We start from the raw sequence: 57671 nt of genomic DNA, 5'->3' as shown, positions 1-57671 counted from the left end.
CCCAAGGGAATGCGACAAGCGGTGCAGGTATAGAAAAAGCTGATGTCGAACAGTGCATATATGATGTATTGGTTGATGATGTGGTGGCACGAGAAGTAATAAAGCCAACAAAGGTAGAAAACCTGTACGCTATCCCCGCAACCATTCAGCTCGCAGGGGCAGAAATAGAATTGGTTCCCACTATTTCAAGGGAAGTACGATTGAAAAGAGCATTAGATGAATTAAAGAATGATTTTGACTATGTCCTTATTGATTGCCCTCCGTCTCTGGGATTGCTGACAATCAACGCATTGACAGCATCTGATGCCGTTTTGATTCCTGTGCAATGTGAATATTACGCGTTAGAGGGATTAAGCCAGCTGTTAAATACAGTGCGCATAGTCCAAAAACATTTAAATCATGACCTGAAAATTGAAGGGGTTCTATTAACCATGCTCGATGCCCGTACAAATTTAGGAATACAGATTATTGAAGAAGTGAAAAAATATTTTCAGGATAAGGTCTATAAGACAATTATTCCGAGAAATGTACGGTTAAGCGAGGCACCAAGCCATGGGGAGCCGATTATCATTTATGATCCTAAATCAAGAGGAGCGGAAGTTTATCTAGATTTAGCAAAGGAAGTGGTGTCAAATGGCTAAAGGCCTTGGAAAAGGAATTAATGCATTGTTCAACAATCTGGAAGCTAATAAAGAGGATTCAGTGCGGGAAATTTCTACTAAAGAACTCCGGCCAAACCCTTATCAGCCAAGGAAGATTTTTCAAACTGACGCTATAGAAGAACTTAAGCAATCCATTCAGGAGCATGGAATTCTTCAGCCAATCATTGCGAGGAAAAGTATTAAAGGATATGAAATCGTAGTGGGCGAACGCCGTTTCAGGGCTGCCAAGGCAGCGGGATTGAAAACTGTCCCAGTTGTTGTTAGAGAGCTTACCGAGCAGCAAATGATGGAGCTGGCAGTACTGGAAAACCTTCAGCGAGAGGATTTAAATCCAATTGAAGAAGCAGCAGCTTATCAGACTTTGCTGGAGAAGCTGAAAATTACCCAGGAGCAGCTTGCCAAACGCCTGGGGAAAAGCAGGCCTCATATTGCCAACCATATCCGTTTGCTTTCTCTGCCAGATAATATTCAAAATTACATTTCAGAAGGCAAAATTTCAATGGGACATGGACGAGCCCTGCTGGGATTAAAGAAGAAGGCTAATATTGCTATGGTTGTCGAAAAAATTCTGAAGGATGGACTAAATGTCCGGCAGCTTGAGCAATATATTCAGCAGCTTAATGAAAATGTTCCACGTGAAACACCTGAAAAAAAACCAAAAAAAGATATTTTTATTCGGGAACGGGAGAACAGTTTGAGAGAGAGATTTGGCACAACAGTCCTTATTAAGCAGAGTAAGAAAAAAGGGAAAATAGAAATTGAATATTACTCAAAGGAAGATTTGGAGCGAATTTTAGAAATGCTTGAAAGCGATCAAACTTCTTAAACCATCTCTTTATGGAGCATGGTTTATTTTTTAAGGCTGAAAGCCGGATAATAGGAAGTTCTTACTATATTTATGCTGCAATGAACAGAAATCACTTCAAGAAGGTGCAAATGTAATGGTTTTATTAGGTACGTTAGTAAATGGAGCCTGTATTATTGCAGGCACTTTGCTGGGCAAGGTATTTCATCGTATTCCCCAAAAGACAAAGGACACGGTGATGAGCGGAATTGGCCTGGCAGTCACTGTTCTTGGGCTGCAGATGGGATTTAAAAGCCAGCAGTTTTTAATTGTTATTCTGAGCCTTGTATTTGGGGCGGTAATTGGCGAGTGGATTGACTTGGATGCTAAACTCAACTCGCTTGGAAATTGGCTTGAGCGGAAGCTTGGGGCAAACGAAGCTAATCCCGTTGCCCAGGGATTTGTAACAGCAACGTTAATTTTCGTAATAGGTGCAATGGCCATTATTGGTGCCCTGGACAGCGGCATTCGGAATGATCATGACGTGTTATACACAAAGGCAATTATTGATGGATTTACCTCCATTATATTGGCAACAACTTTGGGGATAGGCGTCTTGTTTTCCGCCGTTCCGGTTATGCTTTACCAGGGGGCCATCGCCGTATTCGCCACAAAAATTGATAAATGGATCCCCGAAGAGCTTATGGAATTCTTCATTACAGAGATGACTTCTACTGGCGGAGTCATGATTTTTGCTATCGGGTTAAATCTGATAGGCATTACAAAAATCAGGGTAGCAAATTTACTGCCAGGGATTTTGGTAACAGGATTGCTTGTTTCAGTTTTCTATTATTTTAATATCCAGCTATAAAAAGGATATACTGTTTGCATTTTTTCGATATTAATCATTGCAAAAAACCTTGTAAATTTCATACAAGGTTTTATGGCGTCTTTTCCTGGTCGTAAGCCCAATTTAAGTGTGAGAAAGAACGCTTGCGATGATAGTGGCTGCTTGCAAAATAAATACCGTTCGCAATTGTTTTTGCCATTTTCAAGACGAGGTTCAGCCGGGTATTTTGAAGCACCATATATTCCATGAAGCCGCTCACGTTTACGATGCCGGTGATATGGGCTTCTCCAACTTCAGGCAGCTCCTTATTTACCCCTGCTCCTGGTTTGACCGGCCCTTCACCGACCTGGACCATACCCACGCTTTTAAGTCTGCCAAGACAGGCATCGACCCCAATAATAAAGGGATTATCATGTTTATCATTTATTTCATTCAGCTTTTCCTGGAGGTTCACCGCATGTATCGGATCTTCTAGAGTGCCATACACATGGAAGTGGGAAGAGATTTTTTCATGCAATAAAGTTCCGACCAATGGGCCAAGGGAGTCGCCGGTAGAACGGTCTGTGCCAATGCATACGATCACTACAGGCTGAATTTGTTCAGAAGGAAGCAATGAAAGCAGACCCTGGGATATTTTTCGTGATGCATCAACATCTTCGTACAAAATCCGGCTTACTTTTTCCTTTTCTTCAAAAAAGCGCGGTCTCAGGTTCATCGTTTCCACTCCTCTGTAATAGTACTATAAGTATACGGAAAAAAAGGGAATTCTATACATACAGTGCGGTAAATAGAAATGTGGTGCATTCAGTCACTTAGGGTAAATGGAGAAGCGGAAAGGACCATTGGACTTGTCAACCAGCACTTAATCTTTTATAGTACTTAGCAAATGAAATTATAGTTTTGGCTTAAGAAAGTGACAGTCACATTATCGTCATATACTTTATTTTAATTCAGTAAAAAGCTTAACAATCCTTGGGTAGCTTTTTGTCCAATAAACCCTGCCGATTGAAGTTTTTATGTTGTGGATGATTACCATTTTCCATTAGTGGTTTTACCTATATACCCAAAGTGTTTTAAGTGAAAAACCACATAATTTTGGGACTAGATAATGAAATACAATGAAAGAAGGTAATGTTTTGGGGTTTTCAGAAAGATTTTTCCAACGGTTTTCAGATAAAATTACAAATGAAGATACATGGCTAACACTTGGAGAAGCAGTTTTAAAAATTATTATTATCCTGATTATTTCAGGCATTGTCATTAGGTTCGGAAAATCGGCAATAAGGAAATTCTTCCAGGTGCGGTCGCGAAGTCCGCTAAGAATTTCGGAGCGAAGAGAGGCTACTCTTTCAAAATTGCTGCAAAATGTGCTGACTTATGTTGTATTCTTCATTTCTTTAATGATGATTCTGCAGGCGATGACCATTGATGTAAAAGCACTTCTAGCCGGTGCAGGTATTGTCGGCCTAGCTGTTGGTTTTGGAGCACAGAGCCTTGTAAAAGATGTAATCACAGGCTTTTTCATTATATTAGAAGATCAGTTTTCTGTTGGGGATTATATCCGGATTGGCCAATTTGAAGGGGATGTAATGGAAATTGGTTTGCGAACAACAAAGATAAAGAGTTTTACTGGAGAACTCCATGTAATACCGAATGGTAATATTATGGAAGTTACCAATTTTTCTATCCATAATAGTGTAGCGGTGGTAGATGTCAGCATTGCCTATGATGGCAATATTGAATTAGCCGAATCTGCTATCCGCCATCTTCTTGAAAAACTTACCGCCGATTATGAGGATTTGGTGAAGCCCCCCGAACTGCTGGGGGTACAGAATATTGGTCCAGCAGAGGTAGTCATGCGTGTTGTGGCAGAAACAAAGCCGATGCGCCACTTTTTTATCGGCAGGGTATTACGAAGAGAAATTAAAGAATGCCTTGATGAACATGGGATTGATATTCCGGTGCCGCGGATGGTCATGTATAATCGTTCTGAATCGGATGGAAAACAACATAAACTGAATCAGCCCGAGTAAAGGAGGAGAAGGACTTGGAACTAAAGGAATTTGGGATAAATGACGTTGTGGAAATGAAAAAGCAGCATCCATGCGGAATAAACCGCTGGAAAATTATTCGCCTTGGGATGGACATCCGAATTAAATGTGAAGGGTGCGGTCATAGTGTAATGCTGCCGAGACGGGAATTCTCAAGAAAAATGAAAAAAGTGATCAAGAAGCATGAGGAATAGCATGCTTCTTTTTTTGCACAAATTTTCACCTGTATCGTTATATAATAGAAAGATAGACTTTTTATCTAGAGATCGGGAGATGAGTTGTAAATGGTGCAGATAGTAAAATCGTCCTGTCCATTGAACTGCTGGGACTGCTGCGGCTTTACCGTTTCTATTAAGAATGGAAAGGTTATCAGTATAGATGGTGATAAAGACCATCCCATCACTCAGGGGAAAATTTGCGGACGAGGCAGAACATTAGCTGATAAAACAAATTCCACTGAACGTCTTCTCTATCCATTAAAACGTGTAGACGGGGAATTTGTCAGGATATCATGGGAACAGGCATTAGATGAAATTGCAGCCAAGATGGCTGAATTAAAAAATAAATATGGCTCTACATCGATTTTGCATAGCCACGATTATGCAAATAGCGGTTTATTAAAGAATCTTGACCAGCGTTTTTTTAATTGCTTTGGCGGCGTTACCGAAGTAATAGGGAGCATTTGCTGGGGGGCAGGCATTGAAGCACAAAAATGGGATTTTGGCAATTCCCATAGCCATTCACCGGAAGATTTGTTTAATAGCAGCCATATTTTAATTTGGGGACGGAATGCAGCGAGAACCAATCTCCATCTTTTTCAGCGTCTTCAACAAGCCAAGAAAAAAGGGATTCCAATTACTGTTATTGACCCAATTTATAATGCTACTGCAAAAATTGCTAATCAATATTTCTCTATAAAGCCAGGAATGGATGGTCTGTTGGCGGCGGGTGTAATCAAGGAGCTGCTGGAGCAAGGATGGGAGGATAGCCAGTTTATTCAAAACCATTCAGTAGGGTTTGAAGATTTACAGTCCCTTGTAGACTCCATTTCATTTGAAGCTATTTGTGAACAGGCGGAAGTTTCAAGGGAGACTATTGCCTATTTGGCCCAGCTATATGCCAGCGGGCCTGTCTCCACTTTTATGGGGCTTGGCATGCAGCGCTACAGCAACGGCGGGAATACAATCCGATTAATTGACGCACTTGTAGCAGTAAGCGGAAATATTGGAATTCCGGGCGGTGGTGCTAATTTCGGAAAGGTTCAGGTTGGACAATCCTTTGATATCGAAGCAATAGCGTTGCCTGAAAGGAAAAAAGAAAGCCGGCAATTTACAATGATGAAACAAGCAGAAGGGATTTTGAATGCTGAAAACCCAAGCATCAAAATGATTTTTGTTACCTGTGGGAACCCGGCTTTACAGGTACCGGATTCCAATCAGGTAGAAAAGGCGTTCAGTTCAACTCAAACAGTGGTTGTCATGGACCATTTTCTGACGGATACCGCACTTCTTGCTGATTATGTACTGCCATCGACCACTTCATTTGAAGAAGAAGATGTGTATTATTCCTCAATGGATCATCATTTTGTGAATTATGGCCCGCAGCTTGTTGATCCGCCAGGAGAAGCTAAAGCGGATCTTTGGGTTTGGACACAGCTGGCTGAAAGGTTAGGATTCGGGGAAGTCTTCCATTTTACTCGACAGGAATTCATTGATATGGGACTGAAGCCTTTAACGGCATACGGGATTAACTATGAATCACTTAAAGAGGCTCACTATAAGGAACTTCCGGTTGAAAAGGTACCTTGGCAGAATAAACAATTCCAAACACAAAGCGGTAAATATGAATTTACATCAGCGCTGGGAGAAATGAAAGGCTATGAAAGCAAGCTTGCATTGTCACTGCCAGCTGAATCCAAATGGACAAATTCGGATAAGGCCGAAAAGTATCCATATTCCCTGCTTACCATTCACCCGCTCCGTTCAAACCATTCGCAGCATTATCATTTGATTGACGGGCTTGGAAGGCTTAAGGTTGAAGTTAGCCCGGATCTGGCAGAAAGTCTGCAAATTGTGGAAGGCGACATTGTTAGAGTATGGAATGACCGAGGTGAAGTAAAAGGGTCTGCTGCTGTTCTGAAAGCTGCGCACCCGGGGACAATCAATATTGATGAGGGCATTTGGAAAAGGTATGGCGGAAGTATTAACTCTCTGACATCGTCTCGAGAGTCTGATAACGGAATGGGCAGCACAGTTTATGATTGCTTGGTTAATATTGAGAAAATATAGCAGACTTGATCTATGCCATATTGCACAGATGCTTGTATTTTTTACTTTCAATCTCTATAATTGTGAAAGGTTCATAGAAAATTGAAATGGTACCGTTCTAACGGGCCTTTTGACAAATAGATTGCTGAAAATTTAAGAGGAGTGAAAGTGAAAATGGCTTTAACAGCAGGTATTGTCGGTTTGCCGAACGTCGGGAAATCGACTTTGTTTAATGCAATTACACAGGCTGGCGCTGAGTCTGCCAACTATCCATTCTGTACGATTGACCCGAACGTAGGAATTGTTGAAGTTCCGGACCATCGTTTGCAAAAGCTTACAGAGCTTGTCCAGCCGAAAAAGACAGTTCCTACGGCGTTTGAATTTACCGATATTGCCGGTATCGTTAAAGGGGCAAGCCAGGGCGAGGGGCTAGGAAACAAGTTCCTTTCGCATATCCGTCAGGTTGATGCGATCTGCCAGGTTGTCCGCTGTTTCGCAGATGAAAATATTACCCATGTTTCCGGAAAAGTAGATCCAATTGACGATATTGAAGTAATCAATCTTGAATTGATTCTTGCTGATCTGGAATCTGTTAATAAGCGTATTGAACGCGTTGGGAAAATGGCCAAGCAGAAAGACAAGGATGCTATGTTTGAGCATGAAGTACTTGTTGCTATAAAGGATGCTTTGGAATCGGAAAAGCCGGCACGCGCCGTTGAAGTTACTGAAGAGCAGCAAAGAATCGTAAAAGGTATGCACTTGCTGACAGCAAAGCCTATGCTATATGTAGCGAATGTTAGTGAAGAAGAAGTCGCAAATGCAGACGATAACGAATATGTTCAAAAAGTCCGTGAGTATGCTGCCAAAGAAAACGCTGAAGTAATTGTGATTTGTGCCAAAATTGAAGAAGAAATTGCTGAGCTTGAAGGTGAAGAAAAAGAAATGTTCTTATCCGAGCTTGGCATTGAAGAGTCTGGTTTGGATCAATTAATTCGAGCTTCTTATAGCTTACTTGGCTTGGCAACATATTTCACAGCTGGTGTACAGGAAGTTCGTGCCTGGACATTCAGACGCGGAATGAAAGCACCTCAATGTGCAGGAGTTATTCACTCTGATTTTGAGCGCGGCTTTATTCGGGCTGAAATTGTTGCTTATGATGACCTGTTGGCTGCCGGAAGCCATGCAGCTGCAAAGGAAGCAGGAAAAGTGCGATTAGAAGGCAAAGACTATGTCGTCCAAGACGGAGATGTTATCCACTTCCGCTTTAATGTCTAAATAAAAGCTCTGCAGAATTTTTTCTGCAGAGCTTATTTATTCTTTGGTAATTTGGTTAAATCAAATATATGCAAAGCCTCCATTACGGGATTTAAAGTTCCTCAATAATCCTTTTAAAAGAAGTGCCTCAATCACATTGCAAAGCCCAATAAACTATGATATAATTTCGTATTGTGAGTAATTAAGTTTTTTAAATTGCTCCTTGCCCTATGGGGCCGCATAGACCAAAAGGAGGTGACAGTGATGAGAAAATACGAAGTTATGTATATCATCCGTCCAAACATTGAGGAAGACGCTAAGAAAGCACTAGTTGAGCGTTTCAACACAATTCTTTCTGATAATGGCGCGGAAGTTAATGACTCAAAAGAATGGGGTAAACGCCGTCTTGCATACGAAATCAATGATTTCCGTGACGGTTACTACATGCTTTTAAAAATTAACGCTGAGGCTGCTGCGGTTCAAGAATTTGACCGTCTTGCAAAAATCAACGAAGACATTATCCGTCATATCGTAATTAAAGAAGAAGAATAATTCCATATAAATACAAAATTTCCGAAATTGTTTCTTTAGAGACAAACTTAGGAAGGGAGTTGATTCTGATGATGAATCGCGTTGTTTTGGTAGGGCGCTTAACGAAGGATCCTGAATTGCGATACACACCAAATGGAGTGCCTGTTGCCACGTTTACTTTAGCTGTAAACCGTGCATTTACGAATCAGCAGGGAGAACGGGAAGCAGACTTTATCAATTGTGTTGTTTGGCGTAAACCGGCAGAGAACGTTGCTAACTACCTGAAAAAAGGCAGTTTAGCAGGCGTGGATGGACGTGTCCAGACACGTAACTATGAAGGACAAGACGGCAAACGAGTGTATGTAACAGAGATTCTTGCTGAGAGCGTTCAATTCCTTGAGCCGAGAAGCAGTTCTGCAGGTGAAAGAAATGAAGGCGGTCCTTATGGAAATCAGCCGCAGCGCAATAATGATTTTTCATATGGACAACAGAATCAGAATCAACGAAACAACAACAATTATACTCGTGTGGATGATGATCCATTTGCAAATGACGGTAAAACTATCGACATTTCAGATGACGATCTGCCATTCTAACGACGATATATGGCCGTGAATATATGTTAAAAAAAGAAGGAGGGAAATTGACATGGCAGGAGGACGTAAAGGCGGACGTGCTAAACGCCGTAAGGTGTGTTACTTCACATCTAACGGAATCACTAAGATTGATTACAAGGATGTAGATCTTCTTAAGAAATTCATCTCTGAGCGCGGTAAAATTTTACCACGCCGTGTAACTGGCACAAGCGCAAAATACCAACGTAAATTGACGATTGCAATCAAACGCTCTCGTACAATGGCATTACTACCATACGTATCTGGTGAGTAATAAATGATCAAGAAGCGGGAACTCGTTCCCGCTTCTTTTTTATATCCAAAAAATTGTATCTTAACCGGCAAGTTACGGGTTTTTGCTGAATCATCTGCACGAAAAAAAGCACAAACCAATTGGCTCGTGCTTTTTTTCGTCCCGCATAAAGCGAAAATTTTGGAAAATCTGCAAAATCAATGTAAAGATTCTAGCGCTGAGTATATCGGTTCAGTGCCGTCGTACCTGTCACCCGATCAGCAAACCTTCCATTCAAGGTATTCAATACGAACCTTGAAGTCGCTGTTAAACAATTCATTGCTTACCAGTCCCTTCCGTTTTGTATTGTATTTCCCTTGGATTATCTATTTACCCCAGTATCATTCTATAAAACCTTTTATTGAACATTTTCTGCTGGAAAGGGCCGGAGCTGCGATACATAGTTTGGAGTTAAAACTTATGAGAGTTTTTGTTAATAAAAAGGAACAGTTTTACATGGGATTAAAGTTATAAAATTTTGTGTTGCTGTGTTAAAATAATAACCAATAAAAAGTGGTTTAGGATATTCAGAGAAGGTATTTTGAAAGCAAGCGGTAAGTTTGAAAGAAAAGGGGAATTATAGGTAGAATATTATTATTGCGGCTTAAATTGCAGGAAACGGAGCAGGTGTGGAACATGGACAACAGTAAGAAAGTGGCGGAAAGCGGTCTTTTATTGGGTATCTTTGCAGTGATGCTGACTTTCTTTATGTATGTACCATTTGCAGGTTTTTTCATGCTTATATGTTTCCCGATTCCCTTCGTTCTCATAGCTGTTAAGCAGCCATTTCAATGGTCCTTTGGCTTTCTGTTCCTCGCTTGTTGTATATCTGTGTTGATTGGATCAATTCACATAATTCCTGTTATTTTGCTGTTTGGAATGACTGGCATTATACTGGGCTGGCAGCTCAGCAGAAATGAGTCTCCAGGACCCTTATTGGTTTCTACCGTATTGGCTTTTTTGGCCGGACTCCTGCTGCTTTACGCATTTTTAGCCGTTTTTCTGGACATCCATTTTATAGAAGAGAGCACTTCTTTTTTCAGGCAAGGATATGAAGAGTCCGCAAAAATATTAGATGGCTGGGGGCGTGCGCCAAGTGCGGAGGACAGGGAACGAGTCTTTGAATCCTTGGAATTGATGAACACCCTGCTGCCGAGTCTTTTGGTTATGGTTTCTTTATTGATGGCGGTGCTGATATTATCTGCGGCTCGTCCAATAGTAAAAAGATTCACAGAAAAAAGGATTCCAGTGCTTTCTATAAAAGAACTTAGATTACCCAGCAGTCTTTTATGGTATTATTTAATTGTCATGGTCTTTAGTTTTTTATTGCAGAACAATGAATCTGGCGGCCTTTATTCTGTCTTGTCCAATTTCTTATTTATACTGCAATTTTTTGTATTGATTCAGGGATTTTCTTTCCTGTTTTATTTCACGGCTCAGAAAGGCTGGCCTAAGGCAGTTCCATTGCTGGCGGTTGCTTTATCATTCCTCCTTCCGGGATTACTATCGTTCATTAGGATTTTCGGGATTATTGACCTCGGATTCCCAATAAGGAAGCAAATTCAGAAAAAATAGCTGGCTTTTAGCCGGAAATTACTTTTAACAGGCGCTTTAGGAGCTGAAAATATGCCATCTTACTTAAAGAAACAATCGATAAGGTATCCGTTATTCGGATTGCTTGGTATTGTGATGCTCTTGCTGATCGTACTGGCTTATCACCAATGGCTGATAGCACTTTTAGGCCTTATAGTCATATCGATTTTGTTTTATTTCACCTTTTCGATTGATTTAAAAAAGCGCAGAGAGACGGAAGAATATATTTCTACACTTTCCTACAGGCTGAAAAAGGTTGGTGAGGAAGCTCTCCTTGAAATGCCAATCGGTATCATGTTAATTAATGATGATCTGTATGTTGAGTGGACAAATCCTTTCATGGCATCCTGTTTTAACGAAGATTCGCTTGTTGGAAGATCCCTCTACGATGTAGCTGATTCGATTATCCCCTTTATCAAACAGGAAATGGAAAATGAAACAGTGACGCTCCAGGAGAGGAAATTTCGTGTTATCCATAAGAAGGAAGAAAGGCTGTTATATTTCTTTGATGTGACAGAGCAAGCTGAAATAGAAAAAATGTATGAAGCAGAACGCACTGTCATCTCAACTATTTTTCTTGATAATTATGATGACCTTACCCAGGGTATGGATGATCAGAGAAAGAGCAGTATCAATAGCCTTGTTACATCCCTGCTTGATAAGTGGGCGAAAGACAACGGTGTTTTCTTAAAACGAACTTCGTCCGAACGCTTTATTGCCATTTATAATGAACAAATTCTAACTCAGCTTGAGAAGTCGAAGTTTTCCATTCTAGATGAAATACGGGATGCCACGGCTAAACAAAATGTACCGCTGACATTGAGTATTGGGGTAGGCTCGGGTGTCTCCTCTTTGCCGGAGCTGGGACTGCTTGCCCAATCAAGCCTTGACCTTGCTTTAGGCCGAGGCGGCGATCAGGTGGCCATTAAGCTTACCAATGGAAAAGTAAAGTTCTATGGCGGCAAGACAAACCCTATTGAAAAACGTACAAGGGTCCGTGCCCGGGTCATTTCCCACGCAATAAAAGATATCGTGTTAGATAGCGACAAAGTTATCGTGATGGGCCATAAGTTTCCTGATATGGATTCGATTGGTTCAGCTATTGGAATAGCAAAGGTCGCACAGCTGAATAATCGGGAAGCGTATATTGTCGTGAATTTTGCGGAAATTGATATTGGTGTCCAGCGGCTGATGGCAGAGATTCGGAACAAGCCTGAATTATACGCGCGCTTTATCACTCCGGAAGAAGCCTACGATATGATAACGGACGAAACCCTTCTTGTTGTAGTGGACACCCACAGGCCGTCAATGGTTATTGAAGAAAGATTGTTAAATAGAATCGATAAGGTGGTAGTTATAGACCATCACCGCCGGGGAGAAGAATTTATTGATCTGCCACTGCTCGTTTATATGGAGCCTTATGCATCCTCGACAGCCGAGCTTGTGACAGAGCTGCTGGAATACCAGCCGAAGCGCAGCAAGGTGGATATGCTGGAGGCAACAGCATTGCTTGCAGGTATTATCGTAGATACGAAGAGCTTCACACTTCGGACCGGTTCCCGTACATTTGATGCAGCCTCTTATTTACGGGCCCAGGGCGCAGACACCGTTCTGGTGCAGAAATTCCTCAAGGAAGATGTTGATACGTATATCAGGCGCTCTAAGCTGATTGAAACGGTTTCCTTTTACCGTGAGGGAATCGCTATTGCGAAGGGAAGTCCGGACCAAATCAATAATCAGGTATTAATCGCTCAGGCTGCCGATACACTTTTAACGATGGACGGTGTGGCAGCATCCTTTGCTATATCCAAGCGTTCCGAGAATATGATCGGAATCAGCGCACGTTCTCTTGGGGATGTGAATGTCCAGATTATTATGGAAAACCTCGGAGGCGGCGGCCATCTCACTAATGCAGCTACCCAGCTTACCGATATTTCCGTAGGTGAAGCAGAGCTGCGCTTAATAGAAGCTATTGATGAATATTTAGAAGGGGGAAAAACAGAATGAAGGTAATCTTTCTTAAAGATGTTAAAGGTAAAGGAAAAAAAGGTGAAGTTAAAAATGTGGCTGACGGATATGCTCACAACTTCCTGATTAAGCAAGGACTTGCTGTAGAGGCATCCAATTCAAGCATGAAAACCTTGGAAGCTCAGAAAAATAAAGAACAAAAAGTAGCCGAACAGGAGCTTCAGCAAGCAAAAGAACTTAAGGACAAACTGGAGAAACTGACTGTTGAATTGAATGCAAAAGCTGGTGAAGGCGGCCGTCTATTTGGTTCTATTACTACCAAGCAGGTTGCTGAGGAGCTTCAGAAAAAACACAGCATTAAACTTGATAAGCGTAAAATGGAACTGCCGGAAGGAATCCGTTCTCTTGGACATACAAAAATTCCCGTAAAGCTTCATCAGGAAGTAACAGCAACACTTACAGTACATGTTAAGGAAATTAACTAATTTTTGATATTTTTATCTTGCCGAAAAGTTGGTAGAATAGATAGTAAGCCAAAAGATGTGATAGAACCTGATTGGTTCCATCACATTTTTTCTGTTTATTTTTGTTCCTAAGTATTAGAGATAAATAGTCTGTGAAAGAAGATATTCCTCGAAAAGGAGGTTACTGTATGAATGAACTGTTTCAGGACCGTTTGCCTCCGCAGAATATTGAGGCTGAGCAGGCGGTATTAGGTGCTATATTTCTTGAGCCTTCTTCCTTAATTCAAGCCTCAGAGGCATTGATTCCAGAGGACTTTTATAGATCCGCCCACCAAAAGATTTTTAACGTAATGCTAAAGCTCAATGATAACGGGAAGGCCGTCGATCTGATTACGGTCACCGAGGAGCTGGCTGCATCCAAAACTCTTGAGGAAGTTGGCGGGATTTCGTATTTGACTGAGCTTGCCGGATCTGTGCCGACGGCTGCCAATATCGAATACTATGCGAAAATAGTAGAAGAAAAATCACTGCTTCGCAGATTGATCCGAACTGCTACTACAATTGCGCAGGATGGATATAGCAGGGAAGATGAAGTAGATGGCCTGCTGAGTGAGGCTGAAAAAAATATTATGGAAGTTGCCAACCGGAAAAATGCAGGTGCCTTCCAGAATATTAAGGATGTCTTAGTCAGAACGTATGACAATATTGAAGTGCTTACTAACCGAAAGGGAGATGTTACCGGCATTCCGACAGGATTTGCAGAGCTTGATCGGATGACGGCAGGTTTCCAGCGAAATGATCTAATTATCGTAGCCGCCCGTCCTTCTGTCGGTAAAACAGCCTTTGCCTTGAATATTGCCCAGAATGTTGCAACAAAAACAGAAGAAAATGTAGCTATATTCAGTTTGGAGATGGGGGCAGAACAGCTTGTTATGCGTATGCTGTGTGCGGAAGGCAATATTAATGCCCAAAACCTTAGGACAGGCTCATTGACGGATGAAGATTGGCGCAAGCTTACGATGGCAATGGGAAGTCTCTCTAACGCGGGAATATATATTGATGATACGCCAGGTGTGCGGATTGGCGATATTCGCTCAAAATGCCGCCGCTTAAAGCAGGAACAAGGCCTTGGCATGATATTAATTGATTATTTACAGCTGATACAAGGGAACGGGCGGTCCGGTGAAAACCGCCAGCAAGAGGTTTCGGAGATTTCCCGTTCACTTAAGGCTCTGGCGAGGGAGCTGCAGGTTCCTGTAATTGCACTGTCTCAGCTTTCCCGTGGAGTAGAACAGCGCCAGGATAAGCGGCCTATGATGTCTGATATCCGGGAATCAGGAAGTATTGAGCAGGATGCTGATATTGTAGCCTTTCTTTATCGTGATGATTATTATGATAAGGAATCGGAAAACAAGAATATCATTGAAATCATTATTGCAAAACAGCGTAACGGCCCAGTAGGCACCGTTTCACTTGCCTTTGTAAAAGAGTACAATAAATTTGTAAACCTCGAGCGCCGATTTGATGATGCCGGTGTACCGCCTGGGGCTTAAACTAAACAAAAAGTTAATCCTGTCAGATTTGGCGGGATTTTTTTATTTAGGAAAAAAGTTATAAACATTCCTTTTAAAACAGTGAATGCTATTTAGTTAAGGGATTATTTTATATAAAGTGTGGAATTACTAGAAAATAGTACATCATCTTAGTTTTTACGAACGAAATATTAAGTTTAAATGTAATTGTTCGGATATTTATTGACATATCCCCTATTTTCTTGTTAAGCTTATCCTGTTTGTAGAGAACCGGTCATAGCCGGTATAACGTGAAATTTTGGAGGTGCTTTGGAATGTCTTCAGTCGTAGTAGTTGGAACCCAATGGGGAGATGAAGGAAAAGGCAAAATCACTGATTTTTTATCAGAAAATGCAGAAGCAATTGCCCGTTATCAAGGCGGAAACAACGCAGGGCATACCATTAAGTTTGGCGGAGTTACTTATAAGCTTCACTTGATTCCATCTGGAATTTTCTATAGCGATAAAATTTGTGTAATTGGAAATGGTATGGTTGTAGATCCGAAAGCACTTATTAAAGAGCTTGAGTATTTACATAGCCACGGAGTGTCAACGGATAATTTAAGAATCAGTAATCGTGCGCATGTGATCCTTCCTTATCATCTAAAGCTGGATGAGGTAGAAGAAGAGCGCAAGGGTGCCAATAAGATCGGTACAACGAAAAAAGGAATTGGCCCTGCATACATGGATAAAGCCGCACGAATGGGTATCCGGATGGTGGATTTGCTTGATCGTGAAATTTTTGAAGAAAAGCTTTCAAGAAACCTTGAAGAGAAGAACCGGTTATTGGAGCGTTTCTATGAAACAGAAGGCTTTAAAATTGAGGATATCCTTGACGAGTATTATGAATATGGCCAGCAGGTCAAAAAATACGTCTGCGATACTTCTGTTGTTCTCAATGATGCTCTGGATGAAGGCCGCCGTGTCCTGTTCGAGGGGGCACAAGGTGTAATGCTTGATATCGACCAGGGAACATATCCGTTTGTTACGTCTTCCAATCCCGTTGCCGGTGGAGTGACAATTGGTTCTGGCGTTGGACCTACTAAGATTAACCATGTAGTTGGGGTATGTAAAGCCTATACAAGCCGTGTTGGAGATGGCCCATTCCCTACAGAGCTTGATAATGAAATCGGTCACCAAATCCGTGAAGTCGGCCGTGAATATGGTACAACAACGGGCCGCCCGCGCCGCGTCGGCTGGTTTGATTCTGTTGTAGTCCGCCATGCGCGCCGTGTCAGCGGAATTACGGATCTTTCATTAAACTCTATTGACGTACTGACAGGAATTGAAACAGTAAAAATCTGTGTAGCTTACAGCCATAAAGGGGAAATTATTGAAGAGTTCCCTGCTAGCCTGAAGGTGCTTGCAGAATGTGAACCTGTATTTGAAGAGCTGCCAGGCTGGACTGAGGATATTACTGGCTGTAAATCACTTGATGAACTGCCTGCAAATGCACGCCACTACCTGGAGCGGGTGTCCCAGCTTACTGGTGTGCCTCTTTCCATCTTCTCTGTTGGTCCTGACCGTGCCCAGACGAATGTGGTTAGAAGCCCTTGGCGCCAGGTATAAATAGTATATAAAGTATTAAATTTGCCCTGCCGTGTTTAACATGGCAGGGTATTTTGGTTTCAAAAAAAATTCTTCAGGCTATAACTATAAGGATTTGAAAAATGAAACCTTCTGTCAGATATTTCGTATAATTAAGAGACCAAATAAGAAATCGAGGTATTTGTATGAACAGGCCCGTTTTGGAATACCGCCTTTTAAAAGCTACAGAGGAATATACGGCACTTTATCATTATGAACATATTGAACTTGAGCAGATCGCGGCGAGGCGAGAGTGTGAATTTTTTGTAAAAGATGGCGTAACATACCAGCAGGCTTCATCGGCCAAAGAGCAGGATTTGTATATCATATATGTAAAAATTCATGAAGAAAACGCGCTGGAACCTGTTGATCCAGCCGCTATAGGATCAATAAAACTGGAAATAAGGGAGCTGAATGCGATAAGAAACCATCCGGTAATAGATTCCTTTTACCTAGATAACCATATGCAGGTTCTCGGGTTTATCGGCTGTACCTTTCATTATTTCCAGGGTAAGGAGTGGGAAAGGGACTCGGCTGAAATTGATGAGGACCGCAGAGTGTATGTGCTATATGTAACACCGACTGGCTTGACAATATAAGAAGGAAAGATTGTCGCTTAAGGAGGACGAAACTTTGAAAAAAACAAGAAAAATGATGAGCGGTGTGGCAGCTACGCTATTGGCTGTATCGATGGCGGGCTGCGGCAATGACGATGACGCCCGTCCAGCAGAACCAACCGGTGAAGATTGCAATGACTGGGATTGGGATGAAGAATCGGAAAGTTATTATTGTGATGACAGAAAATCGAGCCACTTTGGCATGTTCTGGTTTGCCGGCGGGTGGTTTGCTTCAAGGTCGGCTTTAATGAATTCCAGCAGCTATAAATCTTACAAAGGAAATACAAATAAATCAGGAAATGGCTATAAGTCTGGAATTGGAAGCGGCTCTAAAGGCGGTTTTGGAGGCTAGATGGATAGTCATGTGAGAAAAAGGGAAGCGTTATACCGGCATATTCCTGACTTCTGGCCCGACTTATACGGAATGGAATATGCCCTGCTTGATATCAAATTAGAATCAAGTCAGCGAATTAAAACACTAAGAGAGGCTGCGGAGAAAGCGGGCAATATTTTTTACAAGACAGCAGGATTGATTCGCCAGCTTGGGGATGACACATTATTAGAACTTGGATTCCCGGCCGAAATCCTGCCATTTTTAAGGCTTAAGCACCTGCCGGTAGAGAGTGTTATTGCCCGCCTGGATTTAGCTTATAACGGGAATGGCTGGAAGGTGCTCGAGCTGAATGCCGATACACCAACCTTCATAAAGGAGCCATTTTTTGTAAATGAGTATGTATGCCGTTATTTTCAAAAAGCAAACCCGAACAAAGGGATGGAATATGAATTGGCGGAGGCGATGCGTAAAGCTATTTTTACCTCATTACAGTCAAGGGAATCCTCTAGAGATCCGTTAATTGTGTTCACCTCCCATGAAGATCATGAGGAAGATCGTCTTACCGCATTATATCTTATGGAAGTCAGCGAGCTTAAAGCAAGCTACATTCCGCTAAACAAGCTCCGGGTTGTCGAAGAGGATTTAATCGTGGATGGTAAAATCACGGTTCACAAGGGTTTATACACACCAGATGGGCAAAAGATTGATCTGTTATATCGGCAGACGTATCCTATTGAGCATCTGGTCGATGATGAGGATCCGGATACAAAAGAAAAAGTTGGGCTTATGCTGCTCCAGCTGGTGAAGGATGGCTGTTTGGCCATGCTAAATCCCCTCTCTGCTTTTCTGCTGCAGTCCAAGGCAGTTATGGCGCTGATCTGGGGGCTTCATGAAGAGCGAAACACTTTTTATACTGACGAAGAGCATCACGATATTGAATTATTTTTTCTTCCTACTTATTTGGACAGCGATTACTTCCTGGAACAGGGATGTGAATTTGTCAGAAAGCCTTCTTTCGGACGCGAAGGCGATACAGTGGAAATATATGATGAAACGGGATACATCAGGATAGAGGATGCGAATAAGTCGTATTCAGGCTCTATGCCTGTATTTCAACAATTTATCCCTCTGCCTGTGCACACAATTACTACGGTTGATGGACAGAAGGATGCCCATATTATGTATGGCTGTTTTTTAGTAAATGGTAAGATAAGCGCGGTCGGCATTCGCGCAGGAGGCCAAATTACGGACAACGCTTCCTATTTTTTACCTGTAGGTATTGACGACTCGGAGGAGGATTTATAGTATGAATGACATTTTTTCCATGGAAGCTTTCCTTAGCTTTCTTGCACACACAGGAACAGGCTTTGGACTTATTATTTTAGGGCTGATTGCTTTTGCTTTAACAACCAGGTTTTCAGAAAGGAAATTGATCGCAGAGGGAAATCTGGCAGTCGCTCTTAAGCTGTGGGGCAAGGCAATCGGGCTTGCAATTATTATCTATACTGTTTGGTCCGGAAGCACCAGCTTGATGGACGCCTTTATTTGGGGACTGATCGGAATTGTCGTGCAGGTAGTGGCCTATCTCATCATTGAGTATGTACTTACTCCAAAAATCAACTTAGCCAGCGAAGTGGAAAAAGGGAATGTGGCGATCGGATTCAGTCTGTTTTCAGCCGCTATCGTAGTGGGTATCGTCGTAGCAGCCAGTCTGACCTATTAAAAAAAAGGAAAGAGGATATGGCATGAAGCGATTCAGGGAAAAGCGAAAGAAGAAACAGCAAGGTACTTACACTTTCTGGGAAGGTGTACTGGATACGGTACTATTCATTCCGGAGATAATATTTTGGATATTCCGAGGGATGTGGCTGGTATTTCGGAGCATTATAAGAGCATTATTTGATAGTACACCTTAAAAAAGGAGAAGGGCGAGCCAGGTCAGGCTTGCTCTTTTAAATTGGCTGGAAGACTCAGGAAGGTTCGCAACCGAAAGCAGGTTAAAAGAAAGATGGGGTAGCCTTTTCTAAAAATGAAGCGGTGCAAGTAAGGAATCCAACGAAAAATTAGGAATTAAGCAAAAGGGAGGACTTTTTCAGCGAAAAAATGATAATGAGCACGGCGGGTAGTGAAATAATTGAACACTGATGCGATGATAGTCTAGAGTAAAAAAACTAGCATTGAAAAAAACTTTTAATAATTCTATTGCTTTTATTATTCCTTCTATGATAATATTAAAAACGTCGTCAAGAAGCAATAGATTTTCCTTACATAGAGAGCCATTAGCTCAGTCGGCAGAGACGAGCTGCGGAGTTTACGTCTTGAAATGAGGTAAACGGAGCACATCTGTACAGCTTAAACACGTAGCGGAAATACTATACTAATAAAGAGCCATTAGCTCAGTCGGTAGAGCATCTGACTTTTAATCAGAGGGTCGAAGGTTCGAGTCCTTCATGGCTCACCATTTCTCTTTATAATATGGCCCCTTGGTCAAGCGGTTAAGACACCGCCCTTTCACGGCGGTAACACGGGTTCGAATCCCGTAGGGGTCATTAAAAAAGCGGAAGTGCCTTGTTCAGGCACTGCAGCTGGACATAAACAATATTAAAAAATGGTCCCGTGGTGTAGCGGTTAACATGCCTGCCTGTCACGCAGGAGATCGCGGGTTCGATTCCCGTCGGGACCGCCATTTATTTTAATTATTATTTTGTTGAAAATAGCATAGTATCCTGAATCATCTGCGAGTTGTACCCAACGAGAAGCATCTTGTATAATCTCCCTGAGTTGGGGACAAAGGACTAAGCCAATCAAAGTTTAGGAAAACAATAATACATACGGCTCGGTAGCTCAGTCGGTAGAGCAAAGGACTGAAAATCCTTGTGTCGGCGGTTCGATTCCGTCCCGAGCCATACTTACGAAAAACATCTGTTTCAGATGTTTTTTTGCGTTTGTTTTGTATCGTATAATAACCGCTTCCATGTGCTCATTTTCAAATATCTGCTATTTTAATAGTCGTTCAAAAAGATGATTTAAGCTATATAAAATGTTAAAGTATAATAGAGGCTTTGGCGCTTTCTTTTTAAGATGTCCTGGCTTTTATTTCTATACATAAATAGAAATCTGCTGAAAAGTTGATATAAACAAAGGAGACCTATGATGGAAAAGAAAATCCTTGTTGTTGATGATGAAAAACCGATTGCTGATATATTACAATTTAATTTAAAAAAAGAAGGCTTTGATGTGTATTGTGCCTATGATGGCAATGAAGCGGTTAAAATGGTAGATGAAATCCAGCCGGATTTAATTCTCCTTGATATTATGCTCCCGATGCGTGATGGCATGGAAGTATGCCGGGAGGTCCGTAAAAAATATGAAATTCCAATCATTATGCTGACGGCCAAGGATTCTGAAATTGATAAGGTGCTGGGTCTTGAGCTGGGGGCAGATGATTATGTTACAAAGCCGTTCAGCACGAGGGAATTGATTGCACGGGTTAAATCGAATTTACGTCGCCAGCAGGCAATTGTGACCCAGTCCACAGATGAGGAAGAATCGAAGGAAATTGAAATTGGTTCGTTGATCATCCATCCGGATGCATATGTGGTATCAAAGCGCGGCGAGACAATTGAGCTTACCCACCGTGAATTTGAACTGCTTCATTACTTGGCAAAACATATCGGACAAGTAATGACAAGAGAACATTTATTGCAGACTGTTTGGGGATATGATTATTTTGGCGATGTTCGTACAGTTGATGTTACAGTAAGGCGGCTTCGTGAAAAAATAGAAGACAATCCAAGCCATCCAGGCTGGATCGTAACTAGAAGAGGGGTAGGCTATTACCTTCGAAACCCTGAACAGGAGTAGGATTCATGAAAAAAGTAAGCTTTTTTCGTTCCATTCATTTAAAATTCGTCCTGATTTATGTCTTGCTGATATTGGTGGCCATGCAGATAATCGGTGTCTATTTTGTCCAGCAGCTGGAGGAACGCCTGCTTGAAAACTTCCGTAATTCTATTAATGGACAAATTAACCTGATCGTTTACAGCCTGGAAGAGGAAATGTCCAAGTCGAGGGATATAGACGGTGCTCCTACTGTTGAAGAGGATATTAAGCCTATTTTGTCGGATTTTTATGCCCCGGATGTTTCAGAAATCAGAGTAATTGATTCTACTAGCCGGATTATCGGCACTTCGAGCTCGGACCAGGGGATTGTAGGGAAGCGGACAACAGAAATTCTGATCAAACGAACGCTTGTGGTCGGGGAAGAAGCTAGCCGGATGCTGGTAGACCCGCATAATGGGCGGCGGATATGGGTGCTTTCTAAACCGATTGTTTCTAAAGGCGATGTAATCGGTGCTGTCTATATGATCGCGGAAATTGAAAATGTATTTAAAGAAATGCGCGAAATCAATAATATTTTTGCTACAGGAACGGGAATTGCGATGAGCATTACCGCTGTACTGGGCATATTGCTTGCCCAGACGATTACACGACCTATGTCTGACATGAGGAAGCAGGCCCTGGCAATGACCAAAGGGAACTTCTCACGAAAGGTTAAGGTTTACGGCAATGATGAGATTGGCCAGCTTGCCGTGACCTTTAATAATCTAACGAGAAAGCTGCAGGAAGCCCATTCCACCACAGAAGGAGAGCGGCGTAAGCTATCCTCCGTATTGAGCTACATGACGGATGGCGTAATCGCTACAGACCGTCGGGGACGTGTAATCCTGATAAATGAACCGGCGGCAAAATTACTGACTGTTTCACGTGAAACAGTCCTAAGCCAGCCGATCGTTTCCGTGCTTGAACTTGAAAATGACTATACCTTCGACGACCTGCTGCAGCAGCAGGAATCACTAATTCTGGACTACAGTTCAGAGAATAAACCATATATTTTGCGGGCGAATTTTTCAGTGATACAGAAGGAAACAGGCTTTGTGAATGGATTAATTACCGTTCTTCACGATATTACCGAGCAGGAAAAGATTGATGAGGAGCGAAGAGAGTTCGTCGCCAACGTGTCCCATGAGCTGAGAACACCTCTGACAACAATGCGAAGCTATCTTGAAGCACTTGCCGATGGAGCCTGGAAGGATGAAAGCCTGGCACCTAATTTCCTGGACGTAACCCAAAATGAAACAGAGCGAATGATCCGTCTTGTTAACGATTTGCTGCAGCTTTCAAAGCTTGATAGCAAAGATTATCGATTAACTAAGAACTGGGTTAATTTTAATGAGTTTTTCAATCATATTATTGATCGATTTGAAATGACAAAGGCTGAGCATATCACGTTTAAACGCAATATTCCTAAGAAACCTATATATGTTGATATTGATGAAGATAAAATCACCCAGGTACTTTATAATATCATTTCGAATGCAATAAAATACTCTCCAGAAGGCGGACAAATATCATTCGGTGTGAAGGAAAAGGATGAAATTATTGAAATCAGCATAAGCGACCAGGGTGTAGGAATTCCAAAGAATACCCTGGATAAAATCTTTGAACGTTTCTACCGCGTAGATAGAGCGCGATCGAGGAATCTTGGCGGTACAGGACTGGGACTGGCCATTGCTAAGGAAATGGTTCAGGCCCATAACGGAGAAATTTGGGCTGCAAGTGAAGAAGGAAAGGGAACAACCATCTTCTTTACGCTGCCATCCGAACAAGAACAAGAGGATGATTGGTCATGAGAATTGAAGGGGTAAAAAATATCATTCTGACCGTTCTAGTCACGACTAGCATCTTGTTAACCTGGAATATATGGACATATCAGCCAGATTTAAAACAAGCTGAACAAAATGAATATATTCAGGAAATAAATATCAGGGCCAAACAGGATATAAAAAATATCATTCAGCCTTCTCAAATTCTTTACCATAAAGAGAAAAAACATTTTGTTTCGCTGGATGAAAAAGAAATCAATCGTGTCATGAATGGGCTTTTTGAATGGAAGCTTGTTGACTTGCAGGATATCTCCCATAAAGTTGGTGAGAAAAGCTTTACTGCTTTTGTCCATAAGGAAGGGAATGCAGAAATAAAGTTTCCGGACCCCATCCCTATGCGGGTTTACAAAAACTTGCTGGACTTAGAGGGAAAAGAAGTACCTAACGGAAAGTTTGACCGTATTGTCTTTAATGCAGAAAAGATTGAGGGCGAACAGTCCAGTCTTTACTTTATATCTTATGAAACCCGGAGGATTTATGAAAGTAAGGTCAATTCATCAAACCTTTTAAACTTTCAGAAGCATTTTTTTAATAATGCCAACCGGTTCCCAGAGTATGAGCCATATGAAGTAACTCCGTTTAGGACGGTTTTTCTTCCTAAGGAAAATATAAAGCTGAGCAGCTATCAATATATTCCGGAGCTCCTTGATAAAAATAAGTTTAAAGATGCCTTGTTTAATGATCCGAGCAGGGTAAAAAAAGAAAGGGTTTCGCGTGGAGACCAGTATACAGACGGCTCCAGCCTAATGAATGTATATAATGAATATTTAATAATCGATTATGTCAATCCAGCAAGAAGTAATACCGTCACACAGGAATCCGATGAGCTGCTTCAAAGGAGCATTGATTTCATTAACGACCACGCTGGCTGGGATGATAAGTTCAAGTTTTCGGGCTTAAGCGAAGCAGAGCAAAGGGTTGAATACCGTTTATTTATACAGGGTTATCCCGTATTTAATGAAATGGGAATGTCTCAAATTATACAGGTATGGGGCAGCGATCGAATTTATCGGTATACAAGGCCATTCTTCTCCATAGATAGACCGCTGCCATCCGGTACATCAACAGTATCCGAAGTGCCTTCCGCAAAATGGGCGATGGAAAGGCTGAATGAAATGAACCTGGATATGGATGCATTTGAGGATATTGCGATCGGATATAAGCTTTCTATAGACCCGAAGGAATCAAGGCTTATTCTGCTCGAGCCAGCCTGGTACTACCGCTATGGCGGCAATTGGGGGCCCATTCCCTTTAAAACATCTGCAGGGAAGAAAGGGATGGGAGGTCAAGAATAATGGAATGGAGCAAAACAAAATCAATCTTTATTATTGTATTTCTTGTCCTGAATATTTTTCTATTGTTTCAATATATGGAAAAAAGGAGCTCCAATAAATATGAATATATCCCTGTGACAACCCTGGAAGAAGATCTGAAAGAAAATGAAATTACTTATGGGAAGCTTCCTGACGGTATAAAAGAGGAAAAATATGTGACTGCTAAAAGCAAAGCATTTACAAAAGGCGATGTGCAAAAAATGAAAGGGCAGGGAGCAACCATCGCAGGAGAGACAACACTGATTTCAATCCTGGAGAAACCTTATAAGGTTGAGAAAGACTTTAAGAGTGAACAGCTTAATAAGTTTATAAGTGATACAGTTTTATTTGGCGATGAATATAAATATTGGTCATTTGATGAGGAACAAAATACGATCATTTATTATCAAGAATTCCAGGATAAAATGTTCTACAACAATCCTAACGGAGAATTAAGATTTCATTTAAATGAAAACGGGGAAATAGATTCATACGAACAGACCTACCTGGAAGACATAGAAACCTTCAATGATCCCGAGGAAATCCTTCCTCCCCTGCAGGCGATTGAAATATTGTTTACAAACGATGATCTTGGGGCAAAAAGCGAGATTACTAATGTGGAACTTGGCTATTACACATACGTACAAACGGCCTCCCATGTACTTGCACCTACATGGCGCATTGTTGTAGATGGCAAAAAAAATCTGTTTGTTAACGCATTTGAAGGCCAAATCATTGAAATGAGTCCGGAAGAAAAAAAATTGGAGTGATAAACATGCATTTTAGTGTTCTCGCTAGCGGGAGTACGGGAAATGCCTTTTATGTAGAAACGGAAGACCAGGCTATCCTTGTGGATGCCGGTTTAAGCGGAAAGCAAGTGGAAGCCTTATTCAAAGGCATCAACCGTGATATTTCCAAGCTATCAGGCATCCTTGTCACACATGAACACAGCGACCATATCAAGGGATTGGGCGTTCTTGCACGGAAATACAAGCTGCCGATTTACGCGAATGAAAAAACATGGAAAGCCATGGAGCACAATATTGGCGAGGTGCCCCTTGAGCAGAAGTTCACGTTTGGAATGGAAACGGTCCAATCCTTTGGCAGTCTGGATATCGAATCGTTTGGTGTATCCCATGATGCAGCTGAACCAATGTTTTATGTATTTCACCATAATGGAAAAAAACTGGTACAGATCACGGATACGGGCTATGTCAGCGACCGGATGAAAGGCATCATTAAGAACGCAGATGCCTACATTTTTGAAAGCAACCATGATGTATCGATGCTGAGAATGGGACGGTATCCATGGAATGTAAAGCGGCGTATACTCAGTGATGTAGGACATGTCTCAAATGAAGATGCCGCAATCGCTATGAGTGAAGTCGCAGGCGACAACACGAAGCGAATTTATCTCGCCCATCTAAGTGCCGACAACAACATGAAGGATCTGGCGAAAATGTCTGTAACCCAAACTCTTGAAACAAAGGGTATTATTGTGGGAGAGCAATTTTCTCTTTATGATACCGACCCTAAAACACCAACTCAGCTGGTTTCAATATGAAAATGAAGGGGAATGAAGTCTAGAGACTATCATTCCTTTTTTTATTTCTGAATTTCTTTTTCTATTGCTGGCGTTATACATATTAAAAAAGGGATATCCTGATAGGATAAAGCATCTGCCTGGCTCGCCAATTTTTCAGGACATTTTTTTAGAAATTTTGAAGGCCATGAGTATAATTAGGGTAGAGAACAAACAATAAGAAGTGCAATTATTCTAGAGAGAGAGGATTGAATAGGCTTGGGCTATTACGATCAGGATTATCCTACTAACAGGCATCAAAAAGGCAATAGAGGCGGGTACTTTCTTGCGGCTCTCACAGGGGTCATTATCGGAGCGTTGCTTGTCATGATTGCCTTCCCAAGGCTTGGTTTTGGGAATAATGGGCTTAAGGGCGGTATTACTGAGGAACAGCAAGATGGAAATTCAGAAAATGTGCAGCAGAATGTGGAGCTGAATGTTACGAGTGCTGTCACAGAGGCTGCAGAAAAAGCAGGTGATGCGGTTGTAGGCATTACCAATATCCAGCAGGGTAATTTCTGGCAGCAGGGCGCCGGAGAAGCCGGAACTGGATCAGGTGTGCTGTATAAAAAGGCTAATGGAAAGGCTTATATTGCCACCAATCATCACGTGGTCGAGGGAGCCAATGAGCTGGAGGTTACGCTCTCTAATGGAAAGAAGCTTCCTGCTACATTAAAAGGCAGTGATGTATGGACCGATCTGGCTGTAATTGAAGTGGATGCCAAAGAAGTCGGCACGATTGCTGAATTTGGCAAATCAGCGGCGTTAAAGCCAGGTGAACCTGTGATTGCTATCGGTAATCCACTGGGACTTCAATTTTCTGGATCTGTGACCCAGGGTATTATTTCAGGATTGGAGCGTACAATTGAAATTGATATTGATGAGGATGGCATGGTTGACTGGAATGCCGAGGTTATCCAAACGGATGCGGCGATAAATCCAGGAAACAGCGGCGGTGCCTTAGTAAACCTTAAAGGTCAGGTAATCGGAATTAATTCAATGAAGATTGCCCAGAATGCGGTAGAGGGAATCGGATTATCCATTCCAATTGATACCGCTATACCGATTATTGAGGATCTTGAGAAGTACGGAGAAGTAAAACGTCCATATATGGGTGTGGAACTCGCCTCTGTTGAAGAAATTTCGCAATACCATCAGCGGAATACTTTGAAGCTGCCATCTAAAGTGATTTCAGGAGTTGCCATTACTTCGGTAAGAAGAAATTCACCAGCTGATAAAGCCGGACTGAAGGAATTTGATGTTATCGTTGAAATGGATGGGGAAAAAATAAAAGATATCGTAGGGCTGCGCAGACATTTATATAACAGGAAAGACATCGGCGATAAGCTAAAGATTAAATATTACCGCGGCGGAAAAGTCAATGAGGTAACAATGACTTTGGCCGGTGAAACATTCTAATTCAATTCATAACAGCAGGAAAGGTGATAAGATGTCACTTTTTCTGCTGTTTTATTTTTGGAGAAAGGGTAAAATTAAGGAATGTTGACGGACTGCTTTTGATATGTGATTTAATGTGGATAAGAGTAAAATTACCGAAAAATACAGAAACTGTGGATAAATAAAATACCCGTAGAAAAATGTTGTATTTTGGCGAAAATAAGGAGGAATGATTAAATGATTTATTGCTGCAAAGAACACGTCGAATTAGCGTTGGATGTAGTGGTGGACGAGCATGAGGTTGCTCCGGTTTTAACTGAAATTACAGAGGAAAAGCAGTTATCAACAACCTGTGAATATTGTCGAAACACGGCGACATATATTGTAGGGAACTAATATTCCCATACTATATGTGGATAGAAAATGTGGATATGTGGATAAGTACTGTTGATAACTTGTTTGTAATCTGTTTGTAAAGTGAGGATAAGTTGTGAATATCACGATCGTTACGGTTGGCAAGCTAAAAGAAAAATACCTAAAACAGGGGATAGACGAATACCTAAAACGGCTCTCTGCTTACGCAAAAGTGGAGGTTATTGAAGTAGCAGATGAAAAAGCACCTGAAACCTTGAGCGAAGTGGAAATGGAGCAGATTAAAGATAAAGAAGGCGAGCGGATCCTGGGCAAAATTAGCCAGGATGCGCATGTCATCGCACTCGCGATCGAAGGCAAGCTAAAAACCTCCGAGGAGCTGGCAGAAGGAATGGACAAGCTTGCAACGTACGGAAAAAGCAAGGTGGCATTTGTCATTGGAGGATCACTCGGATTGAGCAAGGATGTTATGAAGCGGGCTGATGAAAAGCTGTCGTTTTCAAAAATGACCTTTCCTCACCAGTTGATGAGGCTCATATTGGTCGAGCAGGTTTACCGGGCGTATAGGATCAATCGGGGTGAACCGTATCACAAATAGTGGTAAAGCAGAAAGTTGAAGTTGTACTTGATAGAGGGTGGCTAGATCAATTCAAATACAATATATCTTTAAAATTGATTAGAGTAGGAAATATAAAATCCTGCTCTAATTGTTGTTGAAAAAGTGAGAACTTCCGGCTTTTCTATCGTAATCTTATTTTCATCAATGGCATTATATCCATAACCCTTTTTATATCAAAAGGGTTAGTTGGCTGTTCGAACATATGAAAATGTTGCGTAAGACAAAATCATATAATCGACTCTTGGATATCGTCCATTCTTAAGACCAGTATCGCCAGCCCTAACTACTAGTACTGGGGAGGAGCGATAATCCTAGCCCATGATTAATACTTTCCTATTTTCCTTAATTCCGGCTTATAGGTGGAACACTAATGACACTCATATAATCAATTTATACGAAACCTCTATTTATAACAAACGGGAAAAGGTCTCAATTATTCCCGTTTGTTTTTTTATTGGTCAAAAAACATGTGTGTAACATACATTAACAGTGATATAAGAGGTTTATAAGGAAGGAGAAGATTCCTTGAATAGATCCTTACTTGATTCCCTTAGAAGAGGGGGATATATATTCTATGTAAGGCATGGGCAAGCGACTGTAGGAAGAGATTTACCTAATTTGGATTTTCAAAACTGTTTAACCCAAAGAAATCTTTCTGAAAAGGGACGTAGGCAGGCTATTTTCTATGGAGATATTCTCCGATACTTAAGAATTCCGATTAGATACCCTATTGCTGCAAGTCCTTTTTGTAGGACAATTGAAACGGCACAGTTAGCATTCGGGAGTTGTAATGTTCAAGTTGAACCCTTCTGGGTTGAGGTATATAGTTTGAGTGGGAATTTACCTATTCGAGATAGAATAAGAATCTTGAATAATCTTCAGTCAGTGTTAGAAACTATACCTGAAAAGGGAAGAAATCAGATAATTGTTGCTCAGAGTTTCCCAGAAGGAATTGGATTAGGTCAAATACCTGATATGGGGACAGTTATTTTAAAACCTAGAGGGATAGGAAATGGTTATCGAGTTGTTAGTCAATTATCTCTATCAGATTTAGGTTCTTTAGGGAAATAAAAGATAGTTGCTTTAAAAGAAAAGGTGAACCTTATTATAAGTAACTGCGAAATTTTATTTTAGCTATAAGATGAGAAAAATCTATTATGTAAAACATCATAAGGACAGAAGAAGAGCTGAAAAAATTTCTTCTTCTGTTTTTTTATTTAATACACTTTTGAGACATAAATTTAGTATTGTTCACTAATTATGGTGGTGCCTGTCACTCTTCGATTAATCTTGTTACACTTATATTTTGCACCATTGTTGCATAGAAAAACTAAACGAAGTTGGAAATTACCTCAATAGTGGTTTTTCGCAAATGGCGTATTTCAGCCGATTTTTTCAAAAAACATGAGGAGATTCTCAAAAGGAATTTCGTAAAAAGTATGTAGGAAAATAGTATTTTTCCTTTATTTGAAAAGTCAGCTGATGAATATTTCACTAATTACTACCCTTAGGTTAAACTAAAAAAATAAATATTCTAAATATTCATTGACAGTGCATATAAATAATAATACAATTCAGTTAATCGATTAACAAGATGGTGAATAAATTGAAAAACCCAACATTGAAAGAAGTTGCACACTTAGCAAATGTATCAACTGCAACCGTATCAAATGTCATAAATAATACTAAATTTGTAAGTGAGAATGTAAAGAAACAAGTTTTCAATGCAATGGAAGCGCTTAACTATAGACCCAATGAAATTGCTAAAAGTCTCAGAGTGAAACAATCTAAATTAATAGGAATACTAATTTCAGATATTGCCAATAGCTTTATTTCTAATGTAGTAAAAGGAATTGAAAATACATTGTCAGAAAAAGGATATAATGTTCTCTTATGTAGCACCGATTCTGATATTACAAAAGAGAAAGAGTATCTTGATGTGTTAATGGGTAAAAGGATAGATGGTTTAATCATTTCATCATCTGCGGGAACAGGAGATCATTATAACGATTTACTAAAAGCAAAGGTTCCACTTGTTTTTTTAAATCGGTGTCCTGATCATTTTCCTTCAAACATGGTTATGACCAATAACATAAAAGGTGCATACCAGGCGACAGAGCATTTAATTAAACATGGTTATAGGAAAATTGCCATTATAACTGGTCCTTTGCAATTTAGTACTGGAAGGGACAGGTTTATTGGCTATCAAAGAGCGCTTGAAGATTACGGTATTGCATTCAAAAAAGAGATGGTATTCGAAGGTAAATTTGATATTGAAAGCGGTTACGAACGGACAAAAGAAATACTTGAGTCCGATCTAAGTACTGAAGCCATATTTATTTCTAATAATTCTATGTCTTTAGGAGCTTATAAATATATAAAAGAAAAGGGTTTAACAATCCCAGAGAATATTGCGATTTATGGATATGATGATCCTGAATGGGCTGATGTTGTTAATCCACCGTTATCGGGTATCAGGCAACCTGCTTATGAGTTAGGAATACATGCTGCTAATAATATAACAAATACGATTTCAGGTATTAGCACTGAGGCAAGAGAAATCATTTATTTAGATCCAGAAATGGTCATTAGAAATTCTTGTGGATGTTAATTAAGAGTTTTAAAACGTTTAACTAGCGTTTTTGATTAATCTAGTTAAACGATTAACTATATTTTAGTTCATAAAGGAGATGTATTAGTTAATGAAAATTGCGATTGGGGGAGACCACGCAGGGTTTCCATTGAAAGGTCATGTCATTGAAGTTTTAAAAGAATTAGGTCATGAAGTAACAGATTATGGGAGTTTTGACTCGAATCCGATAGACTTTCCTGACATTACAAAAGTAGTTTGCGAAAAAGTTCGTAATAACGAAGCTGACAAGGGTATTCTCGTATGCGGAACTGGAGTTGGAGCTTCTATTGCAGCGAATAAAATTCCGGGCATTCGGGCATCCGTTTGTCATGATATTTATTCTTCCCACCAATGTGTAGAGCATGATGATGTTAATGTTATGTGTATCGGTGCTCAAATTATTGGACCTGCTTTAGTAAAAGAGTTAGTGCAATCCTTTTTAACTGCAGAGTTTAGCACTGCAGTTGAATTTAGACGAAGAGTTGAAAAACTCCACTTAATGGAATTGGAATATGCAGAACAGCTATTAGAAGTAAATAAAAAATAGGGGGATTAAATAATGAGATTAAAGAAAGCGCTGACATTTATATCTATTATTCTATTAATGTTTAGTCTAGCGGCATGTAATGCATCTGAAAAAACATCGAAAGCTTCCAGCACTGATTCAGAAAAAGCAGAAACGATGAAAATTAAACTAGGTCACGTGACAAATGACCAATCTGCCATTCATAAGGGAGCTGTGAAGTTTGCAGAATTAGTAAAAGAAAAGTCAAATGGGGCTATGGAAGTAGAAGTAATTCCAGGAGGACAATTAGGAAATGAAAAAGATCTAGTTGAAAGTACACAAATTAATACGATTCAAATTACGATTCCATCTGCAGCGGTTCTTTCAAACTTTGTCCCTAAAGCAGCTGTACTAACTTTACCTTATGTTATTAAAGGAAATAATGAACGTGAAAAGTATCAATCGTTTGTTGAGCTTGCGCAAACTGATGTATATAAAGAAATTGGCACTGAAGCAGAAACGGTTAATTTGGTAGCATTCCCAGAATCAGTATGGTGGGTTGGAGATCGTCATGTAACAACTAAAGAAAAGCCAGTTAAAACTCCAGACGATGTTAAAGGATTAAAAATTAGAACACCTGATGCAGCTGCTCATACTATGCCATTTAAAATTATGGGTTCAAACGTTACACCAATGAATATTGCAGAAGTATATATGTCCTTAAAGACTGGAACAATTGAAGCTCAAGAAAATTCAATTAATCAAATTTATACAAACAAATTTTACGAGGTACAAAAATATGTGAACCTCACAGGACATATGACTCAAAATGAACTCCCAGTTGTAAGTTTACAATGGTGGAATACCTTAACTGACGAACAGAAAACGATTGTTAATGAAGCAATGTTTGAGTCAGGTGAATATATGTCTGAGCTTCAATTAACAGCTAACGAAGAGGAATTAGAAATATTAAAGAATGAAGGCATGGAAGTTGTAGAAGTTGATGTAGAAGCGTTTAAAAAGGCGACTGCTGATACTTATAAATCTTTTGAAGATAATGTAGGAAAAGGATATTACGAAAAAATCATCTCTGCTCAAGAGTAAAGGGACAGACGGTTTGGAGTGATTAATAAATGAAAAATCCCAAATTTATATTATTGAATTTAGAAGAATTTTTTAGTGGTGTCCTTTTTACCATTATGTGTATCTCTGTAGCTCTAGGAGTTATTGCTAGATTTTTTGACCTTGCATTAGTATGGACCGATGAATTGGCACGATACACTTTTATTTGGTCCGTACTTTTGGGTACTGTTGTCGTTTTTAAACAAAAAAAGCATATAGCTATTGATTTGATTGGAATCGTTTTTCCAGAAAAAATTAATCTAGTCATTCGTGTTCTCATCCATGTAATCATGTTAGTTATATTTTTCATCCTTTTTAGATATGGTTGGATTTTGACTCAACAAACTTGGAATGTAGCGACAACGAGTTTACAGATACCGACAGGACTTGTTTATTTATCGGTACCAGTATCTAGTTTTCTATTATTTATTTATACGCTCATAGAGATTTACCAAATTACTTTCAAGAAATTAAGCAATCCAGTATAGAAAGGAGAAACGAAAAAAATGCTTATAATTTTAATTATTTCTTTACTAGTTCTCCTTCTTATTGGTGTCCCTGTTGGATTTTCATTACTCGGAGCAACACTAATAGCGCTTCTTTCAGAAGGGACAATTCCTTTGCAGACCATGCCACAAAGGCTCGCTCTAGGATTAGATTCTTTCCCTATGTTAGCGATTCCGCTGTTTATTTTGGCGGGAACCATCATGGAAGCGGGGGGTATCACAAAACGTCTAATCCAATTATCGGAAGTTCTAGTTGGTCATATTAGAGGGAGTTTAGCACATGTTTCAGTAGTTTCAAATGTATTCATGTCTGGTGTTTCGGGATCTGGGGTAGCCGACGCAGCTGCTACCGGATCTGCCTTAATCCCAACGATGGTTAAAAGAGGATATGGTAAAGGGTTTGCAGCAGCCATTTTAGGGGCGAGTGCAACAGTAGGCCCGATCATACCCCCAAGTATTCCGATGATTGTTTATGGCAGTCTTGCAGGTGTATCCGTTGGGAAGCTATTTTTAGGTGGAGCTATTCCGGGTCTAATGATGAGTTGCTCATTGATGGTTGTTTCTTATTTTATTGCAAGAAAAAGAGGATTTGAGAAACGAGCAAGGGCTAGCTTTAAAGAGATTGTTAAAGCTTCTTTGGATGCCTCATGGGCACTTCTAATGCCAGTAATCATTGTCGGTGGTATCTTTTCGGGTATATTCACTGCCACAGAATCCGCGGTCATTGCAGTTTTTTATTCCTTAATTATCGGTCTATTTGTATATAAGGAAATAAAAATTAAAGAATTACCGAAAAAAATATTAGAATCTGTCTCCATGTCATCTTCAATTGGAATTATTATTGCTGCTTCCGTACCATTTGCTTGGGTAATGGCATTTTCACAAGGACCAGCAAAAGTACTGGCAATGTTTCAAAATATTTCAGATTCAACTATTGTCGCCATGCTGCTCTTAATGTTTATTTTACTAATATTAGGGTGCTTTCTAGATGGTATGGCGATTATTATTATTACTACACCAGTGATTATGCCGATATTAACACAATTCGGTATTGATCCTTTACACTTTGGAGTTATATTAGCCATTAATGTAATGGTTGGAACGATTACTCCACCTGTAGGTACGATCATGTATGTGGCATTAAACATAGCTAAATGCTCTGTAGTTGAATTTTCAAAAGAAATTATGCCATTCTTAATAGTGTTGATTGCCTTACTAGTGCTGTTTGCATTAGTACCGGGTATTGTTCTTTATTTACCAAATTTGTTGATGAAATAAGGAAAGGGTCCCGATTTGGGTCCCTTTTTCTACTAACAAAATGATATAGTAGGTGGTTTAATATATGAAAAAACCTGTCATTACTGTTTTAGGAAGTATAAATATGGACCTTGTAACGGTTACAAATCTTATACCAAATCAAGGTGAGACTCTTATAGGTCAATCTTTTTCTACATTCCCTGGAGGAAAAGGGGCAAATCAAGCAGTTGCAGCTGCTAGACTTGGTGCTGAAGTATGTATGTTAGGAAAAGTTGGAGCGGATTTATTTGGCTCTAAACTCAAAGATATACTTCGCCAGGAAGGTGTAAATGAAAAATACGTAGATATTGCGACCGAAAATGAAACTGGAACAGCTACTATTATTGTTTCAAATCATGATAATCGGATCATTGTTGTACCTGGAGCCAATAACGAAGTAACGCCAGAATGGGTAATAGCCCATGAAGAACAAATCCAAAATAGTGATCTATTGCTGCTACAATTAGAAATCCCTATAGAATCTGTCATAACAGCAACTGAAATTGCTAATAAGTATGGTATTCCTGTAATACTGAATCCAGCACCATTTCAAAATATACCCAAAAATCTATTAGAAGGACTAACTTATATAACGCCTAATGAGCATGAGTATAAACAACTCTTGGATCAGGCCACAAATGAAGAAATAGAACAAATCAAAGATAAAAGTATAGTGACTAAAGGTGAAAAGGGTGTTGAATTCCATCTTAACAACCAAAAAACAACAATAAATGCAATAACAGTTGAAGTCTTAGATACAACTGGTGCTGGGGATACTTTTAATGGTGCCCTTGCTGTTGCCCTTAGTAAAAAACATAATCTAAAAGATGCCGTATTATTTGCTACTGTAGCTGCATCTATCTCGACTACAAAAATGGGAGCACAAACTGGGATGCCTGCTTTAACTGAAATAGAAGATGTTTTAAATCAAAAAAAATTAAGTTTCGGTGTTAGATAATAATGTCAAGTTATAGTGTCTGGTACAGACAAAAGACAATAATAGTAGAAGGAAATATATATTAATATTTTAGCATAAAGGTTTGCTAAGAATTGTTATCTTTGAGACAAGAGAAATGGACGCACTAATTCCAGTTAGAGGCCCATTAATAATTTTGTAGTTAAAAAGTTGAGGTTAATTCCTTAACTTTTTTATTTTTCGTCGATATACGCGTTACGGTGAACCGTATGATAAGTAAATGGGCTCTTTAAATCTGAATGAAAGTAAAGAGGGAGAATGCTTGATATACAAAGCTTTCTCCCTTTTTCAATCATATAAAATAATGTTTATAAAAAACTAGTTGAGCTGTTGCAATCTTTCTTATAACTATTGAAAAAGCCGAATCTTTTTCAGTACAGCACAAACTGGAATGGCTATACAGATCCCTACAACATTTTGAACAATGTTTCCGGGAATAGAGGCCGCCGGTACTATCCAATTACTAAATAGAACCCCTTCACAAATGTAATAACCAATTAACATAAAAGGAGCCGAAATGATAGTAGCGAATAGATTGAAACCAATGCTGCTTCCGTTGCGGCCCTTCGACCAGGCAATTTTTCCAACTATATAACCCTGCAAGCCGCGAGTTAAAATGGTAAACGGTGCCCACAATGTCCAGCCAGAAATTAAGTCAAATAAACCCATCCCAACGGCCCCAGCAATGGCGCCTTTTTTAGGACCAAATAAGATTGATGCGATAAAGAGCATAGCTGTTCCAAGATGAACTAAACCGCCATTTGCCGTAATCGGCAGTTTGATATTTAAAAAGATCGTGGCAACGAATACGAGTGCAATTAACATTGATGTTAAGATTAAATCAAAAGTGCGTGCGCTTGAATAACTAGTTGTTTTTTGCATAATCATAAACCTTCCTTTTTTTCTTTGTCTTAAATCCGTTTTCGCATTTACTGATAACCTTAGCAAAGGATTGGTATATTTAAAAGTGTCAATTTAGCGTAAAACGTAGGGGTCAGTTTATAAAAGAATCATAAAATAACTTCTAATTTTAACTAATCGATATTTCAACAGCTTCTGTGAAGCTGTGTCAGCTTACAGACGTATCATATGGAATTAGACAAGCTTCCAGAAAATAAAAAAGCCGCTTTGCTATCAGTCAAATAGCGAAGCGGCTTTTAAAATTTCATTAATTGCGGATGAGGTAATCGAAAGCTCCTAACGCTGCAGTAGCACCAGATCCCATAGAAATGATGATCTGCTTGTAAGCACTATCTGTGCAGTCTCCAGCAGCAAACACGCCAGGAATGTCAGTAGCGCCATGCTTGTCTACAATAATCTCACCAAAGCGTGTACGTTCAAGCGTGTCACCTAACCAATCAGTATTTGGTACAAGACCGATCTGAACAAACACACCTTCTAAATCAATATGATGTACTTCTCCTGAATCACGGTCAATGTAGGAAATGCCGTTCACCTTATCAGTACCGGTAATTTCTTTTGTTTGTGCGTTCTTTATCACCGTTACGTTAGGCAGGCTGTATAGACGATCCTGAAGTACACTATCAGCCTTCAGCTCTGGCATAAACTCAATAACAGTTACATGCTTCACGATGCCAGCAAGATCAATTGCTGCTTCAATTCCAGAGTTTCCGCCGCCGATAACTGCTACGTGTTTTCCTTCAAATAATGGACCATCACAGTGCGGGCAGTATGCTACACCTTTGTTCTTGAACTCTGCTTCGCCAGGTACGCCAACATTGCGCCAGCGGGCTCCTGTTGATAGGATTACGGTTTTGCTCTTTAGAACAGCACCATTTTCAAGTTCAATTTCAACAAGGTCATTCTTTTCTAAACGCTTGGCACGCTGTAAATTCATTACATCAATGCCATACTCTTTCACATGTTCTTCAAGGCTTGCTGCGAGCTTAGGACCCTCAGTATATTTCATACTGATAAAGTTCTCAATGCCCATGGTGTCCATAACCTGGCCGCCAAAGCGTTCAGCAACAATGCCTGTACGAATGCCTTTGCGTGCAGCGTAGATTGCCGCACTTGCTCCGGCTGGTCCGCCGCCAATAACAAGTACATCGTATGGATCCTTATCAGCAAACTCTGATGTATCCGGACCATTCCCCATCTTGGCGAGAATTTCCTCAATCGTCATACGGCCGCTGCCAAATGATTCACCATTAAGGAAAACAGTTGGTACTGCCATGATATCCTTGCTTTCAACTTCTTCTTTGAAAGCTGCTCCATCAATCATGGTATGAGTAATGCCAGGGTTTAAAATGCACATTAAGTTCAGTGCCTGTACAACATCAGGACAGTTGTGGCAGCTCAGGCTGATATAAGATTCAAAGTGATATTCGCCTTTGATGCCTTTAACTTGATCAATTATCTTCTGATCAACCTTGGGGGCTCTTCCGCTAACCTGCAGCAGCGCCAATACTAGTGAAGTAAATTCGTGTCCGAGGGGAATACCGGCAAACGTTACCCCAGTGTCTTCGCCGACACGGTTTACACTAAAGCTTGGTGTTCTCTGCAATTCTGTTTTTTCTACCTGAATGCGGGACGACATGGTCGCTAATTCATCCACTAGAGCCAGCATGTCACGAGATACGTCATCGGATCCTGCGCTAACCTTAAGCAGCACATCGCCTTCCATCATTTGAAGATATTGGGCTAACTGTGCTTTAATATCTGCATCTAAAAACATTGATCGTACCCCTTAAATCTTTCCTACAAGGTCAAGGCTTGGCTTCAGTGTTGCAGAACCTTCTTGCCATTTAGCCGGGCAAACTTCACCTGGATTGTTGCGAACATACTGAGCTGCCTTAATCTTGTTAACTAGTGTGCTTGCATCACGGCCGATGCCGCCTGCATTAATTTCAACAGTCTGAATGATGCCGTCTGGATCGATGACGAAAGTACCGCGATCAGCAAGACCTTCTTCTTCATTTAGAACGTCGAAGTTGCGGCTGATTTTTTGTGAAGGGTCGCCGATCATAATATATTCAATTTTGCTGATAGCTTCTGAGTGGTCGTGCCATGCCTTATGTGTAAAGTGTGTATCTGTTGATACGGAATAAACTTCCACACCAAGATCTTTCAAAGTTGCATATTCGTTTTGCAGGTCTTCTAATTCAGTTGGGCATACGAATGTAAAATCTGCTGGGTAAAAGCAAACTACACTCCATTTACCTTTAAAGTTTTCTTCAGAAACAGTGATAAAATCCCCGTTGTGGAAAGCTTGTGCTGTGAATGGTTTTACTTCAGTTCCAATTAGAGACATAATTAATATTCCTCCTAAGTGTGGATTTAAATAAGCTTGTCCAGGACTAAGCTTTATTATAATAATTCTAATACGATAGCAATTATCATATAAAACTTCTTACTTTGTCAAGAATAATGCATAACTTTCACTTGGATTGATTTAAAACTTTCTGACCCATTGCTGGCAGCTTGCGGAGCTATGGAACGCTGTGATTTATTCCTGTGCAGGCCTCTGTAGCTATTAAAAACTTAAAATTACAAATGTCATTTACTTTAATGAATTATCAATTGTGAAATTAAAATAATGCTATAACCATAAAAATCTATTGGTATCTTAGCCTCAAATAGGTAGTTTGGATGTTAAGTTTTACTATTAACCAGGTTACATTGAACACAGAATTTTTTGTTATATTTCTAGAAGAGCTAAATCCAGATTGACAGATTAAGCATAAAATTGTAGACTATTGAAGTGAAAATTTAATAAAGACCTCACTTTTAATAGTGAGGTAGAGGCGCGATATTTAACAGTCTTTAGTGGAGTTTGAGAAACCATGATGCTAAGGAGAAGGAAATGTCGCCGAAGTTGGTAATATTCTCAGTATTACTTGCTGGGTCTGCAGTTAAGAGCTGCAGGACTGTCTCAATAAACCCCCAGGTTTATTGAGTTGTGCTATCTCATTGGGAAAAGAGAGACTTTAGGGCTGTTATTCAATATACGACCTGAGTTTATCTCAGGTCGTTTTTTGTTGTATTAAAATGCCCTGTAAAATTAGGAGGAGAGAACTAACATGAGAAAAAAGTCATCATTATTTTTAGTATTGCTGCTTTCAGCTATGGTTGTTCTGGCTGGGTGCGGATCAAATAAGTCAGTTTCTGGGTCATCAGAGGATGATACGTTTAAGGTAGGTCTCGAAGCTGGGTATGCGCCATTTAACTGGACTCAAAAGGATGATTCCAATGGTGGTGTGAAAATAGAAGGTACTGCAGAATATGCGGGCGGTTATGATGTAGAAATCGCTAAGAAAATTGCCGATGGTTTAGGTAAAAAATTAGTGATTGTCAAAACCGAGTGGGATGGCCTTGTTCCAGCCTTAACTTCAGGTAAAATTGATGCGATTATTGCAGGGATGTCACCAACAGCAGAACGCAAAAAGACCATTGATTTCTCGGACAATTACTATAAATCGCAATTGATTATGGTGGTTAAAAAAGGTGGAAAGTACGAAGGAGCTACTTCGATCCAAGATTTCAAGGGTGCAAAGGTAACGGGCCAATTAAATACGTTCCACTACTCTGTAATCGATCAAATTAAAGGTGTCTCAAAACAAACTGCAATGGACAACTTCCCGGCAATGAGAGTGGCTCTGGAATCAGGAACCATTGATGGATATGTTTCAGAACGTCCTGAAGGCATTAGTGCTTCAGCTGCAAACGAAAATTTTGCAATGATCGAATTTAAAGATGGATTTAAAGCATCAGAAGAAGATACAAACACCGCTGTTGGACTTAAAAAGGGCAGTGACTTAACGAAAAAAATAAATGAAACTTTAGCGAAGATTTCAGATGAAGAACGAACTGCTTTAATGGATGCCGCTATTAAGAATCAACCAGCAGCAAAATAAAGAATAAATAAAACCGGCTGTATTTGTTGCAGTCGGTTTTATGATGATTTAAGGGGGAGAAAAATGAGTTTAGAATGGATCGTCCAGATCATTTCAGAAAACTGGCCAATGTTCCTTCGAGGAGCGGGTATGACGCTTTTTATTGCTCTAATTGGTACTGTTTTGGGTGCAATAATTGGTTTATTGGCAGGGATTATACGTACAATTCCCGTACCTGAACGTGGAGCAAAAAAGGTTATTCTTAAAGTGATCAATGTCATTCTTTCTATTTATATAGAGTTTTTCCGCGGGACACCGATGATTGTTCAAGCTATGGTAATTTATTATGGATCGGCCTTAGCTTTTGGAATAGATATGAACGTCATGGTTGCAGCTGTCATTGTCGTATCCATTAATACAGGGGCTTACATGGCAGAAATAGTCCGCGGCGGGATTGTTTCAATTGACAAAGGACAATTTGAAGCAGCACAAGCGATAGGGATGAATCATTTTCAAACGATGATCAATGTTGTCCTGCCGCAAGTCATTCGGAATATTTTACCGGCAACGGGCAATCAATTCGTCATCAATATCAAAGATACATCCGTTCTTAATGTTATCTCAGTATCTGAATTATATTTCATGACAAAATCAGTCGCAGGAAACAATTTTAGATACTTCGAGTCATTCTTCGTCGCATGTATAATTTATTTTGTCATGACGTTTATCGTTACAAGAATTCTGCTTTACTTTGAAAGAAGATTAGAGGGTCCAGACAATTACACAATGCTTGGCCAGGAAATACAAGCAGGTGTGCCAGCGGCAAATCAAACTGTTGAAAGTAAATTATAGAAGAAGGAGGGGAGAAAATGGAAAAAGTCATAGATATTCAGCATTTAAATAAATCCTTTGGCACACATGAAGTGTTAAGGGATATTGATTTTTCAGTGAACAAAGGAGAAGTAGTCAGTATCATTGGTTCCTCAGGCTCTGGTAAATCAACTCTTCTTCGCTGTATCAATCTTTTAGAAAAACCAAGCGGCGGTCAAATTATTTATAATGGAGAAAATATTCTGGATGACAAGCATGATATTTTCATCTACCGCAGAAGGCTAGGAATGGTGTTTCAGCAATTTAATTTATTTAACAATCACAATGTACTAAACAATTGTGTAGTAGGACAAATAAAAGTCTTAAAGCGGTCCAAGGATGAAGCTGAAAAAGTAGCGATGAAATATTTGAAAGTTGTTGGTATGGATAAATATATTAACGCCAAACCAAAGCAATTATCAGGCGGCCAAAAACAGCGTGTGGCCATTGCCAGAGCACTTTCGATGGAACCGGATGTGATGTTATTTGATGAGCCAACATCTGCCCTTGATCCGGAAATGGTCGGAGAAGTGCTAAAAGTAATGAAGGAACTTGCTGAAACTGGACTTACGATGTTAATCGTAACGCACGAAATGGAATTCGCTAAGGAAGTATCAGATCGCGTGGTATTTATGGATAAGGGAGTTATTGCGGAGGAAGGAAGCCCGGAGCAAATCTTCAACAATCCAAAACAAGATCGCACAAGAGAATTTTTAAAACGTACTTTAAAGCAATAATATATAAATGGTAACATACCAAAATAAATTTTACCCAGGGGTTTCTAATAGACTGCTTGTAAAGATAATAAAAAGACTAAGGCTGTGCCAAAAAATCGTCTTTCAGCGATTTATGGCTCAGCCTCTTTTGGGGCAAAACGGTCTTGGAATGAATTATCAGTTAAACGATGAAGCATGTTTCACCGCTTGTTTAAGCTGCATGGTATACGCGTGTTTTTGCTCTTCATTCCACTGAAGCCTGGACGACATATATTCAATAACAGGGTGAGCCCACTCAGTTACCAGCTGGATGTTAAATAAAATAGCTCCAGTCCGGCGGTTGAAGAAATCGAGTGGTGTAACAGCCATTTCCTCCTCAATCGCATAAATCAGCTTCGCAAACACCGGCAAAGGTATGTTGTAGGCGGCTGCTGTTTCTTTATGCTCTGTAAGGAGTTCGAACACCTTTGAAATGTTTGAACCGTAATGATAAGCAAGCTTTCTTGCCTCATTTTCTTTTAATCCTGCTTTAACACCTTTCTCAAGCTGAGACTCTACGTATTTACCGAAGTTTGCTGAACCTCCAACCTGGCCTCCTGAGATTGGCATATGTTTGGTTTTACTGGATGGGAAGCTTCGATTTTGTTCAGCCGATAATTTTTCTGCAAGTAAATCAACAATTGTTTCAGCCATTTTCCGGTAGCCAGTCAGCTTTCCGCCAGCAATTGTGAGAAGGCATGACTGAGATTCCCAAATTTCATCCCTCCTCGAAATTTCGGATGGGGCTTTCCCTTCTTCATGGATAAGCGGCCGCAATCCGGCCCAGCTTGATTCAATATCTTTTTCGCTTATTTTTATTTCCGGGAACATATATTCAATCGCACTTAAAATGTAGCTTTTGTCACTTACTGTGATTTCTGGATCGACCTTATCTCCGGTATAAAACGTATCTGTCGTCCCAACGTAGGCTTTTCCCTCCCGTGGAATGGCGAAGACCATGCGGCCGTCTGGCGTGTCAAAATAGACTGCTTGTTTAAGAGGGAATCTTGATTGGTCAATGACAATATGGACTCCCTTTGATAATTTCAGTGTTTTTCCAGACTTTGAGTTGTCAATTTCCCGGATACCATCCACCCATGGACCCGTTGCATTCACAATCTTTTTTGAATGGACCTCGTATTCAGACCCCGTTAAAAGATCTTCAACCAATACGCCGATTACCGTTCCATTTTTAAAAATTAAATTTTTGACTTTGGAATAATTCAAAGCAGTGGCGCCATTCTCAACCGCTGCCTTCATGACTTCAATAGTTAGCCGAGCATCATCGGTACGGTACTCAACATAATAGCCGCCGCCTTTTAAGCCGGATTTTTTGATTAGAGGCTCCTTGGCTAGGGTTTCCTCAACAGTTAGCATTTTTCTGCGTTCAGATTTTTTTACTCCAGCTAAAAAATCATAAACTCTAAGCCCTATAGAAGTGGTAAAGGCACCAAAGGTTCCTCCTTTATGGAAGGGAAGAAGCATCCATTCAGGTGTAGTCACATGTGGCCCGTTTTCATAAACGATTGACCGCTCTTTTCCGACTTCAGCTACCATTTTTATCTCAAACTGTTTTAAATAGCGCAGACCGCCGTGGACTAGTTTAGTTGAACGGCTAGAAGTGCCTGCTGCAAAGTCCTGCATCTCAACAAGAGCTGTATTCATTCCTCTGGCAGAAGCATCCAACGCAATCCCGGCACCTGTAATGCCGCCACCTATAACTAATACATCAAACGTTTCCTTTTTCAGTTTTTCAACAATATCTGTTCGATTAAGATTTGAAAACTTCATAGTAAAAGCCTCCTTCAAAACAAAAGAAAAAAGACCACAAATAACAATACCCCTAAAAGGCTGAATCTAGAACATATACCATGGCATTTATCCAAAATTAGTCTAGTAATGTAGTTGTTTCTTTTAAGATTATTAGGATTTTTTCCATAAAATGGTTGTGTAGTCAGGGGTCATATACTAAAATAATAAATTATGAATAAAAATATATTACCGAGGGATTCTAGATGAAAAAAATAATCTTCTTTCTTATTACTTTCTTGTTGGCTTTTAGTCAGCTTGGCGTGAATACTGGAAAAGCAGTGATGCCGCAAAAGACAATCTGTATTGATGCTGGGCATCAGGCTAAGCAAAATCTTGGTAAGGAGCCAATTTCACCGGGTTCCAAGATACTCAAGACAAAAGTTTCTTCTGGAACCCAGGGCATTGCGACAAAAAAACCTGAATATAAACTAAATCTGGAGGTTTCTCTTAAACTGCGTGATGCTTTACAGAAAAACGGCTATAAAGTGTATATGGTAAGAACAAGCCATAACGTTAATATTAGCAATGTGCAGCGTGCGAACTACTGCAATAAAAGTAAAGCTAATTTATCAATCAGGATCCATGCAGATGGAAGCACAAATAAGAGTGTTCAAGGTCTTACAGTATTATATCCAACTGGAAAATCTACCACAAAGGTAAATAAAACGAGTAAAAAGGCTGCGGAATATGTCCTTTATGACTTAATAAAAACAACTAAAGCAAAAAAAGGTTATGGCACAGGTTTAATGCCGAGATCTGATCTCACGGGCTTTAATTGGTCAACAACTCCAGTCATTCTTGTAGAAATGGGTTTTATGTCAAATGCAGCTGAAGATCGGAAATTATCTGCAGCCAGCTACCAAAACCAGCTGGTTTATGGGATGACAAGCGGAATTGAAAGATATTTTAGATGACTTTTTAACGAGGGTCGAAGCTCCATATATGTAACAAACGATATAACCTTATTTAGAAGCCGTATCTATTCAGATATGGTTTTTCTTATATAAATTTAATTGTTAGTTAATACTTTTAGCCTATATAAATACTGGGATTTCTTCTATAATTACTATGAGGAGGCTGTTAATCTATGAGTCAGATGCAAAATTATTTATTTGAACTCCCTATAATCGGACATTTTATTAAATATATATTTGATATACAACCCGTAATAGGAAATATTCTGGTGGGAATCATTGCTGTATTATTAATAAATGGCATTGTAAAGAGAGAGCTAGATATTAATTTACTAAAAATGTTCGTCCAATATATGCAAGGAAAAGATAAGAATTATCGTTACGATAAGGAAAGAAATCAGTTTTATTCTAAATCGACTGAGCCGAATTTCGTAGAGTGGCAGCATAAGGTACTAAAGAATATTTATACCGAGATCCCTTTTGTAAATATATTTGGCAGGGAATATCCAGTGAGTATTCAACGATCGGCAATTAATTATAAATATCCTTTTAATGAAAGCATGGCGGGGTTTGCAGAATTAAAAACAGTTCAAGTTCCAGAATTAAAAATGGATAAAGGGCAGCAATATTATTTTAAAATTATGAGTTCCACAATAAAACGCCCAAATTTAATTGGCTTTGAATTAGATCATTACCTGCTGACAGACGGTGGAGAAATCCAGGGTTTTAAAGCCAATACATGCCAATATAAGCATACGGTAAGCACTAGCCATATTTTAGAATATGAGTTATATAAAATTTTTGTTAAAAAGGGTAAGAGTTTAGCAGATAGATCATCGGAAGATATTCTTCAAAAACTTCCCTATCGAAATAAGATTCATGAAGGGCAAACTCAATTAGATGTAATTACAAAAGGACGTAATCGCCATTCTTTATTAAGTGTGCAAATGATGATTGTATGTTTTGACCCTAAAATCCAGGATTACCGGACACTTATATTTAAGCGTTCAGAAGATGTAGCAATTAAACCGAATTACTGGCAGATTATACCGGCCGGCGGGTATGAAATATTTGAGAAAGAACAAACAACAAATAAATACATAATCGAACAAAATTTCAGTATTGAGCTAGCTTTGTTTAGGGAATTAATTGAAGAGGTTTTTAATGGAAAAGACTTCGAAGCCAATGAACACGGCGATGTAAATGAGATAATTCATAAACATCCAGATATTGTTGAATTAGAAAACCTTTTAATTAATGGAGATGCCCAATTAGAGTTTTTAGGTAATGTGACAGATATAGTATCTCTTCGGCCAGAACTTTCTTTTGTTTTAGTAATCGATAATCCTGAATTTATAAGGAAAAACTTCAAAATTAATTTTGAAGGTACTGACTTCCAGATGGTTAAAGTGAACGATTTACCTAAAATGCTAGATGGAGAACTATTGTATCCTAGCAGTGCCGGTTTGATTGCCTTAGCAAAAGAAAGCCATTTATTTAGAGAGCGTAATTTATTGCAGGATATAAATGTAAGTAGAGTAGTATGAAGAGAAAGATACAAAGAAGTCCAAAACATTTTTATAAGAAGTACGATAAGTAATAAAACGTTTTCAGGATAATTTTTTAACCAATTTACACATTGACAATTAATAAATCTACTGCAATAATAGTGTTAATTAAATACTGGTACCTTTAATTCAGTCCCGTGAGGCTGACAAGGACAGCGGAAATATGCTGGAAATTTTGGGTTATAGTTATACCCATTTTCCCAATGCACAAAGAGGCTTCCTGTCAGTAATGACAGGAAGCCTCTTTTATTTTCTCTGCAAGGTTAATATCGAATCCTTTTCGGTACCAGTTTTAGATTTATCTAAAACAGGAGGAATTTTCATGGAACAGAAAAAGGTAGATTTAGATTTTTCATTGCAGGCAGTGCCGCAAGCTCATCGCAATGGATTTTGGAGAATGCTTGTAGTTATGCTGGGTTTTACATTCTTCTCAGCTAGCATGTTATCTGGCGGAACGTTAGGCTTGGGTTTATCCATGCCTCAATTTATCTTGGTAGTGCTGGCGGGTAATTTAATTCTTGGTTTTTATACAGGCGCACTTGCTTATATCGCTGCAAAGACCGGTCTTTCCACACATTTATTGACTCGTTACGCTTTTGGCGAAAAAGGTTCTTATTTATCATCTTTCTTGCTTAGTGCCACACAAGTAGGCTGGTTCGGTGTTGGCGTAGCCATGTTTGCGGTTCCGGTTCAAAAGGTTACAGGCATTGATACGTATGTACTGGTTGCTGTTTCAGGATTGATGATGACAGGAACTGCGTTTTTTGGAATGAAGGCTTTGGCCATTTTAAGTTTTGTTGCAATACCGTTAATTATTGCGCTTGGAGGATATTCAGCTCTGGAGGCAGTTGGTACGCTTGGGGGGTTCCAGGCCCTTATGCAGCATCAGCCAGCAGAAACAATTAGTATAGCTGCTGCCTTAACAATCTGTGTCGGATCCTTTATCAGCGGGGGAACATTAACACCAGACTTTACCCGGTTTGCTTCTACAAAAAGAAACGGTGTCATTACAACAGTAATTGCATTTTTTATCGGAAACTCCTTGATGTTTTTCTTTGGGGCAATTGGTGCCATCTCAACAGGACAGTCAGATATTTCTGAAGTTATGTTTTTACAAGGATTAATCATCCCGGCCATTATCGTTTTAGGGTTAAATATCTGGACTACAAACGATAATGCAATTTACGCTTCTGGTTTAGGTATTTCAAATATTACGAAAATCAAAAAGAGTAAGGTAGTTATCTTTAATGGAATCATTGGAACAGTACTGGCGATGTGGTTATACAACAACTTTGTAGGATTCCTTACTTTGCTGGGAGCTGCACTTCCGCCAATCGGGGCGATAATTATGGCGGATTTCTTCATTCTAAACCGTGGAAAATATAAGGATTTTGAAAATATGAAATTTAAATCAATAAACTGGAGTGCCTTGATAGCTTGGGCAGCCGGAGCAGCTTCAGCCAAGTTGTTACCTGGCATCCCGCCGTTAAATGGCCTGATCGGTGCTGCACTAATATATGTTGTACTTTCCCTTGCAGTTAAAAAAGCTGCCGAATCTAAATCAGCGATTAAAGTAGAAAAGGTGACTGAAGCATGATTATTAAAAATGCCAAGCTTAGAAATAAGGATGGACTTTGGCAAATCCTTATCGAAGCAGGAAAAATAGAAAAAATTGCACAAACGGTAGAAAATAGCAACGGTCAACAAGTTATTGATGTTCAAGGAAGTTTAGTTCTTCCGCCATTTGTTGAACCGCATATTCATTTAGATTCAACGTTAACTGCTGGTGAACCAAACTGGAATGAAAGCGGAACATTATTCGAAGGAATTCAAAGGTGGGCGGAGAGAAAAGAATTCCTGACGATCGAGGATGTTAAGACAAGAGCTAAAACGGCGTTAAAATGGCAAATTGCCCAGGGAATCCAGCATGTTCGGACACACGTTGATGTAACGGACCCAACATTAACTGCTTTAAAAGCAATGTTAGAAGTAAAAGAAGAGATGTCACGTTTTGTGAATTTACAAATTGTTGGATTCCCTCAGGACGGTATTCTCTCCTATCCTAATGGGCCAGAATTGTTAGAAGAATCACTCAGAATGGGAGTGGACGTTGTCGGCGGAATCCCACATTATGAATTTACAAGAGAATATGGAGTGGATTCACTAAAAACAGTGTTTCAACTTGCAGAAAAATACGACAGATTGGTTGATATTCACTGTGATGAAATCGATGATGAGCAATCCCGTTTTGTTGAGGTGGTTGCAGCCGAAGCTTATCGTCTTGGTATGGGAGAACGTGTAACGGCAAGCCATACAACTGCAATGGCTTCTTATAACGATGCCTATACGTCCAAATTATTTAGACTGTTAAAATTGTCTAAAATTAATTTTGTAGCAAACCCGTTAGTAAATATCCATCTTCAAGGGCGTTTTGATACTTATCCAAAACGAAGAGGAATTACAAGGGTAAAGGAGCTGCAAGAGGCAGGACTAAACGTTTGCTTTGGCCATGATGATATTTTTGATCCGTGGTATCCGCTTGGAACAGGCAATATGCTGCAAGTACTGCATATGGGCATTCATATCACTCAATTAATGGGCTACGAGCAGATTATAAATTCAATCGACCTGATTACCAAAAATAGTGCAAAAACGCTGCACATTGAAGATATCTACGGAATTGAAGAAGGGAAACCTGCAAATCTAATTGTATTAGAAGCTGAGAATGAATACGAGGCTATTCGGAAACAAGCTTCTGTCCTTTACTCAATTCGAAATGGAGAAGTTATTGCGGAAACTAAGCCAAGAGCAACGACAATTACTCTTGGGGAAACATCGGAGAAAGTTACGTTTAATAAATAATATTAATAAAACCTGAAAGCTTCAGTTTTTTATACTTATGGTTAAGGCTTAAATCAACCCCAAACTGGGGTGGTTTAAGCCTCTTTAGATTTATTTATATAAAAAAATCTTCAGGTTATCTTTCTTATCAAGGGTAGCAAGCAGAACGTCTTTTACTTCAGTTTGATATATACGTTCTAATCTGGAGACGACCCATCCTTCGTCCTTATCAGTTTGTTTTAACTCCTCGGAATTTAATTTCCCTTCCTTAATAATCGTCCTCGGAAAGTCAAAGGGCTCTGTTTCTATTTGGAGAGAAGCAGGAGTAAGAGGTTCATATTTTGGATCCAAAAAGAAAGATATTCTTCCGTCTGCTTCCCAAATCGCTAGAGCTACTGTTTTCACATCTTTTACTTTTTCTTCCCGTAATTCTTCCAATAAAATATCAAGCGTGATTCTTGCTTTTTTTAAACCTTTATAAAGGATTTCTCCATTTTGAACAATAGTGATTGGTACATGATTAATTTGCCTTCTAAACCATGGCCATTTAAGGGTCATAAAAATCCCGGCCAAATATAAGCATACTAATACACTGGTAGTAATGACAGAACCCTTTAGCCCAAGATGTTCGTCAGATAACGGATGGGCAATAATGTTTCCTATCACCAAAGCCATAACGAAATCAATAAGTCGCAATTGGGAGATGGCACGCTGACCTAATACTTTTGCAACTATCACTAAAAAGAAAAAAGAAACAACACCGCGAAGAACCCACTCAATGGCAGTGAGTGATTCCTGGCTATGAAAAAAATCCATGTAAGACACATCCTTTAACCCAATAATCTGCTACTTAGTGTTACACGCATGTTATTTTATTAAACACAACTAACCAAAAAGACCGACTTTTGCCATATTGAATGGCTACTTTTGTACTTAATTAAGATTGTAATGAAGGGCTATAACTCCTTTAAGCTAGACTATTTCAGGATTGCCTAGATAAATCTGCATTCATTTATATTTCCCGTTACTTAAGTAACGCCTTTTATTAAATCAATACCGTTAAACGGAAAGAATATGAGTCCTCCGTTTGGTTTTCTTTTTAAAATTAGCAACATAAAAATAGGATTAATAAAGGTTTTGAAAACGCAATGATTATTAATATTCCAATATAATAATTAGAAAGTACTGGAATACTGAATAAAACCTGGTGTTACTGGTCATAGACTCCTCGTTTAGGTGAGAGCACAGAAGGTATATACAAACTAGGCCCGCAAAAATAAAGTTGTCCAAGTAACCTCCCGTAAAATCAAAAATTTGAGAGGAGACAAAGACATGAGTGTCCAAAAAAGTACAGATAGTTCAAGCCTGGCAGAAGTAATTGACAGAATTCTAGACAAGGGAATTGTGATTGATGCATTCGTTAGGGTTTCGCTTGTAGGTATAGAAATACTAACAGTCGAAGCTCGGGTGGTCATTGCCAGTGTTGATACATGGCTGCGATACGCAGAGGCTGTTGGATTATTAAGTGATGAGGGTGTTAAAAAAGAGCAAACTCAAACTCCACAATTAAGTTATTAGAATAGAAACTAGAAACTATGAAGAAATTATTAATGAGGTGAGGATATAAAAATGCAATCTCAAGAAGTAAATGAAAATAAGGCAGGAAACGAAAATAACGAAGGAACTAAGAATTATGAAGAGAAACAGCAAACTGAAAACAGTAAGCAAACTCAAGAGGGTAAGCAGACTGAAAACGGTAAGCCAACAGTAGATAACAAACAGACTGATAACAATAACCAAACTGACGAGAAAGGAGCTAATTATTCTATTAACCTGGCGATACTTGGCGGTGTGGTGGGAGCAGGTATTGGATTGTTTGCTAATCGGAGAACCAGCAAGAAAGTCATAAAAAGCTTAAGTGAATCAGAGTTTGTAAAAGTTACAGGCCAGGAATTTAGAAAAACGGCTCAGGAAATTCTGGCAGGTCAAGCACAAAATAGCGTGAAGCAGTTAGCTTCGGGTTATTTAACCAAAATCGAGAAAAGTTTGCTTTCTCCAAAAAATAGCGGATCCAACAATTCGGGTGGGGAAAGCCAACCGTACGAGGAAATCAAGCAAGAGAATAAAAATTTAAATGAGCGCCTTCAAAAAATAGAAAAAATGCTGGGTGACTTGGTGGAGTCCAAGTAATGCCTAGTCCTTTCTTAAAAATAGGCTATGTTAAAGCTAATTGTTGATTTTGCCACTATGTCATTGGAGCGGAAGGCGTGAGACTCCTCAAAAATGCTTCGCATTTCCTTCGTGCGGTGTTTTTTCAAGGAAGCCAATTCAATGTCCTGCGGGAATAACGGGTCAAGTGAGACCCCGCAGGCGCAAAGCGCCGAGGAGGCTCCCGAACCGCCACTAGAGCGGAAATCAACAGCCAAGATTAAAAATCCTAAAGATAAGAAAGGATGCTAGTGCTGGCGGCAACAGGACGGAGGTTGTAACGGACTTAGATTACAACCCTACCAGACGCAGACCTTAGTTGACGTTTATTAATCAGGGTGCTTTCGCTTTTCTTACTATGAACCCAAAGGGGGATTAGATGGATAAACACATACAAAAAGCCGTTGGAAAAGTGGCGAAAGGGGCAATTGAGCATGCTCCGGAGCCAATAAAGGAAAAAGTAAAAGAAGTAGTGGCCGACAAAGCTAAAGAGAAAATAGTGGAGCATGTTCAGGATAAAGCGAATGAATTTAGAGACAATCTCGAGCATGCCAGAGATGATTTCGCAGATAATCTCCATGATAAGGCAGAAGAAGCGAAAGAAAAAACTCAGAGTGTTTTACTCTCTGCCAGAGAAAAGCTGGGCAAAGTTGTTGAAGCCGGTGAAGAACTACAAAAAAAGGTCTCTTCAAGAAATAAAAATGACGATGACCACAAAGTGAAGGGCATAAAAAATATTAAAGGCATCAGCAATATCAAAACGTCCAAGGATATTAAGGGTGCTACGAAAATCAAAAGCTATGAAAATATCAAATCCTCAAAATGACATTAAGATAGATTCTTAAATGTCAGTATGAAAGGAGAATGCAGGAATGGCAGCAGTTCAAAAAAGTACAGATAGTTCCAGCTTGGCAGAGGTTATTGACCGAATTTTAGATAAAGGGATTGTTATCGATGCATTTGTTAGAGTTTCGGTAGTCGGAATTGAAATTTTAACAGTTGAAGCAAGGGTGGTTATTGCCAGTGTGGATACTTGGCTTCGTTACGCAGAGGCTGTTGGATTGCTCCGGGATGAAGTTGAGGAAAACGGGCTTCCGGAACAGTCAAATGAGAGAAGCAATGCCCGTTTTAGTATTTAGAAGTAAAAGAGGCAAGCCAGGGTAAACAAACCCCTGGCCTGCCATGACTTAGCAGGAGGCCGAAATGGAAATTAAAAAGATTATGGGAAATGTGACTGAATTCTTCAATGAATTCGTTGCCCCTGTCCATAAAATAACCTCTGTCGAAGAAAGTGATAACAATGGCTGGAAGCTGACTGTAGAGGTTATTGAGGAAAAGGAATATATGAAGAAATATGCAAAAGATGAAATGCTCGGCGTTTATGATGTTTATCTAAATCAGGATAAGGAAGTAACTTCCTATAAAAGGCGGGATATCCGATACAGAAGTTCGATTAAGTATGAAGGGTAGACGTGGGGATCAGGAGGTAGAATAGTGACAGTCTTAAAGAAACAAATCAACAAGAACTCTAGAGAAATTGTACAGGATGAAAAAACAGAAGACTTACTTTCCCGCGCATTAAAATATTTGAAGGCTGGCTACCCTATCCATCTGACAGGCCCCTCTGGAACAGGAAAAACCTCTCTGGCTCTCGCTCTGGCAAAAAGAAGAAAGCGGCCCGTCATGCTCATTCATGGTAATCATGAATTAAACAACAAAGATTTAATTGGTGATTTTACCGGATATACGAGTAAAAAAATTGTCGATAACTATATTCGTTCTGTTTATAAAAGGGATGAAAGTGTGACAGAGACATGGAAGGATGGGCGTTTGCTAGAGGCAGTAAAGAATGGCTACACTCTCGTTTATGATGAGTTTACCCGTTCACGGCCAACCACTAATAATATCTTTTTATCCATCTTAGAAGAAGGAATCCTCCCATTATACGGCACAAAATTAACCGAACCTTTTGTCCGTGTTCATCCTGACTTTGCAGTAATATTCACAAGCAATCCTGATGAATACGCAGGAGTCTATCAAACCCAGGACGCATTGCTTGATAGGCTCATTACTATTTTTATCGATCATAAAGATCGAGAGCGTGAGGCTGCTATTGTTTCAGAAAAAGTGAATATTGATAGGAAGCAGGCAGCAGCCATTACCTCCCTTGTAGCTGAACTGCGAAAGGAATGTAAGGAGGATAGCGGGCCAAGTCTGCGGGCATCTTTAATGATCGCAAAGCTGGCTGCAGAAGATGACATTCCAATAGATGGCTCAAATCCATCCTTTTTGCGTCTATGTATAGATATATTAGGCCATCAGGTAAGCCGGTGCATAGAATCTGATGAACCTGTTAAAACAGCAGAAAAATTGATTATAAAAGCATGCGGTAATATGAAGGTTAATTGAGGAAAAAAGGAGAGTTTTATTATGAGCAATGAAGAAACGGCAGGTATTTATATTTTTTGCGGAATCCAGACAGAAACGGATGAAAACTTTGGGGAAATAGAAATCGAAGGAGAAAAAAAAGAACTGTTTACGATCCGGTATAAAGATGCCGCTATTGTTGCTGCCGAGGCACCAATGAAAATTTATCATCCGAATAAAGATAATTTACTGATGCACCAAAATGCTGTTTCCCTTGTAATGAAAAAGAACCAGACAGTCATTCCGGTTAGTTTCGGTAATATTTTCCACTCAAAGGAAGATGTAGGTGTGCTGCTGGAAAACTTATATCCGCAATTTGAAAAACTTTTCCCTGCAATAAAAGGAAAGGTTGAGCTTGGGTTAAAGGTAATAGGAAAAAAAGAGTGGCTCGAATCGCAAGTAAAAGAGAATTCGAAATTTGAGAAGATGGCTAAAGCAGTTCAGGGCAAGTCAGAGGCAGCCAGCTATTATGAAAGAATTCAATTAGGCGGAGTTGCCCAAAAACTCGTTGGCTCTTTGAAGCAAGAAGTAGAGCAGGATGTATTTAACCCGCTAAAAGAGTTAACGGAAGCTTCAAAGACTAATGAGCCTATAGGGGAAAAAATGCTATTAAATGCCGCTTTTCTGGTAGATCGGGACAAAGAGGCAGAGTTTGATCAAAAAGTAAATGAGATTTATGAGAAATGGAAGGATAAGGTGGAGTTCAGCTACAGCGGACCTTGGGCTGCCTATAACTTTGTGAACATCAGATTAAAAGTTGAGGGTGCCTGATGCTGCATAAACTAGTATCCGCCCCTATCAGCCTAGTAATCAAAATTGGTGAAAAGATAAAAGAAGAGGCAGATAAAGAGCTGTACGACCTTCCTACCATTCAGCAAAAGCTGATCCAGCTGCAAATGATGTATGAGCTAGAGGATATTTCTGAAGAGGCATATAAGACCAAGGAAGAAGAGCTGATCATGAGATACGAAATTGCAAAGCGCATGGAAATGGAGCAATGGGAACAGATGACAAAGAAGAAGTGAGGGCAGTTAAAGCATGGACAATTTAATTTATTTATATGGCTTAGTTCCAACGAAAGAAGCGACTGAAAAATCTTTTCCAGATGCAAAAGGCTTCGATGGTAAAGGAGATTTATACAAGATTCCTATCGGAAATATAACAGCTATTGTTTGCAGTCTGGACACAGTAAATTACTCGGAGGAAAGTATTAAAGACCGGATTAATAATGATATGGAATGGCTTCAGGAAAAGGCATTTCACCACCATGAAACGGTAATGAAGCTATCAAAAATTTTCACAATTATACCATTGAAGTTTTGTACTTTATATACAGGACAAGAAAGTTTGGAGACAGCTGTTCAATCTAATGAATCAAAAATGGCAGAGACTTTTGCTTTAATAACCGGGAATGAAGAATGGAATTTAAAGATTTACTGTGATGACCAATTATTAAAAAAACAAGTGAGCGAGAACAATCCAGCAATAGAAGCAAAGAGAGAAGAAATTAGCCAGCTGCCAAAGGGTAAACAATTTTTCGAAAAGAAGAAGCTGGATAAAATAATAGATTCTGAACTTGAAGAAGAAAAAAACAGAATCAGTGAAAAAATTCATCTGCATTTGAAAAAGTTTACTCTTAAAGGAAACGTAAAAAGAACGTGGAGCAATGACGTCACCGGAAGAAAGGATCATATGACTTGGAATAGTGTATATCTTATTTCCGAATCTGAAGTAGAGAAATTTTTGGAACATATCCAGCAATATGAAAAGGATATGAGGGAAACAGGCTGGCAGTTTGAGGCTTCAGGTCCGTGGCCAGCCTACCATTTTTCTAGCTTTTCATAAGTGAGGGCGAGAATATGTCACTAAGAGAAACGATAGAAAATAAGGATATCGCATTAATTGATATTTTGGATGTCATCCTTGATAAGGGTGTTGCTATAAAAGCAGATTTAGTCATTTCCATTGCGGGCGTTGATTTAGTTTATTTAGATTTAAGATTACTAATTGCTTCTGTGGAATCTCTTGTTCAGGCTCAGCAGGGCAATCGTAAAGCTGTATCTTCACAACAATTTGACAGACAGAGGGAGGAGCTAATTGATGCAACCGGCCAGCCAAACAAATGGAAAAATTAATTTAGACCCTGACAATGCAGAGCACGGATTAGCACAGTTAGTTTTAACTGTCATTGAGCTGCTGAGGCAAATTGTTGAACGGCATGCGATTAGGCGTGTAGAAGGCGGAACTCTGACAGACGAGCAGATTGAAAATTTAGGCGAGGCACTAGCGAATCTTGAAGAAAAAATGGAAGAATTGAAAGAAATTTTTGGCCTGGATGCTGAAGACTTGAATATCGACCTTGGTCCTTTAGGAAGTTTACTTTAATACAAATCAGCAAGGAGGACTTCAAATGGAACATTCCATGCAATCCAGTACGATTGTAGACGTACTTGAGAAGATACTGGATAAAGGGGTAGTTATCGCCGGCGATATCACGGTAGGTATTGCTGATGTTGAACTTTTAACTATCAAAATACGCCTGATTGTGGCGTCTATTGATAAGGCAAAGGAAATTGGTATGGATTGGTGGGAAACAGATCCCTATTTAACTTCTAAAGCAAATGATAGTTCTACAAAAGCTCTTGAAGAAGAAAATAAGAGACTTCATGAAAGACTCGAATCTCTTGAAAAGAGCATGTCCACAAATCGATTAAATTCAACCGAATTCAACTATTAATAGGAGGTAACAATGGAAAACACAGCAAATACTCAAACTAAGGATACGAAAACTAATAATGGTTCAAATAGCGGTTCAATTAGGCGTTCAGTAGCAGGAGGCCTGATTGGGGCGGCAGTTGGCTATTTGGCAACTCCTGAGAATGGGAAGAAACTTATCGGGAATATCAGTCCGGATAAATTAAAAAGCACAGGATCTGGCTTGGGCCAGTCAGTTAAAGAAAAGTCAGCAAAAGCAGTCGAGTCTATTAAAAACTCAACTGGTAAGTTATTTAATAAAAAAGAAGATGTTGCAATAGAGGGTTATTCGAACGATCAGGAAAAATCGTCCGGAAATGAAACGAGCTTATCAACAGGCACTAAAAGTAAAAATGAACAGAAATCAAAGGATGAAAATGGCAGTGTTAATGAGCGATTAGATAGACTGGAAGAAATGCTCACTAGGCTAATTCAAGAAAAAAATGGCGAGGGTAAAAAAAAAGATCAAGAAAACGAAGGATCCAAACAGTCGACAACTTTAAATGAACTTAAGAATGAGGATGATAGTCCACAAAAACTAGAAGAAGCCGGTCAATCTGAATCAAAAGGCCAAGATGATGAGAAAAAATCACAATCATATCTGCAGGGACCTTTAAATGAGAAAAGAGGCGGTAGTGAAAGATCGCAATCTCAAAAAGATGGACAAGAGGAGGAAACACAAGCAAAAACAGACGACCAAGAGAACTATGAAAAAGGAAATTCAGAAACAGCAGGCATGGGAGATAACCAAGAATCACAGGGAAATCAAGAGAATAATGAAGCGGCGCAAACTCATACAGCTGAGGATAGTGAAAAACCTCAATCTGAAGGGCAAGAAAACAATGAGGAGAAACAGTCAGAAGGCAATAGTAGTCATAATGAACTATCAGCCAAAAAAGATTACGAGTCATTAAAAAAAGAAAATGAAAAACTCCAGGACCGCTTAGGCAATATCGAAGAGCTTTTATCAAAAGTGCTTCAAGAAAAAGTTACGAGCCAAGCATCTGAATCTAGTCAAAAGGATGATGAATCAAACGAGCATACTAGCTCAGAGGATGAAAATCTATTAGACAATCAGAAGGAAGAGGATTCTCAAGAATCTCAACATAAAAGCAACAACTTAAAAGAAGACCAAGAAAGCAATGAAGGAGCAGATGCTGAGGAAGAGAACGAAGAGAATA

General features: G+C 39.7%; 62 protein-coding genes, 4 tRNA genes and 1 riboswitch (1 of these 67 running past the window's edge). Of the genes, 59 read left to right on the top strand and 7 right to left on the bottom strand.

Annotation, left to right across the window (positions count from 1 at the left end; translation table 11 throughout):
- The 3 genes from CVD28_RS21020 to CVD28_RS21010 all read left to right on the top strand — a co-directional run.
- A protein-coding gene (locus CVD28_RS21020; RefSeq protein WP_101596199.1) for a ParA family protein crosses the window boundary here: on the top strand, positions 1-641 show its 3' portion. Its footprint begins 121 nt before the window's first position; the window shows 641 of its 762 coding nt (coding positions 122-762); the start codon falls outside the window, past its left edge; the stop codon is at positions 639-641.
- Positions 634-1488, top strand: a complete 855-nt coding sequence (locus CVD28_RS21015) for a ParB/RepB/Spo0J family partition protein (RefSeq protein WP_101596196.1) — start codon at positions 634-636, stop codon at positions 1486-1488. The genes CVD28_RS21020 and CVD28_RS21015 overlap by 8 nt, the downstream gene beginning before the upstream one ends.
- A gap of 115 nt (positions 1489-1603) precedes the next feature.
- Complete coding sequence (locus CVD28_RS21010; protein ID WP_101596194.1) at positions 1604-2317, top strand: DUF554 domain-containing protein; 714 nt, start codon at positions 1604-1606, stop codon at positions 2315-2317.
- A 70-nt stretch (positions 2318-2387) separates the two neighbouring features.
- Here CVD28_RS21010 and yyaC read toward each other — a convergent pair whose 3' ends face one another.
- The gene (yyaC, locus tag CVD28_RS21005; RefSeq protein ID WP_101596192.1) at positions 2388-3011 is read right to left on the bottom strand and encodes a spore protease YyaC; all 624 of its coding nucleotides are present in this window, start codon (positions 3009-3011) and stop codon (positions 2388-2390) included.
- A 403-nt stretch (positions 3012-3414) separates the two neighbouring features.
- On the opposite strand from yyaC, the gene CVD28_RS21000 reads away from it, so the two are divergent.
- The 36 genes from CVD28_RS21000 (at position 3415) to rbsK (ending at position 35467) form a co-directional block, all read left to right on the top strand.
- Entirely contained in the window at positions 3415-4329 is a 915-nt protein-coding gene (locus CVD28_RS21000; protein ID WP_101596190.1) for a mechanosensitive ion channel family protein, read from the top strand.
- A gap of 14 nt (positions 4330-4343) precedes the next feature.
- On the top strand, positions 4344-4541 hold the full coding sequence (locus tag CVD28_RS20995) for a DUF951 domain-containing protein (RefSeq protein ID WP_101596187.1): 198 nt from the start codon (positions 4344-4346) through the stop codon (positions 4539-4541).
- Positions 4542-4631: 90 nt separating this feature from the next.
- Positions 4632-6635 carry a molybdopterin-dependent oxidoreductase gene (locus CVD28_RS20990; protein ID WP_101596185.1) on the top strand — a complete coding sequence of 668 codons (2004 nt, stop codon included), beginning with the start codon at positions 4632-4634 and terminating at the stop codon, positions 6633-6635.
- A 153-nt stretch (positions 6636-6788) separates the two neighbouring features.
- Entirely contained in the window at positions 6789-7889 is a 1101-nt protein-coding gene (gene ychF / locus CVD28_RS20985) for a redox-regulated ATPase YchF (RefSeq protein WP_101596238.1), read from the top strand.
- Between the two features lie 243 nt (positions 7890-8132).
- Positions 8133-8420, top strand: coding sequence for a 30S ribosomal protein S6 (gene rpsF, locus CVD28_RS20980; RefSeq protein ID WP_101596183.1), 288 nt, complete (start codon positions 8133-8135; stop codon positions 8418-8420).
- A gap of 68 nt (positions 8421-8488) precedes the next feature.
- On the top strand, positions 8489-8995 hold the full coding sequence (gene ssb, locus CVD28_RS20975) for a single-stranded DNA-binding protein (protein WP_101596181.1): 507 nt from the start codon (positions 8489-8491) through the stop codon (positions 8993-8995).
- Between the two features lie 52 nt (positions 8996-9047).
- The gene (gene rpsR, locus CVD28_RS20970; RefSeq protein ID WP_101596180.1) at positions 9048-9287 is read left to right on the top strand and encodes a 30S ribosomal protein S18; all 240 of its coding nucleotides are present in this window, start codon (positions 9048-9050) and stop codon (positions 9285-9287) included.
- 654 nt (positions 9288-9941) lie between these two features.
- Entirely contained in the window at positions 9942-10880 is a 939-nt protein-coding gene (locus tag CVD28_RS20960) for a YybS family protein (RefSeq protein WP_142384808.1), read from the top strand.
- Positions 10881-10931: 51 nt separating this feature from the next.
- A complete protein-coding gene (locus CVD28_RS20955) occupies positions 10932-12905 on the top strand; it encodes a DHH family phosphoesterase (RefSeq protein ID WP_101596173.1) in 1974 nt (657 codons plus the stop codon).
- Positions 12902-13351 (top strand): 50S ribosomal protein L9, encoded by a 450-nt coding sequence (gene rplI / locus CVD28_RS20950; protein ID WP_101596170.1) that lies wholly within the window; start codon positions 12902-12904, stop codon positions 13349-13351. The genes CVD28_RS20955 and rplI overlap by 4 nt, the downstream gene beginning before the upstream one ends.
- Positions 13352-13518: 167 nt before the next feature.
- Positions 13519-14883 (top strand): replicative DNA helicase, encoded by a 1365-nt coding sequence (dnaB, locus tag CVD28_RS20945; protein ID WP_101596168.1) that lies wholly within the window; start codon positions 13519-13521, stop codon positions 14881-14883.
- Positions 14884-15176: 293 nt separating this feature from the next.
- Entirely contained in the window at positions 15177-16469 is a 1293-nt protein-coding gene (locus tag CVD28_RS20940; RefSeq protein WP_101596166.1) for an adenylosuccinate synthase, read from the top strand.
- 164 nt (positions 16470-16633) lie between these two features.
- Positions 16634-17086, top strand: a complete 453-nt coding sequence (locus CVD28_RS20935) for a hypothetical protein (RefSeq protein ID WP_101596163.1) — start codon at positions 16634-16636, stop codon at positions 17084-17086.
- 34 nt (positions 17087-17120) lie between these two features.
- Positions 17121-17456 (top strand): hypothetical protein, encoded by a 336-nt coding sequence (locus tag CVD28_RS20930; protein ID WP_101596160.1) that lies wholly within the window; start codon positions 17121-17123, stop codon positions 17454-17456.
- Entirely contained in the window at positions 17457-18743 is a 1287-nt protein-coding gene (locus tag CVD28_RS20925; RefSeq protein ID WP_101596158.1) for a glutathionylspermidine synthase family protein, read from the top strand.
- Position 18744: 1 nt separating this feature from the next.
- Positions 18745-19161, top strand: coding sequence for a DUF350 domain-containing protein (locus CVD28_RS20920; protein ID WP_257985942.1), 417 nt, complete (start codon positions 18745-18747; stop codon positions 19159-19161).
- A gap of 22 nt (positions 19162-19183) precedes the next feature.
- Positions 19184-19354: a hypothetical protein gene (locus tag CVD28_RS28280; protein WP_180954260.1), complete on the top strand. Its 171-nt coding sequence runs from the start codon at positions 19184-19186 to the stop codon at positions 19352-19354.
- Between the two features lie 469 nt (positions 19355-19823).
- Positions 19824-19899, top strand: a tRNA-Lys gene (locus tag CVD28_RS20915).
- Positions 19900-19915: 16 nt separating this feature from the next.
- Positions 19916-19987 (top strand) — tRNA-Glu (locus tag CVD28_RS20910).
- A gap of 61 nt (positions 19988-20048) precedes the next feature.
- Positions 20049-20124: transfer RNA gene (locus tag CVD28_RS20905), tRNA-Asp, on the top strand.
- A 147-nt stretch (positions 20125-20271) separates the two neighbouring features.
- Positions 20272-20344: transfer RNA gene (locus CVD28_RS20900), tRNA-Phe, on the top strand.
- A 247-nt stretch (positions 20345-20591) separates the two neighbouring features.
- On the top strand, positions 20592-21302 hold the full coding sequence (gene yycF / locus CVD28_RS20895) for a response regulator YycF (protein ID WP_180954259.1): 711 nt from the start codon (positions 20592-20594) through the stop codon (positions 21300-21302).
- 5 nt (positions 21303-21307) lie between these two features.
- Entirely contained in the window at positions 21308-23131 is a 1824-nt protein-coding gene (gene walK, locus CVD28_RS20890; RefSeq protein WP_101596153.1) for a cell wall metabolism sensor histidine kinase WalK, read from the top strand.
- The gene (locus tag CVD28_RS20885) at positions 23128-24459 is read left to right on the top strand and encodes a YycH family regulatory protein (RefSeq protein WP_101596150.1); all 1332 of its coding nucleotides are present in this window, start codon (positions 23128-23130) and stop codon (positions 24457-24459) included. Before walK ends, CVD28_RS20885 begins: the two co-directional genes overlap by 4 nt.
- Positions 24459-25247, top strand: coding sequence for a two-component system regulatory protein YycI (locus CVD28_RS20880; protein ID WP_101596147.1), 789 nt, complete (start codon positions 24459-24461; stop codon positions 25245-25247). Before CVD28_RS20885 ends, CVD28_RS20880 begins: the two co-directional genes overlap by 1 nt.
- The gene (locus CVD28_RS20875; protein ID WP_101596232.1) at positions 25247-26041 is read left to right on the top strand and encodes an MBL fold metallo-hydrolase; all 795 of its coding nucleotides are present in this window, start codon (positions 25247-25249) and stop codon (positions 26039-26041) included. Before CVD28_RS20880 ends, CVD28_RS20875 begins: the two co-directional genes overlap by 1 nt.
- 237 nt (positions 26042-26278) lie before the next feature.
- Positions 26279-27478 (top strand): S1C family serine protease, encoded by a 1200-nt coding sequence (locus tag CVD28_RS20870; RefSeq protein WP_101596144.1) that lies wholly within the window; start codon positions 26279-26281, stop codon positions 27476-27478.
- A gap of 216 nt (positions 27479-27694) precedes the next feature.
- Positions 27695-27853, top strand: coding sequence for a CxxH/CxxC protein (locus tag CVD28_RS20865; protein WP_101596139.1), 159 nt, complete (start codon positions 27695-27697; stop codon positions 27851-27853).
- A gap of 94 nt (positions 27854-27947) precedes the next feature.
- Complete coding sequence (rlmH, locus tag CVD28_RS20860) at positions 27948-28427, top strand: 23S rRNA (pseudouridine(1915)-N(3))-methyltransferase RlmH (protein WP_101596137.1); 480 nt, start codon at positions 27948-27950, stop codon at positions 28425-28427.
- Positions 28428-28973: 546 nt separating this feature from the next.
- Entirely contained in the window at positions 28974-29519 is a 546-nt protein-coding gene (locus CVD28_RS20855) for a histidine phosphatase family protein (protein ID WP_101596136.1), read from the top strand.
- A gap of 535 nt (positions 29520-30054) precedes the next feature.
- A complete protein-coding gene (locus CVD28_RS20850) occupies positions 30055-31059 on the top strand; it encodes a LacI family DNA-binding transcriptional regulator (protein ID WP_180954258.1) in 1005 nt (334 codons plus the stop codon).
- Between the two features lie 91 nt (positions 31060-31150).
- Positions 31151-31627, top strand: a complete 477-nt coding sequence (gene rpiB, locus CVD28_RS20845; protein ID WP_101596131.1) for a ribose 5-phosphate isomerase B — start codon at positions 31151-31153, stop codon at positions 31625-31627.
- A gap of 12 nt (positions 31628-31639) precedes the next feature.
- Positions 31640-32689 (top strand): TRAP transporter substrate-binding protein, encoded by a 1050-nt coding sequence (locus CVD28_RS20840; protein ID WP_101596128.1) that lies wholly within the window; start codon positions 31640-31642, stop codon positions 32687-32689.
- Between the two features lie 29 nt (positions 32690-32718).
- Positions 32719-33195 carry a TRAP transporter small permease gene (locus CVD28_RS20835; RefSeq protein ID WP_101596125.1) on the top strand — a complete coding sequence of 159 codons (477 nt, stop codon included), beginning with the start codon at positions 32719-32721 and terminating at the stop codon, positions 33193-33195.
- Positions 33196-33213: 18 nt separating this feature from the next.
- Positions 33214-34491 (top strand): TRAP transporter large permease, encoded by a 1278-nt coding sequence (locus CVD28_RS20830; RefSeq protein ID WP_101596122.1) that lies wholly within the window; start codon positions 33214-33216, stop codon positions 34489-34491.
- 64 nt (positions 34492-34555) lie between these two features.
- On the top strand, positions 34556-35467 hold the full coding sequence (gene rbsK / locus CVD28_RS20825; protein ID WP_101596120.1) for a ribokinase: 912 nt from the start codon (positions 34556-34558) through the stop codon (positions 35465-35467).
- Between the two features lie 366 nt (positions 35468-35833).
- Here rbsK and CVD28_RS20820 read toward each other — a convergent pair whose 3' ends face one another.
- From CVD28_RS20820 to ahpC, 3 genes are all read right to left on the bottom strand, one after another.
- Positions 35834-36367: an ECF transporter S component gene (locus tag CVD28_RS20820; RefSeq protein ID WP_180954257.1), complete on the bottom strand. Its 534-nt coding sequence runs from the start codon at positions 36365-36367 to the stop codon at positions 35834-35836.
- Positions 36368-36653: 286 nt separating this feature from the next.
- Positions 36654-38183 carry an alkyl hydroperoxide reductase subunit F gene (gene ahpF / locus CVD28_RS20815; RefSeq protein ID WP_101596116.1) on the bottom strand — a complete coding sequence of 510 codons (1530 nt, stop codon included), beginning with the start codon at positions 38181-38183 and terminating at the stop codon, positions 36654-36656.
- 12 nt (positions 38184-38195) lie between these two features.
- Positions 38196-38759 (bottom strand): alkyl hydroperoxide reductase subunit C, encoded by a 564-nt coding sequence (ahpC, locus tag CVD28_RS20810; RefSeq protein WP_101596113.1) that lies wholly within the window; start codon positions 38757-38759, stop codon positions 38196-38198.
- Between the two features lie 480 nt (positions 38760-39239).
- Positions 39240-39421: riboswitch (Lysine riboswitch) on the top strand.
- Between the two features lie 107 nt (positions 39422-39528).
- Between ahpC and CVD28_RS20805 the strand changes: the two genes are divergently transcribed.
- The 3 genes from CVD28_RS20805 to CVD28_RS20795 all read left to right on the top strand — a co-directional run bounded on the left by CVD28_RS20805 (position 39529) and on the right by CVD28_RS20795 (position 41948).
- Positions 39529-40362 (top strand): transporter substrate-binding domain-containing protein, encoded by an 834-nt coding sequence (locus tag CVD28_RS20805; protein ID WP_101596110.1) that lies wholly within the window; start codon positions 39529-39531, stop codon positions 40360-40362.
- A gap of 63 nt (positions 40363-40425) precedes the next feature.
- The gene (locus CVD28_RS20800) at positions 40426-41193 is read left to right on the top strand and encodes an amino acid ABC transporter permease (protein WP_101596107.1); all 768 of its coding nucleotides are present in this window, start codon (positions 40426-40428) and stop codon (positions 41191-41193) included.
- A 17-nt stretch (positions 41194-41210) separates the two neighbouring features.
- Complete coding sequence (locus tag CVD28_RS20795) at positions 41211-41948, top strand: amino acid ABC transporter ATP-binding protein (RefSeq protein WP_101596104.1); 738 nt, start codon at positions 41211-41213, stop codon at positions 41946-41948.
- A gap of 156 nt (positions 41949-42104) precedes the next feature.
- Here CVD28_RS20795 and CVD28_RS20790 read toward each other — a convergent pair whose 3' ends face one another.
- On the bottom strand, positions 42105-43757 hold the full coding sequence (locus CVD28_RS20790) for a glycerol-3-phosphate dehydrogenase/oxidase (RefSeq protein WP_101596102.1): 1653 nt from the start codon (positions 43755-43757) through the stop codon (positions 42105-42107).
- Positions 43758-43981: 224 nt separating this feature from the next.
- On the opposite strand from CVD28_RS20790, the gene CVD28_RS20785 reads away from it, so the two are divergent.
- The 4 genes from CVD28_RS20785 to CVD28_RS20770 all read left to right on the top strand — a co-directional run bounded on the left by CVD28_RS20785 (position 43982) and on the right by CVD28_RS20770 (position 49122).
- Positions 43982-44692, top strand: coding sequence for an N-acetylmuramoyl-L-alanine amidase family protein (locus tag CVD28_RS20785; RefSeq protein WP_101596100.1), 711 nt, complete (start codon positions 43982-43984; stop codon positions 44690-44692).
- Positions 44693-44865: 173 nt separating this feature from the next.
- Positions 44866-46239, top strand: coding sequence for a hypothetical protein (locus CVD28_RS20780; protein ID WP_101596097.1), 1374 nt, complete (start codon positions 44866-44868; stop codon positions 46237-46239).
- A 343-nt stretch (positions 46240-46582) separates the two neighbouring features.
- Positions 46583-47857: a cytosine permease gene (codB, locus tag CVD28_RS20775; RefSeq protein WP_101596095.1), complete on the top strand. Its 1275-nt coding sequence runs from the start codon at positions 46583-46585 to the stop codon at positions 47855-47857.
- Positions 47854-49122 carry a cytosine deaminase gene (locus CVD28_RS20770; protein ID WP_101596093.1) on the top strand — a complete coding sequence of 423 codons (1269 nt, stop codon included), beginning with the start codon at positions 47854-47856 and terminating at the stop codon, positions 49120-49122. Before codB ends, CVD28_RS20770 begins: the two co-directional genes overlap by 4 nt.
- Before the next feature lie 90 nt (positions 49123-49212).
- Here the strand turns inward: CVD28_RS20770 and CVD28_RS20765 are convergent, their stop codons facing one another.
- Positions 49213-49917 (bottom strand): DUF421 domain-containing protein, encoded by a 705-nt coding sequence (locus CVD28_RS20765; RefSeq protein WP_101596090.1) that lies wholly within the window; start codon positions 49915-49917, stop codon positions 49213-49215.
- A 516-nt stretch (positions 49918-50433) separates the two neighbouring features.
- On the opposite strand from CVD28_RS20765, the gene gvpJ (CVD28_RS20760) reads away from it, so the two are divergent.
- Together gvpJ (CVD28_RS20760) and CVD28_RS20755 are read left to right on the top strand one after the other, a co-directional pair.
- On the top strand, positions 50434-50679 hold the full coding sequence (gvpJ, locus tag CVD28_RS20760; protein WP_101596087.1) for a gas vesicle protein GvpJ: 246 nt from the start codon (positions 50434-50436) through the stop codon (positions 50677-50679).
- 51 nt (positions 50680-50730) lie between these two features.
- On the top strand, positions 50731-51291 hold the full coding sequence (locus CVD28_RS20755; protein WP_257985941.1) for a gas vesicle protein GvpP: 561 nt from the start codon (positions 50731-50733) through the stop codon (positions 51289-51291).
- A gap of 14 nt (positions 51292-51305) precedes the next feature.
- Here CVD28_RS20755 and CVD28_RS28275 read toward each other — a convergent pair whose 3' ends face one another.
- Positions 51306-51527, bottom strand: a complete 222-nt coding sequence (locus tag CVD28_RS28275) for a hypothetical protein (protein ID WP_180954256.1) — start codon at positions 51525-51527, stop codon at positions 51306-51308.
- A gap of 161 nt (positions 51528-51688) precedes the next feature.
- Between CVD28_RS28275 and gvpQ the strand changes: the two genes are divergently transcribed.
- The 11 genes from gvpQ to gvpT all read left to right on the top strand — a co-directional run.
- A complete protein-coding gene (gvpQ, locus tag CVD28_RS20750; protein ID WP_101596084.1) occupies positions 51689-52135 on the top strand; it encodes a gas vesicle protein GvpQ in 447 nt (148 codons plus the stop codon).
- 46 nt (positions 52136-52181) lie between these two features.
- The gene (gene gvpJ, locus CVD28_RS20745; RefSeq protein ID WP_101596082.1) at positions 52182-52448 is read left to right on the top strand and encodes a gas vesicle protein GvpJ; all 267 of its coding nucleotides are present in this window, start codon (positions 52182-52184) and stop codon (positions 52446-52448) included.
- A gap of 64 nt (positions 52449-52512) precedes the next feature.
- Positions 52513-52779 (top strand): gas vesicle protein GvpO, encoded by a 267-nt coding sequence (gene gvpO, locus CVD28_RS20740; protein ID WP_101596079.1) that lies wholly within the window; start codon positions 52513-52515, stop codon positions 52777-52779.
- A gap of 24 nt (positions 52780-52803) precedes the next feature.
- Positions 52804-53718 (top strand): gas vesicle protein GvpN, encoded by a 915-nt coding sequence (gene gvpN, locus CVD28_RS20735; protein WP_101596077.1) that lies wholly within the window; start codon positions 52804-52806, stop codon positions 53716-53718.
- A gap of 21 nt (positions 53719-53739) precedes the next feature.
- A complete protein-coding gene (locus CVD28_RS20730) occupies positions 53740-54507 on the top strand; it encodes a GvpL/GvpF family gas vesicle protein (protein ID WP_101596075.1) in 768 nt (255 codons plus the stop codon).
- On the top strand, positions 54507-54761 hold the full coding sequence (locus CVD28_RS20725; protein ID WP_101596072.1) for a gas vesicle protein GvpG: 255 nt from the start codon (positions 54507-54509) through the stop codon (positions 54759-54761). The genes CVD28_RS20730 and CVD28_RS20725 overlap by 1 nt, the downstream gene beginning before the upstream one ends.
- Positions 54762-54774: 13 nt before the next feature.
- Positions 54775-55581, top strand: a complete 807-nt coding sequence (locus CVD28_RS20720) for a GvpL/GvpF family gas vesicle protein (RefSeq protein ID WP_101596069.1) — start codon at positions 54775-54777, stop codon at positions 55579-55581.
- A gap of 14 nt (positions 55582-55595) precedes the next feature.
- The gene (locus tag CVD28_RS20715; RefSeq protein WP_101596067.1) at positions 55596-55871 is read left to right on the top strand and encodes a gas vesicle protein; all 276 of its coding nucleotides are present in this window, start codon (positions 55596-55598) and stop codon (positions 55869-55871) included.
- Positions 55837-56121: a gas vesicle protein K gene (locus CVD28_RS20710; protein ID WP_101596065.1), complete on the top strand. Its 285-nt coding sequence runs from the start codon at positions 55837-55839 to the stop codon at positions 56119-56121. Before CVD28_RS20715 ends, CVD28_RS20710 begins: the two co-directional genes overlap by 35 nt.
- 25 nt (positions 56122-56146) lie before the next feature.
- A complete protein-coding gene (gene gvpJ, locus CVD28_RS20705; protein ID WP_101596062.1) occupies positions 56147-56473 on the top strand; it encodes a gas vesicle protein in 327 nt (108 codons plus the stop codon).
- Between the two features lie 12 nt (positions 56474-56485).
- Positions 56486-57671, top strand: a 1186-nt coding sequence (gene gvpT / locus CVD28_RS20700; protein ID WP_101596059.1) for a YtxH domain-containing protein, incomplete at its 3' end; no start/stop codon positions are given.

It is taken from the genome of Bacillus sp. M6-12 (assembly GCF_002860285.1).
In the GTDB taxonomy this organism is placed as follows: domain Bacteria; phylum Bacillota; class Bacilli; order Bacillales; family DSM-1321; genus Peribacillus.
This window is presented reverse-complemented; position numbering and strand designations above follow the sequence as displayed.

Coding starts and splice junctions, on each gene's coding strand:
- CVD28_RS21015 (WP_101596196.1), top strand. CDS start 634: ATGGCTAAAGGCCTTGGAAAAGGAATTAATGCATTGTTCAACAATCTG.
- CVD28_RS21010 (WP_101596194.1), top strand. CDS start 1,604: ATGGTTTTATTAGGTACGTTAGTAAATGGAGCCTGTATTATTGCAGGC.
- yyaC (WP_101596192.1), bottom strand. CDS start 3,011: ATGAACCTGAGACCGCGCTTTTTTGAAGAAAAGGAAAAAGTAAGCCGG.
- CVD28_RS21000 (WP_101596190.1), top strand. CDS start 3,415: ATGAAAGAAGGTAATGTTTTGGGGTTTTCAGAAAGATTTTTCCAACGG.
- CVD28_RS20990 (WP_101596185.1), top strand. CDS start 4,632: ATGGTGCAGATAGTAAAATCGTCCTGTCCATTGAACTGCTGGGACTGC.
- ychF (WP_101596238.1), top strand. CDS start 6,789: ATGGCTTTAACAGCAGGTATTGTCGGTTTGCCGAACGTCGGGAAATCG.
- rpsF (WP_101596183.1), top strand. CDS start 8,133: ATGAGAAAATACGAAGTTATGTATATCATCCGTCCAAACATTGAGGAA.
- ssb (WP_101596181.1), top strand. CDS start 8,489: ATGATGAATCGCGTTGTTTTGGTAGGGCGCTTAACGAAGGATCCTGAA.
- rpsR (WP_101596180.1), top strand. CDS start 9,048: ATGGCAGGAGGACGTAAAGGCGGACGTGCTAAACGCCGTAAGGTGTGT.
- CVD28_RS20960 (WP_142384808.1), top strand. CDS start 9,942: ATGGACAACAGTAAGAAAGTGGCGGAAAGCGGTCTTTTATTGGGTATC.
- CVD28_RS20955 (WP_101596173.1), top strand. CDS start 10,932: ATGCCATCTTACTTAAAGAAACAATCGATAAGGTATCCGTTATTCGGA.
- rplI (WP_101596170.1), top strand. CDS start 12,902: ATGAAGGTAATCTTTCTTAAAGATGTTAAAGGTAAAGGAAAAAAAGGT.
- dnaB (WP_101596168.1), top strand. CDS start 13,519: ATGAATGAACTGTTTCAGGACCGTTTGCCTCCGCAGAATATTGAGGCT.
- CVD28_RS20940 (WP_101596166.1), top strand. CDS start 15,177: ATGTCTTCAGTCGTAGTAGTTGGAACCCAATGGGGAGATGAAGGAAAA.
- CVD28_RS20935 (WP_101596163.1), top strand. CDS start 16,634: ATGAACAGGCCCGTTTTGGAATACCGCCTTTTAAAAGCTACAGAGGAA.
- CVD28_RS20925 (WP_101596158.1), top strand. CDS start 17,457: ATGGATAGTCATGTGAGAAAAAGGGAAGCGTTATACCGGCATATTCCT.
- CVD28_RS20920 (WP_257985942.1), top strand. CDS start 18,745: ATGAATGACATTTTTTCCATGGAAGCTTTCCTTAGCTTTCTTGCACAC.
- CVD28_RS28280 (WP_180954260.1), top strand. CDS start 19,184: ATGAAGCGATTCAGGGAAAAGCGAAAGAAGAAACAGCAAGGTACTTAC.
- yycF (WP_180954259.1), top strand. CDS start 20,592: ATGGAAAAGAAAATCCTTGTTGTTGATGATGAAAAACCGATTGCTGAT.
- walK (WP_101596153.1), top strand. CDS start 21,308: ATGAAAAAAGTAAGCTTTTTTCGTTCCATTCATTTAAAATTCGTCCTG.
- CVD28_RS20885 (WP_101596150.1), top strand. CDS start 23,128: ATGAGAATTGAAGGGGTAAAAAATATCATTCTGACCGTTCTAGTCACG.
- CVD28_RS20880 (WP_101596147.1), top strand. CDS start 24,459: ATGGAATGGAGCAAAACAAAATCAATCTTTATTATTGTATTTCTTGTC.
- CVD28_RS20865 (WP_101596139.1), top strand. CDS start 27,695: ATGATTTATTGCTGCAAAGAACACGTCGAATTAGCGTTGGATGTAGTG.
- rpiB (WP_101596131.1), top strand. CDS start 31,151: ATGAAAATTGCGATTGGGGGAGACCACGCAGGGTTTCCATTGAAAGGT.
- CVD28_RS20840 (WP_101596128.1), top strand. CDS start 31,640: ATGAGATTAAAGAAAGCGCTGACATTTATATCTATTATTCTATTAATG.
- CVD28_RS20835 (WP_101596125.1), top strand. CDS start 32,719: ATGAAAAATCCCAAATTTATATTATTGAATTTAGAAGAATTTTTTAGT.
- CVD28_RS20830 (WP_101596122.1), top strand. CDS start 33,214: ATGCTTATAATTTTAATTATTTCTTTACTAGTTCTCCTTCTTATTGGT.
- rbsK (WP_101596120.1), top strand. CDS start 34,556: ATGAAAAAACCTGTCATTACTGTTTTAGGAAGTATAAATATGGACCTT.
- CVD28_RS20820 (WP_180954257.1), bottom strand. CDS start 36,367: ATGCAAAAAACAACTAGTTATTCAAGCGCACGCACTTTTGATTTAATC.
- ahpF (WP_101596116.1), bottom strand. CDS start 38,183: ATGTTTTTAGATGCAGATATTAAAGCACAGTTAGCCCAATATCTTCAA.
- ahpC (WP_101596113.1), bottom strand. CDS start 38,759: ATGTCTCTAATTGGAACTGAAGTAAAACCATTCACAGCACAAGCTTTC.
- CVD28_RS20805 (WP_101596110.1), top strand. CDS start 39,529: ATGAGAAAAAAGTCATCATTATTTTTAGTATTGCTGCTTTCAGCTATG.
- CVD28_RS20800 (WP_101596107.1), top strand. CDS start 40,426: ATGAGTTTAGAATGGATCGTCCAGATCATTTCAGAAAACTGGCCAATG.
- CVD28_RS20795 (WP_101596104.1), top strand. CDS start 41,211: ATGGAAAAAGTCATAGATATTCAGCATTTAAATAAATCCTTTGGCACA.
- CVD28_RS20790 (WP_101596102.1), bottom strand. CDS start 43,757: ATGAAGTTTTCAAATCTTAATCGAACAGATATTGTTGAAAAACTGAAA.
- CVD28_RS20785 (WP_101596100.1), top strand. CDS start 43,982: ATGAAAAAAATAATCTTCTTTCTTATTACTTTCTTGTTGGCTTTTAGT.
- CVD28_RS20780 (WP_101596097.1), top strand. CDS start 44,866: ATGAGTCAGATGCAAAATTATTTATTTGAACTCCCTATAATCGGACAT.
- codB (WP_101596095.1), top strand. CDS start 46,583: ATGGAACAGAAAAAGGTAGATTTAGATTTTTCATTGCAGGCAGTGCCG.
- CVD28_RS20770 (WP_101596093.1), top strand. CDS start 47,854: ATGATTATTAAAAATGCCAAGCTTAGAAATAAGGATGGACTTTGGCAA.
- CVD28_RS20765 (WP_101596090.1), bottom strand. CDS start 49,917: ATGGATTTTTTTCATAGCCAGGAATCACTCACTGCCATTGAGTGGGTT.
- gvpJ (WP_101596087.1), top strand. CDS start 50,434: ATGAGTGTCCAAAAAAGTACAGATAGTTCAAGCCTGGCAGAAGTAATT.
- CVD28_RS20755 (WP_257985941.1), top strand. CDS start 50,731: ATGCAATCTCAAGAAGTAAATGAAAATAAGGCAGGAAACGAAAATAAC.
- gvpQ (WP_101596084.1), top strand. CDS start 51,689: ATGGATAAACACATACAAAAAGCCGTTGGAAAAGTGGCGAAAGGGGCA.
- gvpJ (WP_101596082.1), top strand. CDS start 52,182: ATGGCAGCAGTTCAAAAAAGTACAGATAGTTCCAGCTTGGCAGAGGTT.
- gvpO (WP_101596079.1), top strand. CDS start 52,513: ATGGAAATTAAAAAGATTATGGGAAATGTGACTGAATTCTTCAATGAA.
- CVD28_RS20730 (WP_101596075.1), top strand. CDS start 53,740: ATGAGCAATGAAGAAACGGCAGGTATTTATATTTTTTGCGGAATCCAG.
- CVD28_RS20725 (WP_101596072.1), top strand. CDS start 54,507: ATGCTGCATAAACTAGTATCCGCCCCTATCAGCCTAGTAATCAAAATT.
- CVD28_RS20720 (WP_101596069.1), top strand. CDS start 54,775: ATGGACAATTTAATTTATTTATATGGCTTAGTTCCAACGAAAGAAGCG.
- CVD28_RS20715 (WP_101596067.1), top strand. CDS start 55,596: ATGTCACTAAGAGAAACGATAGAAAATAAGGATATCGCATTAATTGAT.
- CVD28_RS20710 (WP_101596065.1), top strand. CDS start 55,837: ATGCAACCGGCCAGCCAAACAAATGGAAAAATTAATTTAGACCCTGAC.
- gvpJ (WP_101596062.1), top strand. CDS start 56,147: ATGGAACATTCCATGCAATCCAGTACGATTGTAGACGTACTTGAGAAG.